Genomic DNA, 57,671 nt, shown 5'->3' with positions numbered 1-57,671 from the left:
CTCAGCAGCGTCAGCGCGAACTCGAAGAGCTGGGCGAGAAAGAGGAGACGGCACACGGCAACATCGCACGCATGACCCAGGCGGTGGAAGCCGCCGTCCAGCAGGCCCAGAGCCATGCCCAGGCGCGGAAGAAGGTCACCGCTACGCCCGAGGCCGAGCAGGCTCAGTACGCCAAGGGAGCGCCCGGCGAAGCGCTTACCGTCCTCCAGCACCGCTATGAGCAGGCACTCGAGGACCTGCGGAGTGTGGACATCGGAGAGGACCAGCGTCAGCGGGCCAAGGAAGCAGAAGATGCCTTGCGCGCCTGCCAGGACGAGTGGGCGCAGGTCCCTGACCGGGTCAAGCCCTTCGCCCTGGAGTACAGCCGTTCTCCCGCCGCGGCGGATGACGTCCAGCGCGACGCCGTACAGCGCGATCTGGGCCAACAGATCGACGATCTCCACGACCAGTTACGGCGCCTTCGGGACAAGGAGAGCCGTCTCAAGGAACGACACCACACGCTCGCCTCCGAGGCACAAGCCATCAGCACTCAAGACGTCGCGCAGTGGACCCCACACTCCCTCGAAGAGGCTTATGACCTCACCGCGCGTGCCGAGCACGCCCACGCGGAGGCGCAGCAGGCCGAACGCGGTGCCGGCGAGGAGTACAACGCGGCCCGTAGGCAGCAGAGCCAGCACACGCGCGAACTCGACGCCTTCGGTCGTGTCCTGGCCCGCTTGGATGCCACGATCGAGCAGCTCGGCATTCACCCCGCGGCGGACCCCTACGAAGGCACCGCTGATGGGGCCGAACCCGCCGTACGGCAAGCCACAGCCCGATACGAAGACGCCCGGCGCACGCTCACCAGCACCGAGCGCCGCGTCGAAGACAGCGTGTCCTTGCTCAAGGACCAGGCCGGCGACGTCCGCTTCGAGCAACTCGACATCCCCTTGCGTAACCAGATCTCGGCTCTTGACCGGCGGCATATCCCCGCCGCCGCCCGAGAGTGGACTACGGCGTTGCACCGCGCTGCCGCAGCCCTGACGACCCAGCTCGAAGGCATGAGCAAGGCGCGTGAGGCCCTCGTGTCCCAGCTGAGCGGCTTCGTCACCGAACTTCTCCAACAAGTGGACCAGGCAAGCCGGTTCTCCCTCTTCCCCGACGGTCCCACGCCCTGGGCAGGGCAGCGCTTCCTCACCATCCGCTACAGGAAGCCCGAGCCCTCCGTGCTCACCGCCCACATGCGCGAAACCATCGACAACCTCGCCGCCAACCCGCGCACCCGCAAACTCAAAGGCACCGAGGTGGTCATGCGCTGCCTGCACGCAGCCGTTCCCCGCTTCACCGCCGAGGTCATGAAACCCAACGCCACCCAACGGATCGAACGCGTACCAGTCGAGAAGATGGGCAAGATCTTCTCCGGTGGCCAGGAACTGACCGGCGCCATCCTGCTCTACTGCGCTCTCGCCGCATTGCGCACCTCCCCCGGCCCCCGCAGCCGCACCCGCCACGGCGGACTGCTCCTCCTCGACAACCCCATCGGCCGCGCCAATGCCCCCTACCTCGTCGACATCCAGACGCAGATGGCGGCAGCCCTCGGCATCCAGCTCATCTACACCACCGGCCTGAGCGACGAAGCCGTAACGGCCCGATTCCCCGCCACCATCCAGCTGCGCAACGACGCCGAAGCCCGCACCGGCCTCTCCCGCATCCGCCTCGACGACCACGTCCGCAACGCCCTCATCCCCACGCCTCGGACCGCCCCGGAAACCCACGAGCCCGCAGCAAACGGCTACCTCAGCTCCGCACGCCTGTACACCAAGGGGGATACGAACCGATGACCGCGCCCACCCCCGAGCAGCTTCCTCGCCTCTCACCAGGCGCCGTCCGCCTCAGTGCCGCACTGCACGCTCGCGCCGAGAGGGCCACCGTGCCGCGCGCCACCGTGATGGAAGCCTTCACCACGGCCCTACCCGGCACCGCCCGCGGTGAGGACTCCCGCACCGCACTGGCCACCCTGCTCGAAGAACTCTCCGACGCCGGCACCCTGCGACTCCCTCACGGCCAGAGACACAAATGGGACGCAGGCCGTCCCGCCCTGCCCGAACAGATCCGGTTGCCCGCAGTCACCCCGCGCAAGCCTCCTGCTGTCAGCACACGGCGCTCCTACCGCCCAGAACTCGACTGGGCCCACACCGCATACCTCACCTCCGCCCATCACGAGGACCTGGCCCTCATCAACCGATGGTTCCGCGACACCAGCAATCGCCCCGAAGTTCGCGTACCGATCCCCCTGCGCGAACGCTCCTACGAGATCTTCCGGGACGAAAAGCGTCTCGACGGTCTCCTCTCCGGTGCGCTGTTCGCCCCCGGCCGCCTTACCCTGGAACAGCTCGGCACCTTTCGCGAACCACCGCCCCTCGCCTACCGATTGCTCGGTGACGGAGACACTCTCCTGGTCGCCGAGAACAGCGACACCTACGCCACACTCCGAGACCTGCTCACCGCGAATCCCGGGCGCACCAGAGGCGTGGCTTTCGGCTCCGGAAGAGCCTTTGAAGCCTCCGTCGAAACGGTCAAAGAGATCCACGGAATCCAACGGATCGTCTACTACGGCGACCTCGACGCCGAGGGGTTGTCCATTCCCGCCCGCGCCTCAGTAACGGCCACTCAGTGCGGGCTGCCCCCGGTCGAACCCGCCTCCGCGTTGTACGACCTCCTCCTGAGTCACGCCTCCACCCCGGGTCAGGTGGTTTCCGCTGAGCGCGCTCACACGCTTACGGCATGGCTGCCGCCCAGACTGCGACAGAGGACCCACGAGGTCCTGCTGTCAGGCCGCCGTGTTGCGCAGGAAGCCACCAACCGTAACCAGTTGTCCGGCGACGCCACCTGGTGCCCTTGAGCTCGTCGGGAGATCGTGGGCGCCTTCAGGCCCGACGGCATGACCGCCACGTCACGAGTTGCTACGTGGCGTGTGCGGTGGCTTCGTCGTCGCTCTGTCCAGGCAGAAGCTCTACAAGGGACCATGGGAGGACTGCGAGGTCTGCAATAGAGCCAGGAAGCCGCGGATAGCGTTCCAGCTGGTGCATCTTCTGCATCAGGGCGTAGCCCTCCTCCGCCGTGACTAATCCCGCTTTCACGGCCAGCTGCATGATGCCGAGCGTCTCCGCCGTCATGATGCCCTGCCTGATCGCATACTCAAGGGCAGACCTATCGTCTGATATCCACCACGCGCCAGCGAACTGGGGCCAGTGCTGGATGATGTGGCAAGTCTCAGCCTCTCCGAGGTGCTGAAGGTTCCGGTCGGCTTGGCCGCCGAACACGGCTGTGCGGAGATGCCCGACGCTCTCGCGGTCGTTCGAAGCGGTTACTCGGATGGCTTCGCCGAGCCAGCCTTGCTGCCTCAGTTCGTGAAGGGCAGGCAGCTTCTCGGCCGATTTGTGGGCCTCCCGTGCCACCGCCTCGGTCCACTTGCCGCGGCCGTCCAGGACGGCACGAAGCAGGTCGAGGCGCTCGATGGCGGCGAAGTTGCACAGGACTGTGTTGTCCGGGAACAGGATGTCGCTCATGCGGCACCGCCGTTGTCCTGTTCGGCCGCGAGCTGCTCCCTGAGCTTGTCGACGTCAACGCCGAGCAGCGATGCGTACGGACGCAGGGTTGCCCTGCCGGCCTCATAGGCGGCGCGCGTGTCGCGTGCCAGGAGTCCAGGGAGCCTCTTCTTCTCCGAGGCCGCGATTCGCCGGTCGAGTTCGTCTGCGCGGCCGGCGACGACTGCGGCCTCGCGGACGGTCATGCGCTTGTAGTAGTCGCAAGCGCCAGCGTCGATCACGCGCAATTTGAGCAGTCTGTAGGCCATGGTCTCGGGGCTGACCCTGAAGTCGCAGCACAGCGCGCTGAAGGTTTCCCGCGTCAGCTTCGCTGCGCTGACCGCATCGCGCAGGCTTTGCTCGGGCAGCAGGAAGGCGGAGGCGAACGCGTTGGCTCGCTGCTCGCTCGGATCCTTCTTCTGGGCCTGGTCGAAAATGTCGCGATCGAGGTGGACGTCCTGGTCGTCGTCGGCGAGGAGATGCCCGAGCTCGTGGGCAAGAGTGAAGCGCTGACGCGCCGGGTTTGACGTCGTGCTCAGGACGATGAGCTTGGCACCCTGGCCCATCGCGGCGAGGCCGTCAAAGCCGTCGCCCAGCGGCTCGACAGCCACATCAGCGCCGAAGACCGCCTCGATCATTTCGGGCAGGCCGTCCTGGGGTACGGACCGTCCGTGGTGCTGCACCGCCTTCAGAGCTGATCTCGCCAGCGCCTCTCCCTGGGCTGCGTAGCCATTGCCGGAACGCGCTGTCGGGGAGACGGGCCGCCAGGGCTGGGGATAGCCCAGCTTGTCCAGGTCGGCGCGCCGGGCAACGTAATCCCGGGCGACTGCCAGTGCTTCGGCCGCCTTTCCGGTGGTCGTTCTCGCTGCCACGGCCAGTGGCTGCTCAGCCCCGGTGAGCAGCCAATCCATCGAGACGTGGAATTCATCGGCAATGACAGCGAGGTCGACGGACGAGAAGGGGCTCGTACCGCTGAGGCACTCGGTGAGTTGCTCGGCGTCGAGGTCGGCCTGGTCGGCGAAGTCGCGAAGGCTAAGGCCCGACTGGTCGATCAGGCTTCTCACGCGATCGGAGATGCTGGACACCCGTGGACAGTAGTCCGCCGTCTGTGCAGTTCACAAGGCGCGCCGTGCGCGATGTCCGACGTCCGCGTGGACGCTGGCCACGGCTCGCCTCAAGGGTGCGACGGTCTAGTGCTATCTGACCTTGACCTGCTCATACAGGGTGCCTTCGGCTTCGCTCATCTCGCGTTCAACGGTCTCGGTGAGGGCCGGGTTGTCGATGAGGACTCCGAACTCGACGTTGTTGTTCTCCGCGCTCCACGAGAAGTTGGCGCTGGTCACGAGGAGAAGATGGTGGTCGATGGCGAGGAACTTGGCGTGATTTCGGACGTAGGTGCCGTCGAAGGTCTTGGTTCGCCATACCGCAGCGGGTCTCAGATGCGCGGCAACCTCGTTGGTGGTGGGTGCCCGGAACGCCACGCTGTCGTCTGCGGCCCTGGCGTCCAGGTAGACGCGTACGGCGACTTCGGGGCGCTGTGCGGCCTTGTGCAGGGCCGTCCACAGGCCGGAGGTGCGCTGAAAATTGAAGGTTGAGCAGGTCACCGTGTGACGCGCGTTGTCGACGAGGTAGGGCACGGATGTCGTGAGCGGTCCGCTCTGGGCCAGATGGCCGGGCATGGTCCACAGCGGAGTGACCGTGGCGGGCAGCGTCCGTGCGCCCTCGATCGCGCGCAGGAGGACAATGTGGTGGGCTGCTGCCCCGGGTCCTGCGGCTACGTTCTCCAGTAGCTTCCTGGCCTCCGCTCGGTGGCCGAAGGCTACGGCCTTGAGCGCGGAGGTGAGGGTGTCGCCGTCGGCAAGCCGGTCGGCGACACCCTTGGCCTCGCTGCGGGTGAGGAGTTGACCCAGGCGCAGGCCGGCCGGGGCGTCACTCATCGGACGAGAAATAGCCCAAGCTGCTTCCGGGCAGGTCGAGCAGGAAGCGGCGGTCGAGGAACCGGTTGGCACGCTCGCAGGAGGTTTCCGAAGCCATGACGCAGCAGTGGCAGGCGGCGCCGTGGAGGAAGTCCTCTGGGGTCTGCGGGGTGCGCATGGAGCAGACCGGGTCGGAGGAACAACGTCGTGCCTTGCGCAGAGCGCCCGTGACGACGCTTTGGAACCGGGTGGGCTCGCTGAGCTGGACGAGGCCGCCGAGGGTCCCGTCGCTGTCCGAGGCAGTGGTGCAGATCAGGAGTCCGGCTGCAGGCTCCCGGTTCTCGGCTTCGGGCCAGGCATAGAGGCGTTCGCTCAGGCTGGCGGCCGAGTAGCCGCAGGTGAGGGCGAGTTCACGGATCAGGACGTGGGCAAAGGTGTGCAGGAGCCAGTAGCGCGGGGGCTTGAGGCGGCTGTCGGGGTCGACTTGGCCGGCTGTCTCGGAGAAGCGCCGCTCGAAGTTCCGCTGGTGCGCTTCTCGGTGGGCCTGCCACACGTCGGTGTCCAGGATGCGCTTCTCCCAGCCGGCGACGGAGGTCTCGTCGAGCTGGAGGAAGATGCCCTCGCCGCGGTCTTCGGTCGCCACGGTCCATGTCGGCCGGGCCGTCCGGGTCAGCGGCGCCAGACGGCGCGAGAGGTCGCCGACACGGTCCATGTCGTCGATCCTGGTGAAGCCGACCAGGGCGTTGACCTTGCGAAGCTTTTCGACGGCCAGGACACGGGTGATCTCTGGTCGGAGCAGGGGGCCGCGCTCGCGGGTGGCCAGGGTGAGTCCACTCTTGGGATCTTCGTTGCGCTTGCCGAGCATAGGCAGCAGCAGATGCTGCCATTCGGGGACCAGCAGGTCGACCGGATCCCAGTTCTGGCGTTTTTCCGCCTGTTCCTCCGGGGTGTCCTGTGGAGCACAGGCAGCTTCAACAGCCGCGGCCAGTTGAGAGTCGGTCAGGTCGGAGACGTCCACCTGCGAGGTCTCCAGCAGGTCCCGGAGGATGTCGAGGTGGGCGCGGTATTTGTCGAGCTTGTCGCCCAGTGTGGTGCGGATCCGGTCGGCGAGGTCGTGTGCTTTCTCCTGCGGGGAGTCGGGCATGACGATGATCGACTGGGTGGCGGGGAACCACAGGTTGGAGGCACCGACCAGCATCAGACGGGTCTTTTGGCCACAGCCGCGGTGGTCGAAGGCGTCCAGGTGCGGATGGCGGCCCCGGCAGTCCGGAAGCTTGGCCTTGCCGGCCTCGCCCTGCGCCTCGTTCATCGGTCGCTGTGCCTGGCACGATTCGCAGCGGATCACTGCCGATGCACCCTTGCCGGCGGTGCGGTCGACCATCTTCAGTACGGGGAGTTCGGCGTTGGAGCACGGCTGGCCGTGGTGCACCCAGAGGTCGTAGGGGAATTCGTCCAGGTGCCCGTCGACGCACGCCAGCAGGTACCGGGCGGGCACCGCCGGGCGGCGCATCGCCTTGCGGCTGCGATTCCCGGCCCGCCCGGGACACTTGGTGTGCTCAAAGATGGCCAGATCGGTGCGGTAGGGGTGGGTGTTCTTGTAGTCGAACTGAGAGAGCTTGCCGAGCAGGTCGCAGCCGGTGCATCGCAGCCACTGCGGGAACACGCGGGCCGGCACCCCCAGGTCGTTGCCTTCCATGGAGCGGCTGTGTTTCTTCGGCTGCCACGGGTGAGGGCGCAGTTCGACATCGTTGGAACCGAGCATGAACCGCACCACCTGCTTCAGCCGCGGTGCGTGGATGGACGGAGGTGTACCACGGCGGCGCCAGATGCGCTCCCAGTCGTCCAGGCCAGTGGGCATGATCGTGAACTGCGGCAGGTCCATGATCGAGCCGGGGCCGTAGGTGTAGAGCAGGGAGGAGGGGCGGGCCGAGCCGACCTTGGCGCGGTTGTGCTTCGCCTGCTTCTCGGCCTCCTCTTCCAGGTCACCGAGCGGGTCGACGGCCCTGGCTGCGTCGTAGACGAAGCGCTCCTGGTCGCTCACGAGTTCTCCTCCGGCATCACCCACTGGGGCGCAGTCATGGGTTCGATGTACACCAGTCGTTCCTTGATCGGGCTGACCAGGAGGTTGATCTCCGGCTGCACCTCACGCATCGAGTTGGCCACGATGAATGGTGGCGCGTCCCGAGTGTCGATACCGGACTTGGCGTCCTCGGCACTCATCATCAGGGCGTCGTGCCGACTGTCGTCGGTGACCTTCTCGTAGACCAGTGACTTGCGCAGTTCCACCAGGTGCTTGCGGCGCTTGCCCCACTGGTCGAGTCGGTTCTCCAGCCGGTGCCGGGCCCGCTCGGCTGCGTCCTCGTTGCCGGTCAGCTCGATGCGGCGCACGAGCGCCTCGATGAGCTCGGTGGCAAAGTGCCGTTCGGTCTCGATGCGGTCGGCGCCGTCTTCCGGGGACAGCCCCTGGGCGCGTACGGCTTGCAGGACCCGGGCCGCGCTGACCAGGACGCCGTCCAGACCACGCTCCAGCGAAGTGACCGAGAACGGCGTCACCGACAACGCCTCGACCTGCGCGTAGAACGTCTCGTGGTAATGCCGGAACTGCTCGAAGTGGGCCAGGTCACGCGGTCGTGCCCAGTTGCCCAACGATACGACCAGGCCAGGGCGGTCGGCGTCACGGCCGACGCGCGAGGACGCCTGGATGTATTCGGCGGTGTTCTTCGGCTGACCGACCACGAGCATCAGCCCGAGCCGGGTCACGTCTACACCGACTTGAAGCATGGACGTGGCCAGCACCACGTCGTACGGGTTCACTTCCCGCTCGGGCACGCGCGTCTTCGCCTCTCGCAAGGTGCGAAGGTTCCGCTTGCCCGCGGTGGAGTCGAAACCGGGGTCGAATGCGACCGACATCTGATCCAGGGTGGAGGTGATGTCCGCGCTGGCCACACGCGAGGTCAGCTCGGCCACATGAAGTGCCCCGAAGTTGGTGCCAGTCCGGCTCGGCAGCCTGGACCAAGGACGACGCTTGGCCAACGCCGTCTGAATGTCATCCCCCATGTACCGGGCCATACCGGCCAGCTCACGCGTCGCGCTGAAGTAGCCGACCAGCGTCATATACGGATCGGCCGCCTTGCCCGAACGGTCAAGAAGCAGCTGCCCGCCGGCCATGAGCACCTCGGCCACGCGGATCTCCGCCGTGGTCAGACGCACCCCCGTGGTGCTGATCCCGACGTACCGGCGTCCTGGAGCCTTCTCGGAGATCTCGATCTCCTTGGAGAAGAAGGTGTTGCCGGCGTCCAGCGCCTGCGGCGGGAAGATGGTCACGTACCGCCCGTACAGAGCCCGCACCTGGTCGGCTGCATTGCGGGCGGTGGCCGTAGAGGCCACCACCAAGGGGCGCACGGGCTGTCCGTCATGAGTGCGCCAGCTCGTCATCACGTCGACGGCGACCTCGAAAAGTCCAACCGTGGTGCCGAGAGAACCGGTGATCAGGTGCAGCTCGTCCTGGATGATCAGGTCCGGCGGTCGCAGCCGCGTCGCCGGGTGCACCGCGGCGGCCTCCAGGCCGTCCTTCTTCGGGTGCTTGCTGCCGTCCTTGATCGCGCAGTGCGAGTAGTCGGGGTGGACAAAGCCGTGCCGTTCGCAGCGCCGCGAGACGTGCCCGAACAGCGATGCCGCCTCGCCCTCGCGTGCGAGCCGGGCGAACTTATCCACCGTGGCGATCACGAAGGCGGGGGCGAGCCGGTAGATCTCTTCATCGACGGTCAGGACCGGAAGTCCTTCATCGACCTCGCCGCCATCGGCGAAGGGGCACTCGGCCATCTCGTCGCCGCAGTAGACGTACACGCGGCGATGCGCCTTGTCCGCCCGCACGTCCCGCGCCTCGATGCGGGTACCGCACCAGGGGCAGCGCTGGATCTGTAGCACGGTCAGCCGGTAGCCGCGGCCCTGGTTGGCCTTCTCCAGCTGGCTTTCAGCCTCGTCGTACCACTTCGGGCTCACATCGGTACCGACCCACAGTCCGATGCGGAACGGCTCCTGGCCCCACGTCGCCGGGTCCTTCAACCGGGCCCGCTCCGCAGCACACACCAGAGCCGTGGCCCGCTGGAACTGCTGGGCGGTCAGCAGCCGCAACGTGTAGCGCATCAGCACCGCCACGCCCGACCGGCCGTCCAGCGGACCGTCGAACGCGTCGATGACGCCCTGACGGCGCCGGATAGCGAAGGTGTAGGCGGCCAGCCCCAGGTACGCCTCCGTCTTGCCGCCGCCGGTCGGGAAGAACAGCAGCTGGGCTTTAGCAAGAGCACCGGACCGCTTCTCGGCTGCAGGGTCCGACAGCAACGGCAACTGCATCAAGACGAAGGCGAGCTGGAAGGTACGCCACGAGTGCGCGCGGTTGCCCCGCTCCCCCTGCTGCCCTTCCTCCAGGATGGCTTCGCGCGCCTGCTCGATGCTTTCGCGGTCGTCCTCGTTCTGGTTCGCACGCCGCTGCGCCACCTGGGACTGGACACGCTGGTCGGCCATCACTCGGTTCATGAACCTGAAGCACCGCAGCGCCTCGGCATCATCCAGCAGGAACTTCAGTCCCTCATCGAGCTGACTCAGTACCTTGCGTGCGTCGCCGACTGCTTCCCGGCCCTCGGGGCGAAGATGCTCCGGCAGCGCCTCGGCCCGCTGTTCCTCGGCGTCGAGCCAGGCCGCATAAGCGGACACGATCGGCTCCAGCCCCGCGCGCAGCTGCTCCGGGGTGGCCTCCTCCAGCTGACGCATGTCCAGCATCGCCGCCTCGATCTCCTCGGCGGCGATCTGTGGTGTCTCGCTGGTCGGCAGCCACGTCGTCCACACCCTGCTGGCGCGGCGCGCGTCCTTGTCCGCCTCCCAGTCCACCGAGCAGGTCCGCCCGACGGCGAACTCCAGCCGGTTGCGGTACTGCAGCTGCAGACGACGCACCTCGTCGTCCGGCTCGTAGCGAGTGTCCTCCAGAACATCGTTGACCGGCAGGAACACGGCCGTGCCCTCAGCGGTCTCGACGCAGAGCCGAGTCTGGTAGAGCCACGCCTCCACAGGAATCTTGCGGGGCGTCTCCTGGTCGTTGCACAGCGCGATCTCGATCAGCCGGCAGCCACGCTCGGCGTCGTCGTGGCGGTCCACCCGCAGCACGACCTTGTCCTTCAGCACGAACGTCGTCGTACGGGACGGCATGAGCTCGCTGACCTTGACCGTGGTTTCGAACCTGTGCGGCGTGCGCTGATACCGGCGAAGGCGCGAGGTCGGCTCCCCGCCCTCGCCCTGTTTCTCCTTCACCGGCTCGTACGTGCCGAACTCGGTCACCACGGTGAACGCGTCCAGGCCGTCGGGGATCTGGCAACGCAACCCCATCGAGGCCGGGATCATCAGCCCGCGCTTTTGCGGCTGGTCCTCGACGTCGTCCTCTTCCGAGCCGGCACTGCTCTCGTCCACCGCGGTCAGGGGCACGCCCCGGCTCTCGGCCGCGTCCACGGCGTCACCGACGTCGGTCGCGGCCTCCGCAGAATCTGCCTGGGTGGGGTCATCCTGGCCGGCGGTCAGCCGGACCGGGGCGATACGGCCGACCAGATACGCGGAGTCCGGAGCACCGTCGAGGATCTCCTCGGGACCGCCTGCCGGACCAAGGAGTTCACGCTCCAGGATGTCGACGAGATTTTCGCGCACCGTCCAGGAACGTTCGTCCGGGTCAAGGGCGAGATGGTACGCCTGATCCTGCCGCGCAGAGGGCCGCTGCGACTGTGCTGCGGATCCGGTAGTCACTCGTCGCCCTCTTCCTCGTCGCCATCCTCTTCTGCCAGTGTCACATCACCCTGTACGGCGGCGCGACGATGATTCTCCTCCAACAGCCGATCCAGGATCTCCACGCGGGCCGTGGGGCTCACCGTCCAGCGCTGCATCTGCCGGTAATTGTGGAACCCATGGTCCAGAGGAACGTCGTCCCATCCATAGGAAGCCATCACGGCACGATCAAGGTCTACATGAATCTGACGGAGAAGGGCTACATCCGCGTCAGCAGATCCTGAGACGTCCGGATCGTTGACCCTGTTGTAAAGCTTGGTCAAGCCCAAGCCGCGGCGTAGCATGATCTCTCGGCGCGAGACATCAAGAGCGCGGCCGACCTTAGCAAGCGATTCATTGGGTTCTGGACGAGGGAACGTCTCAAAGACAGTGGATGGCGTATAGGTCGGATCCACACGCATCGTGGTTCCGTACTTTACCGCCCACATCTGATGAAGGCTGCTCGACAAGACCGCTTGATCAACGTAATCGGCTGTGGCAAACACAACCAGCTTCTCATGAAATACCTGACCGTTCGGCACCCGGACCGGCATAACAGTCTTGCTGACACGCGCAATCGCGAGCACTTCATCTAGGTCGGCAATCGCCTCTCGCATAGCGGGACGCTTCTCGGCAAACTGCCACCAATAGTCTCTGTAGACCTTTCGGTTACTCCTGGATCGCTCCGGCTTAACTTCACTTAGTACTCGGCGATACGGCAGTTCGTACGCCTTAGCTTCTTGCTCGGACCGATTATTGAAGTCGATAACCCATCGAGGTGCAGAGCTATCCGGGCGAGAATTGAGGTCCTCCCCGCTTAGGTATCGGAAGATGACATCCTCGTTACTAGGATCCGCCTCGATCCAACTTGTCACCTGTTCCGGCTCAAGCACAAATCCCATGCCAAGAACAGTGCAGCCTTGAAAAGCGATCTTGGCGTTCTCGGCCAACCACCTCGGGTCGCCGCTCACTCGACCGCCTGGCTCCAGCAGTGTGGAGATTCGCTTCACCTCAATGTCGCACTCGCTTTCTACGACAACCCGGGAAACTGCGTCTTCCACCGGACCGCAGCTCCCCCATACAGCTGCGTACTCCAGGTTTGCGCTTGCCGCCGGCCAAGATCGGCTCTGCACGGCGCGGGTGATCGTGAAACCCTGGGCGACCAGTTGATCGAGGCCGACCTGCCGCGTGTCACCCTGGGCGACGCTGTTCGTCGCGATCAAACCCAACCTGCCCCGTTGGGACAGCAGTTTGTAGGCGCGAAGGAAGAAGTACGCCACGAGGTCGGCACTGCCTTTGCGACCGTGCGCGAGGGTGTTGACATACCAGTCGCGGACGTTGGTGCCCATAGTGCCGGTGAGCTTTTGTCCACCCAGGAAGGGCGGATTGCCGATGATCGCGTCGAAGCCGCCACGTTCCATGACATCTGGCACGGCTAGGATCCAGTGCAGCGGCTTCCACCGCTCGTAGTCCGTCTCAACGGTTGGGGTGAGCCCTGCTTTCAGGATGCCGTCGAGCATTGCCCGGTTCGGCGTCTCTCCCTCCCCGGGATGGGCGAGATCGACTGCGATGCGCAGGTTCTCGTACGCCTCACGCAGCTTCTTGCCTGGCTTTCCGCCCAGTTGCAGTCCAGCGGCGATCACCCCGTCGGCCACATCCGAAAGTTGGGCGACAACTCCTTGATAGGTGCGCCACTGGCGTCGCTTGGTAGCTGCGGAGCGTTGGGGGTCGTTGTCGTCAACCTCGGTGGCGAGCTGACGACGCAAGCGGGCGGCCTTGCTCAGGGTGCCGTCGATATCGAGGTCGAGGAAGCTGGTCTGAGCGCCGGCCGAGTCCGGGTCAATTTGGAGCTCGCGAAGCTGGCGGGCGTTGGTCAGGCCGAGGAGTGCGTTGCCATGGAGGACCTTGTCGTCGACGAAGGAGAACGGCAACTTGGGGTCGAGGGAGACCAACCACAGGGACAGCTTGCACATCTCTACGGCCATGGCGTTGATGTCCGCGCCGTACAGGCAGGTGGCCACCACCATCCTTATGGCGTGAACGTTGAGCTCGTGCGGCGTGCGCCCATAGGCCACCCCTTCGCGTTGCCATGCCTCCACCAGACGGTCGGCGAGGAAGCGTGCTGCGGCGACGAGGAACGCACCGGAGCCACACGCGATGTCGGCGATCTTGAGGTCGAGGATGTCGTCGGAGGACAGGGGCTGCCAGGCGTCCCGGTCCGCGGTCTGGTGGGGGCCGGGTGAGTAGACGAGGGGTTCGAGGGCGTGGCGTACGACGTCCTCGGCGAGCGACCGGGGCGTGTAATGAGCGCCGGCCGAGGCCCGAGAGGGCGTTTCCACGAGAAGGACGCCACCGGGTTCTACCACGAGGGGTCGGTTGCGAAGGTCGCGGCGGATGATCCCGATGAAGGGGCGCAGTCGGTCGCGAAGGTCGGCGTCGTCGGTGAGGTCACGCAGGGCGTTGTCGGCGTCGTCGAGCGTGTCTCTCGTCTGGAGGGCCTTGGTCAGGGCGGCCTTGGTCGGGGGCTTGGCGGCTGGCTGGTTCTGCTTGATCCAGGCAAGGATCGCGTCAACCAGGGCTGCGTCGCTGCGCTTGGTTTCGGCGAGGTTTTCGAGGGTGGCGAGGGGGATTTCCGGTTCGGAACCGGGGCTGCCGATGAGACTTACGACGGTTTCGTCCGCACCGACGCAGGAATAGCCGAGGAGGCCCTCGTAGATGTAGCCGATCTGCTCGACGTCGATGTCGCGGAAGGAGATCTGGCGAGCTCCGCCGGGTAGCTGGGCGATCTGGATGGCACGCAGGACTTCGAGCATGACGCGGTCGCTGACCGTGATCGCGAGGGAGCCCTGGGAGTTGCGGGCGGTGAGGAAGGGGAAGCGAGCGGGGTCGAAGAGTGAGCCGCCGTACTCGGGTAGGCGGAGGTCTTCGAAAGTCGCGCCTCGGTAGAGAGCCTGGGAGGTGGCCAGGAGGCGGTGCCAGGTGAGCGAAGTGGCGTCGATGGCTTGGTCACCTTCCTCCTTCTGCCGGGCGTCGAGCTTGCCGAGTTCGTCGCTGACGCCGTAGCCCATGGCGAACAGCTGGTTCTCGGGGAGCAGGCCGCGTTCTTCGGCGAAGAGGAGGAAGACGACGCGCATCATGACGGTGACGGCGGCTTCGTAGACCTGGCCGCGCTCTGCCGGCAGTGGGTCGGGCTCTCGTCGGCGCACCGCCTTGAGGCCGCCTTCGGACAGGGCCTGGACGATGAGTTCGACGGCACGGCGGACCTGGGTGCCGAGCGCTTCGGTGATCTTCTCGGCGGCGGTGACCGACTCGGCGAACAGCTCGGTGAGCCGGTCCTGGGCCCTGCCTCCGACGAGGCGCTTGCGCTGGAGGAGTTCGACGAAGGCGTTGCGGGCCTGGGGCTCCTCGATCCAGGTCTGGGAGTCCACGATGCCGGAGGCGACCATCGTCTGCGGACGGGCGCTGACGATCGCCCACCAGCGGCCGTCAGTGACCACGCCGATGGTGGCACCAGAAGTCCGCAGGAGTTCCTCCATGCGGTCGATGGGGCTGGCGGACCAGCCATCGGTGAGCGGGTCGCGCAGGGAGTCGACGGGGTCAGTGAGCAGGACGAGCGCGCCGATGTTCTCACCGTGGATGAGGGCTCCGTTGGCGCGGACGGTGACGGCGTGATCGGGTGAGCGGACCTCAGCGGTGGTCGGGGCGGGGACGGTGTAGGCGGTGCCCCAGCGCAGGCCCTGGCGCAGGACACCGTCCACCCAGGTGTCACGGGCTTCTCGGTAGAGGTCGAGGGCGGCGTCGTCCTCCGGGTGGGTGTCCCAGTGCTCCCATGCCTTCTCGAAGGCGGGTTTGGCGTCCTTGATGAAGGCGAGCGCGCGGGCATCGGGCTGAGGGATGCCCTGGGGCCAGGCTCGTTCGAGTGCGGGGACGGCGAGGAAGGGGCCGTCGGTGTCGACCAGGGCGAGCCAGGCGCGGTGGAGGTCGGCGATGGTCGGGGCGTGCTTCCTGCTCATGCCTGAACCGCTCCGTTCTTCGCGTCTTCGGGGGTGAGGGCGAACACGACCGCGGCGGCCGATACGTAGGGCCGGATGTCGCTGTAGCGCTCCCGGATCGCGGCGATCTCGCGCGCTTCCTCATCGCCCAGGCTTTCAAGGCGGTCGATCATGTTCTGCAGGTCGCGGCGGCGCTGTTTCTGTTGGTCGTCGGTGAACAGAAACTGCTCCTTCTGCTCGCGGATTTCCTGGTCAAGCCGGTCGCGGGAATCGCTCAGGTTGACCCGGAAGGCCCCGAAGATCTCGTGAGCGCGAGTGATGTCGGTTTCCTGGCGCTTCTTGAGTGCTTCGGTGACCTTTTCTTGCCTGCTCTCGCTCTTGCGCTTCATCGCGTTGAGCAGCCGGGTACGCAGCCGGGCATCGTCCGCGTTCCACAGGGCCGCGAGGTGAGCGCGGACCTGCTCGTCGGCCAGGACGAGGTCGTGTGAGTCGAGGGTCTCGTCGAGAACCTGCTCGACCTTGGACTCGGCAAGTGCCTGGCCACGCAGCCGGATTCCGGTGAGGAAGACCTCTTCGTGCAGGCGCAGGCCGCCGCGGCCGACAAGCACGAGTCGGGAGACTGCGGCGACGCAGGATTCGGGCAGGCCCGGTGTGACGACGGCGGTGACCCGGTTGACGGGCGCGTCCACACTGAACAACGCGCCGCGAAGGGTGCGTGTGGCGCGTTGCATGAGGGCGTGGCCCAGGTGGATGTGCACAAGATCCGTGCGATTCGCCGCGGCCTTGTCGTCGAAGGTGATGGAGCGCAGGACGCCCGGCTGGAGACGGGTGTCGAGGCCGCGCAGGGCGGGCTGCCAGGTGCGGCCGAGGTTCGGTAGCTCGAATACCTGGGCGTCGGTGTCCGCGTCGCCGGTCTCCACCAAAGGCGGCTGGGAGTCCAGGGTCAGTGCGGTGTCCACGACGCGGCGTGCGTTGCCCGGTGTGAGGTGCATGACCTCCTTGCGCTGTTCGTAGGTCGCGGTCAGCTCGGTGAGCTGCCGGTTCAGCTCGATACCGCCGGCCAGAGCCTCGTTCATGGCCTCATCGCCGTCGTCCGGCACCGCCGGACGCAGCTTGCGCAGGCTCCCGGTTGGGCTGAAGTGCTCCTGAACTTCGGCGTCGATGACCTGGTTGACCTTCCCCAGGTCCTGGGTCGCCGTGCCGACCTTCCTGGCGATGATCCCCATGAACTCCATGTCCGCCGCGTACGTGGAAGAGGAGGCCACGGGTTTGAAGTGGTAGATCTCCGGGTTCTTGGTCTGTCCGTAGCGGTCGATCCGGCCGATTCGTTGTTCCAGGCGGGACGGGTTGAACGGGATGTCGAAGTTAACCAGCCGGTGGCAGTGAGCTTGGAGGTCGATGCCCTCGCCAGCGGAGTCCGTGGCGAGCAGCACGCGCACCGGATGCTTGTCCGGGCTCTCGGTGAACCGGGCGCGGATCAGCTCGCGCTCCTCGATCGGGGTGGATCCCTGGATCGTCTCCAGTGCGTCCTTGTAGCCGCGCTGCCGGAGCACGCCGGCGATCCAGTCGAGCGTCGCGGCGTACTCGGTGAACACCACGACGCGCTCGTTCGTCCAGTGCCGGCCGTCCGATGTCCGGCAGTGCGCGTCGAGGAAGGACACCAGAGCCTCCAGCCGGGAGTCCGGCTTGTGCTCGTAGCTTGAGCCCCACGCGACCAGCGAGGCTGCCTCGCTGGTGATCGCGTCGGTCAGTGGGTCCGTTCCCTTGCTGTGCCGCAGCGCGGTGAACTCGGGGTGCTCGGCCTCGCCTTCCTCCTCATCGGACTGCCCGCTTCCGATGACCTCGGTGTAGTACTCGTCCTCGTCCAGTTCCAGCTGTCGGTTGTCGTCAGCAGCCGCTTCGTAGAGCTCCATGGTCCGGGCGAACGACCACGGGCTGGACAGGAAGCGCTTCTTGAGCAGCATCGCGACGATGTCGCCGCCCTTGCCCTTGCCTTTCGCTCGGGCGGCCTCTGTCAGCATCCGTGCCAGCCGGTCGAACTGCTCCTGCTCGTCTTCGGAGGGCGTGAACGGGATCGTCAGCAGCTTGCGGGACTTGAATCCCTTGTCCGGGAGGTCGCTCTTCAGACGGCGGACCCGCACCTCGCCCAGAGCGCGCTGATCGATGCTCGCACCGCGAGTGAACCGCCGGCTGTCGATCATCTCCAGGAGCGCCGTGAACGACTCCGAGTAGCCGTTGTGAGGGGTCGCACTGAGGAACAGCCGGTGCTCGCAGACGTCCGCCAGCGCCTTCGTCGCCGTCGTACGGTGACTGTCCACCGCGTACCCACGCTGACCGGGGGCCGTCGTCGGACTTGCCGGGGCCACGTGGTGAGCCTCGTCGACCACCAGGACGTCGAAGGCGAAACGTCGGGCGCTGGAGGTCTTGCGCACATCGGCCAGGACGTCGCGCAGCAGACGCTGGGCCCGCAGTGACGGCAGCCACGACATGCTGACGATCACGCGCGGGAACAGTCGGAACGGGTTGGCGTTCAACCCGTGGCTCCGCCGGACCTTCGCCATCAGGTCGCTGTTGACGATCACGAAGTCCAGACCGAACTTCTCCCGCATCTCGTCCTGCCACTTCAGCGACAGGCTCGGCGGGCACACGATGACCACGGTCCGTGCTCGGTGGCGCAGAAGCAGCTCTTGGACGACCAGGCCGGCCTCGATGGTCTTCCCAAGGCCCACATCATCGGCCAGCAGCAGGTTCGTACGGGAAGATTGCAGAGCGCGACGCAGCGGTTCGAGCTGGTACGCCTCGACGTTCGCACCGCTGCGGAAGGGGGCCTGGTAGGAGTTCGCGTCCGCCGACGTCACCGCGCCCCAGCGCACCGCGTCCACAAACGCTGCCAGCGTGTTCGGGTCATCGAACGCGTCCGGCCGCACCACCTCAGGAAGGCCCTGATCGGGCTGCAGCGTGTGGCCGACCTCCAGCTCCCAGACCACGGTCAGCTCCTGACCGAGCCGATCCTCATCCAGTGACTGGAGACTCACGACGTGGGCGAGCCCAGGGGCTCCTTCGTCGGCGGGGCTCCGTGGCAGGCCCTGGCGGCGGACGTCTGAGACCGCCCAGATGGAGCCCCGGACCTTCACCACCTGCCCCGGTTCAGGAACCGGCGGAAGCGCCGCCGTCCGCCCTGTGCCGCCCTCTGCGCCCTGCGGATACTCCGTAGCGGTCGCCACCTGACGAGACTCCTTCATCAATGCGTCACACCCAGCCGAGTGATCTCTGGAGATCATCGACGTACCAGTATCCCCGACCATTGCCGCGACCCGCGCGAAGTCGCTCAGATCGGCACCGCAGCCGCAATACAAGGCTGGCCCGCAACGTCCGGCGGTCCTTGAGGTCGTCATGCCGGTCGCGCAGCCAGTGTCGGTCATCGTCGTTGAGGGTGCGTGCCGCGTCGGTACGGTCGGTGATCCGGACGGTCGGGCCGCGGGGAGCCCCAGTGGGCGGACGGCTCCCACACCGCGGAGACGGTCTACAACCGCCGCCACGGTGTCGGCACGAGCGACCCGCTCGGCACGGTCCCGCAGTACGGCGGTGCCGCTCATGGCGCCGTGGCAGGAGCCCGCGAGTGGACGACTGGGAACTGACGACCTTTCGCAAGGCCACTGCCTCACGGCAGGATCGCCTCCATGAGAATTCTCGTACTCGGTGGGACCTGGTTCTTGGGACGGGCGGTCGCCCAGACCGCGCTCGATCGCGGCTGGGAGGTGACGGTCTTCAACCGCGGCCGATCCGGCTCTGCGCCCGCGGGGGCCAGGACGGTCCGCGGGGACCGCACCGTCGCCGCCGACCTTGTCCGGCTCGCCGGGGAGGGGCCGTGGGACGCCGTGGTGGACACCTCCGCCTCCGAGATGGCGCCCCGTGATGTCCTCGCCGGTGCCCGAACCCTGGAGCCCGTGGCCGCCCGATACGTCTACATCTCCACCGTCAACGCCTACCGAGGGTGGCCGAACGACCCGCTCACCGAGGATTCGGAAGTCCTGGACGGGCCGCCTGACGCTGACGTCAACTATGGTCGCCTTCCGGATGGTTGGGACGGTCCGGACTGGTACTACGGTCGACAGAAGGCGGGAGCGGAGCGGGCTACCACCGCGGCGTTCGGTGACGACCGGGCCGTGATCCTGCGGCCGGGCGTCATCCTCGGCCCCGGCGAGTACGTTGGCCGGCTTCCCTGGTGGCTCGCCCGTGCGGCCCGAGGCGGCCGGATGCTTGCCCCCGGGGCTCCGGACAAGCCCATCCAGCCGATCGACGCACGCGACGTGGCTGCGTTCGCGCTCGATCAGGCTGTCGCCGACCGTGGCGGTGCGTACAACTGCGTCGCACCGATCGGCCGCGAAACGATGAGTGACCTCTTGACGGCCTGCGTGCTCGCCACTGGCGCCGACGCTCAACTGGTTTGGGCCCCCGACAAGCTGCTCCTGGACCATGACGTTCAGCAGTGGACGGAGCTGCCGCTTTGGCGCACCCATGCGGGCGTGTGGAGGATCGAGTCGACGCGAGCGCAGGCGGCGGGGCTGGTGTGCCGCCCGCTGGCGGAGACGGTCGAGGACACCTGGAAGTGGCTCCGCGACGGCGGGACGCCGGTTGAGCATCCCCGTTGGGCCGAACACGGGATCACGCCGGAGAAGGAAGCCGTGATCCTGGCTGCACTCGGCAGGTAGAAGATCAGGCTTCGATCGCCAGAGGGCTCTGGGCGCCGAGCCTGCGAGCTGGGGACAGGGCGGTGAAATCCTCGATCTGCTCGGCGAGAGAGACAGCGGCAGGCGCCCCCCTGAACTGGGGACGCGTCAACTCGATCCGTGCAGCGACCAACCGCTCCATCATGCCTGAGCCACGCCAGCCCGGCGCCACCTTGAAAACGGGCGTCAGGGCCTCCTGGGCTCCCTCCACCTCGTTACGCATCAACCGTGCTCGCGCGAGGTCGATAGCGGCTGGCCCGGCCACCACGATCGGCGCTTCATGCTCCGGGCGGCCGGAGAGCAGGGAGAGGGCCGTGGAAGCGAATTCCTCGGCGCCCGTCGGGTCGCGCAGGAGCAGACATGTCGTCGCGTTGCTCATGGCTGTACGGGCGGCGTCGAAGCCGAACTCTCCACCGATGTCGTCATGCAACTCGTCACGGTGGCCGCTCGTCTGCTCCAGAGCGGCACGGATGGCATGCTGCGCCTGGCCGTCAGCTCGCAGGTGTCCATACGCGCGGGCTTCGATGGCGTACAGCCGCCGACGAGCGGTGTCCCCGAGCCCGCCAAACCGCTGGGCGGTCTTGGCCAGCCGGACGGATTCGCTGGGGCGGCCGTCCCAGAACGCCATGAACGCCATCATTCCGTAGGCGTAAGCCTGCACTGGACCGTGATCGATCGTCTTGCCGTACTGAGCGGCCGAGCGGGCGAACGACACCGCCGGCGCCAGTGCCCCCAGGTCGAAGGAGACCGCGGCGAGCAGCGCACTGGCTTGCGCGGCGGCGTAATAGAGGCGGGTGTGCTGCTCGGGAGACCGAGTGCGTTCGAGGTTCAACTGCACCTGCCGGAGCAGGTTGTTCGCCTCTTGAAAGACTTCACCCGGCGCGGTGCAGCCGTACTTACGGCTGAGCTTCACCAGGTCGTCGTGGAGCTGGTCGAGGGTCATCTCATCCAGGCGTAGTGCGGCGGCTTCACCGGAGTGAGAGGCGGCATCCCGAGCGGTCATCAGCAGTTCACTTTCGTTGAGCACAGGCGGAGAAGAAGCCGAACCGGATTCCTCGCGCTCGGCCAGAGGGTCCTCCGCGACCGAACGCAGCAGGTCTCCGATCGGCCGCTCGAACATCCGCTCCAGCACACGGGCGGTGGGCGCGTAAGGCGCCGTTTTCACGCCTCCCACAGTCAGCAACCGCTCGTAGTGACGCGCCCCTGGGGCCGGGGCTACGTCGTAGCCCTCACTGCGTAATTGCTGTGCGACGCGCGCGTACGCCTCGCTGAACGCCCGGTGCGAGCGGATGCCCTTACTGGTCGCCAGCCGAAACAGAACCGTGCGCCGGCCCTCGTCCATGTCCCCTCCGGAATCGGTTCCCCTACATGGCATACCGCTTTGGACGCCCGATGGAACGGCCCCCCGCCAGAAGGCGGCAAGAAGTCATAGCGGGGTCATCGTGTCACTCGAAAGGACAGTCAGAAGTCATACCCACGACATAGTCACCACTCACCCCGTCCTGCACGCTAAGTGCTCGGTTCGCGACGAGGAGGAGTCAATGGGTACGGCGACAGCGCCGAGCGTCACCTCTTCGGCCAGAGAAGCATTAGCCGGCCGTGCAGGTCTCCGGCTCCGTACTGGTGACCACTCTCGCCCGGGGGCTATGTCGGAGGGATCGACCCCATGACCATGGCCGTCGCAAGGTCCAAGGTGACCGGTGCTTCCGATTGCACCCTCGAGTTGCCGTGCATCCCCGAATCCGTAGGGCGCGCCCGCGCCCTCGTCTCCAGCGTGCTGAACGCTTGGGGAGTAGACGGAGACTTGGCTGACGACGGCGAGGTCATCGTTTCGGAGCTGCTGGCGAACGTCGTCGAGCACACCGAGACGCCTCTCGCGGAGGTCACCATCGAGCGCCAGGGTGATCGCTTCATTCGCATCGGGGTCTCTGACCAATCGCACACTGCCCCGCAGGTAAAGACGCCCGATGATGAGGGCGAATCCGGCAGGGGCCTGCGCCTGGTGGCCACGCTGAGCTTGCGGTGGGGCTACGACACGCACCGCTGGGGCAAGGTGACCTGGGCTCTCATCGCAGCCCAGGCGCGGAGCAGCAAGTGAGCACCGCAGTGGCTCCGCAGCGGCCAGTCGGGAAGTGGACTCCGCCACTCGACGCAGACAGCTTGAGGACGGTCCTGGAGCGGGTCAGGGACTGGAAGCCACTCGATGTCGAGGACGTCTTCGACGATCTGGACATGGCAATCGGCAACCAGCCACCGCCCGTCGCGACGACTGGCGCCCTGGTCGATCGCCTCCGCGGCCATCTGAAGCAGCTCAGCGACATCGCCGTCGCGGACGGCCGGTACCCGCCTACTGCGGAGATGGTCCAGCTCGTTGAGCGAGGTCGCCCCCTCCGGGATGAGCGCACGCCGACCGACTACCAGCAGGCCGTCGGTCTCGCTCGCCGCCTGGCCTTCGTGACCTCCGACCTGGTCGAAGAATTGATCGAAGCCCGGTACATCAGGGGGGCGGAGTGATGTACTGCCCCAGCTCCGTCCGGCATCCGGCCCTGACCGCCACGGCGATAGCCCTCCCCCGAGACGCATACGACTTCGAGCACTACCAGCAACGGCTCACCGACGCCTGGCTCTTGGAGAAGAGCGTCGCCGTGCGCACCCTGCGCATGCCGTTCCTCGCGGTCCCCGTCGGGGGAACGCGGCGAGGCGGGTACTACCTGGTGTCGTGCCTCTGCTTCGGGCTCAAGGTCCGTGACCTCCTCCTTGAGCATTCCGGCTTCCCCGACCTACGCGTGCGGTGGTCGCCCTACCCGGACACCTGCTTCGTAGTCGAGTGGGGCGAGAGACCACCGACTCTCTGGGGCGACCGCGACGCCACCACCCTTGGCCGCTTCTACGGCTACAGCGAAGCAGCTATTGCCGCCTTCATAGGGCGCCACCACCACGCTCCCTCTTCGGCCGTGCCCGAACCGTGTTCCCCCACGGCACCGTAGCTCGCCGAAGAGGGCCCAACTTCCCACCTGAGAGGACGAGCACCATGTGTGCGCACAACCCGCCGTGCCCCACGGCTGAGGCTCCCGACAGGGAGGCCGCGCGATCCCTCGCGCACCGGCCTGGACAGGGCTGGAGGAGTCTGCTGTGCAACGGAGTTCTCTTCGCGGACATTGGGAAACTCCTTCCCGACGGCCGGATCGTCGCCCCGCTCCGGTCCCTCAACACGGCGAGGGCAGCCGCGTGAAGCGGACCAGTGCAGCACCCCGGCTCATCCCGTACATCACGCAGCGGGAGGGCGAATACGGCGGGTTGGAGTCGGAGCTCACGCTTAGCATGAACGCCTTCGGCGCCGTGCGTCTCGCCTACCACGAGGAGACCCCCGCTGACCGTGGGCCGCACGGTGAGCTGTGGGCGCGATGCTCCCAGTCGTTGAACGCTGTTGGGAAGCCGACGGGCAAGCCACAGTGGCGCTTGGTCAATCCCATCCGGCAGCGGGAGGCGATGGAGCAGCTTCGGTGCCAGGTCGGCTTCTGCCCGGCCGAGACCGATCAGGGGTACATCTTCCTCGCCGGGGCGGCGGAAGGCGCGTCCCACCGTGCTGGCGAGCCGGTGACGACGGCCCAGCCGCCGGTGTGCCTGGAGCATCTGCGGCCGGCCATAGACCTGTGCCCGCACCTGCGCAAGGGGCACGTCGCCTTCCGCGCGCGGGCGACGGCGCCCTGGGGTGTCATCGGCACCAGGTACCGCCTCACCGCCACTGGGCTGGAGCCGCTTCCTGTCGAGGACGACGACGCGCCAGTGGCGTACGGGCACCCTCAGTTGGGCTGGTTCCTGGCGAGCCAACTCCTGCGCGAGCTGCGGGACTGCGAGGTCGTCAATCTGAACGATCTTGTGCCCGCCGCCTAGACGGCCGCTCGGCGGTCCTGAGTGGTACCGACAGGACCGCCGAGCGGCTTACCACCGGCGCCGAGCCCTCGCGCGCCATCCAGCCAGAAACCGTCATCCTCCGGCGGTCCGGCAAGAACGGAGAGCGTTCGCCGATAGCCTCCCGGCCCACCGGCACGCGATGCCGACCTACTCCCCTGAACAAGAGCGACCGAAGGAAGTCCATGACGAACACGACCGTGGAGCCCGACGAGGCGACCCGCCTGCGGAACAAGGTGGTGGATGAGCTGTGCGCGGACGGCAACATCTCCTCCTCGGAGATCGAAGCGGTGATGCGCAAGGTGCCCCGGCACGAGTTCACCCCCGCCGACACGCCGCTGGACAAGGCGTACGACACGTACGCCGCCGTGATCACCAAGACGGACGAGCACGGTGTGCAGATCAGCTCCGTCTCCGCGCCGCAGATCCAGGCCATGATGCTGGAGCAGGCACAGGTGAAGCCCGGGATGCGGGTCCTGGAGATCGGCTCGGGCGGGCTGAACGCGGCCTATCTCGCCGAACTCGTCGGTGAGGACGGTGAAGTCGTGACCGTCGACATCGACCCCGAGGTAACCGACCGCGCGCGACGGCTCCTGGACGACCACGGGTACGGCCGGGTGCGCGTCGTCACCGTTGACGCCGCCGAGCCCATCCCGGACCTCGATGAGGTCGACGTCGTGATGGTGACCGCTGGGGCCTGGGACATCTCCCCGGCCTGGACCGCGCAGCTCAAATCCGGCGGCCGGCTCGTGGTGCCGCTGCGGATGCGCGGCCTGACCCGGTCGATCTCCTTCATCCAGGTCGAGGGCGAGCACGGCTCCCACCTGGAGAGCGAGTCGGCGAAGATCTGCGGCTTCGTCCCGATGCAGGGCGCGAACGCCCATCGGGAAGAACTCCTCCTCGTCAACGGCACCCCGGAGATCGGGCTCAAGTTCGATGACGGCCTGCCGGCAGACCCGCACCGGCTCGACAACGCCGTCACGTTCCCGCGCCACGAGCTGTGGACCGGCGTCACCGTGCGCATCCAGGAACTCATCGACACCCTCCAGATGGCGATGGCGATCAGCCTGCCGGGCTTCTGCACGATGGCCGTCGATGAGAACTCGGACACGGGCCTGGTCGCCCCCGTGAACAAGCGGTTCGCGCTCGCGGCCGTCGAGGACGACACCTTCGCCTACCTCGTCACCCGCCGCACCGAGGACAACAAGCACCTGGAGTACGGCGTGCACGCCCTCGGCCCGCACGCGGAGCAGTTCGCCGACAAGATCGCCGGCGTCCTCCGCGACTGGGAGGCCAACCGGCGCGGCGGCCCCAGCCCGGTCATCCGGGTCTACCCGGCCAGCACCCCCGACGAGCAGATCCCGGCCGACCGGGTCATCGACAAGGTGCACAGCCGGGTCTCGCTCTCCTGGCCCTCGGCGTAACGCCGGGAGCCAGGCCATCCCGCACCACCCCAACTAGAAGAGAAGAAGGGCACAACATGACGAGCGCCACTCTCGCCCCACCCGCGGTCGCGCCCGCGGCGGACCTGGACGACGACTTCGCGCCCCTGGACGTGAAGGTTGTCATCGCCGAGCACTCGTACGGCCACCTCATGTGCTCCACGGGCGACGGCTGCGGCACCACCTGCGCGACCGGTGCCTCCGCCTGCGGTTCCTTCACCGAGGACCCGGCCTGATCCACCCGGCCTGATCAAGGCCGACCCATCACCTGTGGGCCGGGCGAAGCGCTTCGCCCGGCCCACAGGCCCCCTTTCCCCGCCCACGCCGCCTCATGGAAGGGCCTCATGGCTTCCCGAGCAGCCGCCGGATACCTGTGGCAAGGCGTTGCGATGCTGCGCGCCACCACCAGCCCCGGGCCGGCAGGCATCCCCCGTTCCCTCGACCTGGACAACATGGCCGTCACTCGCGGATGGCTGAACCGCATCTGGCAGCGCGAGGATTTCCGCAGCGCGCTGGAGCTGGCCGCGCCTGTGCTGTCCGACGCCATCGAGGCCGTCGTCCAGGGTCGGCAGACCGAACCCCGTCACGTCCGCCGTACCGCGCTGTCGACGGCCTCCTACCTTCTACGGTGGCAGCACCGGCCGACCCCGCTCGGCCTGTTCGCCGGCACCGCCCCGGTGTCCGTTGGTCCCCGGGCGAGCGCGCGGTGGCGCGACAAGCACCGCGCGGTGATCCGGCCGGACGCCGAATGGGTCACCGACATGGTCCTCCGGTTCCAGCGCACCCCCGCGTTGCTGAAGCGGTTACCGGTCGTCGCCAACAACGCCGCCCGTGCCCGTGGTGACCGGCTCGTGGCGCCGGGCCCGCCCTCCGACGGCCACGCCGTCCTCCTGGCCCCGGTCGAGATATCCGTCCGCAACGCCCGCCCGGTGGCCGCCGCCATGGACGCGGCCCGTACCCCCGTCCCCTACGGCGACCTCCACAGCCACCTGCACGACCGCTTTCCGCAGGCCACACCGGAGAAGATCGAAGCCCTTCTCACCAGCCTGGTCGAGCAGCAGTTCCTCATCACCAGCCTGTGGGCGCCCATGGCCACCGTGGACGCCTTCCAGCACCTGTGCCGCGAACTGGACCGGCTCCAGGCGGACAGCGTCCCCGAGGTGCGGGACCTGGTCCACGCGCTGTACGCCCTGCGCGACGACCTGTCCGCCCACCAACCGACCCTCTCCGACACCAACGTGAGCGCCGTCGGCGCGCGGATGCGCGCCCTCACCCCCGTCACCCCGACACCGCTGCTCATTGACACCGCCCTCGACTGCGAGACCCAGATCCCGCAGGCTGTGATCGCGGAAGCGCAGGTAGCCGTGTCGGCGCTCTACCGGACCACCCCGCAGCCCTACGGCTACCAGCACTGGCGCGACTACCACCGCCGCTTCCGGGCCCGGTACGGCGTCGGCGCCCTGGTACCGGTGATGGACCTGGTCGCCGACAGCGGCCTCGGCCTGCCCGCCGGATACGTCGGCTCCGAACGCGGCGCCGCCCTGAAGGTACGCACCGACCGCGACGAACTGCTGCTCGCGCTGATGCAACAGGTCCTCCTGGACGGCGGCCGTGAACTGCGGCTGACGGACGACATGGTCGACGCCTTGGAGAAGGCGGCCGGAAAGGACGAGCGGCTGTTCGTGCCCCGGGTGGAGGTCGCCTTCGAGGTCCACTCCCCCAGCACGCGGGCACTGTCCAGCGGCACCTTCGACCTCCTCCTCACCGCGGTCCCCCGGCCCGGCAGCAGCATGGCCGGCCGGTTCGCCCACGTCCTGCCACCCGAGCATCAGGACGCGCTCGCCGCCACCTACCACGGGACGCCGGACGACCTCACCGCGCAACTCGTGTTCCCGCCGCGCCGCCACCGCAACGAGAACGTCACCCGTACACCGCGGCTGCTGCCGCACATCATCGAACTGTCCAGCCACCAGGAACCGGACGAGGCGACGATCCCGCTCGACGACATCGCCGTCACCGCGGACCCGCGCAGCTTCCACCTCGTGCAGCTCTCCACCGGCCGGCGCATCGACGTGCGGGTCCTGCACGCCCTCGAAGGCGGAACGCAGACCCCACCCCTGGCCCGGTTCCTCGCCGAAGTCGCCAACGGACGGTTCGCCGCTTACAAGCCGTTCGACTTCGGCGCCGGCTCCCGGCTTCCGTTCCTCCCCCGGGTGCGCTACCGACGCACCATCCTCACGCAGGCCCGATGGCTGCTGATGGCCGACGACCTACCCGGCCGCAAAACCTCGACCGAGGAGTGGGAGAACGCCTTCGCCGCATGGCGGGACCGACTGCGGGTCCCGATGCAGGTCGCCGTCATCGAGTACGACCAGCGCCTCCCGGTCGACCTGTCCCACCCGGTTCACCGCCGGGTGCTGCGCGCCCACCTCGACAACGCCCGGCGCCTGGAGCTGCGCGAGGTCCCAGACGCAGACGCCCACGGCTGGATCGGCCGGGCCCACGAGATCTGGCTCTCCCTGGGCCGGTCACAACCGGACACCACCGTTGTGCCCCGGCCGCGCCCCGCAACGTCGGCGGCCCCCAGGCGGCATCTTCCGGGCGCGGGCGATGTCCTGCTCGCTCAGCTCCACGCCCACCCGCGCCGCTACGACGAGATCCTGAGCCGCCACCTGCCCGGCCTCCTCACCGCGTTCGGCGACACCCCGCCACTGTGGTGGTTCACCCGGCACCGGGAGATGGCCCGCCCCGACGCCGACCAGCACCTCGACCTCACGCTGCACCTGCCGCCGGACGCATACGGGGCCGCCGCCCAGCACGTCCGCAGGTGGGCGGACACGCTGCACGGGACCGGTCTGGCGGCCGGGCTCGTCCTGGCTCCCTACCAGCCGCAGACCGGGCGCTTCGGCCACGGGCCGGCCATGGACGCCGCGCACCAGGTGTTCGCCGCGGACTCCGCCGCCGCCCTCGCGCAGATCCAGCTCACCGAACGCACCGGCGCCCTCGCCCCGCAGGCCCTCGCCGCGGCCAGCGCCCTGCACCTCGTCACCCCGCTGGCGCCGGACACCGCGGTGGCCGAGGAGTGGCTGGTGCGCGCCCTTCCCCAGGGCACGGGGCGGCTGAACCGGGCCCTGCGTACCCAGGTGCTCGAACTCGCCGCGCCGAACGGCGCCTCCGTGCTCGCGGCCCTCCCCGGCGGCCAGGCGGTTGCCGAAGCGTGGCGGGCCCGCGCCGTCGCCGTGGACGCCTACCGGGACGCCTTGGCCGGCCAGCGTGATCCGCTCGACGTAGCCCGGTCGCTGCTGCACCAGCACCACGTCCGGGCCCTGGGCGTCGACCCGCGAGCCGAGGAGACCACGATCCGGCTCGTACGGACCGCGGCCCTCCAGCACCGAATGGCGGCGCGATGACCGCGCCGGCCGCGACCACCGCGGCGATCCTGGAGCAGTACACCGCCCACCTCGCACACCCCGCTCCCCCGCCTCCAGACGAGCCGTGGGCGGTGCAGTCCCTCGCCGACGGCGCCGCCGGAATCAGCCTGCTGCACATCGAGACGGTCAGCCGTCACGGCGGCTCATGGCGCCCTGCCCACCGGTGGATCACCGCCGCGGCAGCCGGGCACATCAGCGCGGCCGACACCGCTGGGCTGTTCCTCGGCGCTCCGGCCCTCGGCTTCGTCCTCACCACCGTCCCGCCGTCCTTCCAGCACCTGTACGAACCGGCGCGGCGGACCCTGCACCAGCACATCATCGACCTGACCCACCGCCGCGTGGACGCGGCACTCACCCGCATCCGCAAGGGCGACCTGCCCACGTTCGCCGAGTACGACCTGTTCTACGGCCTCACCGGCATCGGGGCGTACCTCCTACGGACCGACCCCGAAGGGCTCCCCCTGCAACGAGTCCTGAAGTACCTCGTCGCCCTCACCCGTCCCCTCGCCCCCAACGGCCGCGGCCTGCCCGGCTGGTGGGTCCGCCACGACCCCGCCCGCGGCGAGTCCCCCCAATTCCCTGGCGGCCACGGCAACTTCGGTGCCGCCCACGGCATCACCGGCCCGCTCCTCCTGCTGGCCCAGGCCATGCGCCGCGGCATCACCGTCAGCGGCCACCGCGAAGCCATCTGGAGCATCTGCGAACACCTCGACGCCTGGTGCCAGATCAGTGCCTCCGGTCCCTGGTGGCCCGAGCACATCTCGCGCCGCGACCTCGACCACGGGCGCCCCCACCACGACGCTCCCACCCGGCCGAGCTGGTGCTACGGAACCACGGGCATCGCACGGGCCGGGCAACTCGCCGGGCTCGCCCTGCGCGCCCCCGACGTCCAAGCGTTCTACGAGAACGCCCTGTACTGCGCCCTGACCGACCCCGAACAGCTCGCGCACGTCACCGACTCCGGCCTGTGCCACGGCTGGGCAGGCATCTACCAGACCGCCACCCGCGCCGCCGCCGACGCTCTCGACCCCCGCCTCCAGACCCTCCCCAAGGCCCTTGGCGACACCCTCGCGGCAAACACCCAGCCCGGCCTCTCCGGGCCCGGCCTGATCAACGGTGACTCGGGCACCGCGCTCGCCCTGACCACCCACGCCTCACAGCAGGCCCCGATCACCGGATGGGACGCATGTCTCCTGATCAACTGATCCAGGCGGAGCCAGGCCCGATCCAGCGCGCGGTCGCCGCCGCCCTGACCGGACTGCCGATCCCCGAGATCGCAGCCCAGTACGGGATGGAACCGGTGGTCCTGTCCGACGCCGTAGCGGTCTACGACCAGGCCGGCCGGGAGGCCCTGGCCCGGTACGCCTCCACGGTCGACTGGTGGCAGGTGTACCTCCACTTCACCGACTGGACGAAAGCCGACGAGACCTTCACCGCGCACGTCCTGCCCCTTCTGCTGGAGGCGGAGACCGCCGGCCTCATCGGCGGCTGGTGGTACACCAGGAAGCATCCCTGCTGGCGCCTGCGTCTCCGCGTCCGGCCGGAGATCGGCGCCAAGCTCGGCGCCGCGGAGGGCCTGGACCGACTCGGCTTGCACCGGCTGGTGGCCGACGGGCACCTCGTGCGCTGGTGGCCCGGGGTCTACGAGCCTGAGACCGCAGCGTTCGGGGGCGCGGCCAGTATGACGGCCGCGCACGCCCTGTTCGTCACCGACAGCCGAGAGGCGCCGCAACTCAGGCAGCGCACGGACCTGGCCGTGGGACCGCGCGAGCTGTCGGTTCTCCTCTGCACGATCATGATGCGCGCTGCCGGCCTGGAGTGGTGCGAGCAGGGGGACGTCTGGCACCGAGTCATCACCCAAGAGCACCGCTCGGCCGTCAGCGACGTCCCAGCAGACCGGCTCGACGCCCGCGCCCAGGAGATCCGGCCCCTGCTCTTCGCCGACAGCGACGTACTGCTGCGCCCCGGCGGACTGCTGGAGCCCGTCGCCGAGTGGGTCGGCGCCTTCCGCGGCACAGGGCAAGAACTCCGCCGTGCCGTACAGGTCGGGACGCTGGACCGCGGACTGCGGCAAGTGCTCAGCTACCACGTGATCTTCCACTGGAACCGGCTCGGCCTCTCTCTGCGAAGCCAGAGCATCTTGGCCTGGGCAGCCAGGGCGGCGATCCTCCACCGGGACAGCGGGACATAGATCGGCTGCACGGCTGGTCGTCGACTGGGCACGCAAGGGCTGAACCGATGATCCCCGCGATAGCCGGCCACATCCCCCTGTTCCGCCCGCACCAAGGCGCCCGCGCTCCCCTTCGCGGAGCGCATCAACCACCTCACTGGGCTCCCGGTTAGGAGGTGACGCCCCCTGCGGTGCCCCGCGTTCTGCCCACTCGGTATGGCGGTGTCGGCGTTTCGGCCATTCCCTGCCCGCAGCCGCTCCAAGCCAGACCAGGGATCGGGCGCCCGCCGGGTCTACGGACGCAGAAATAGCGGGCTTGCCAGCACGACCGAATGACGTGTGTTCGATATCGCAGCCGTGTCGTTAGACCTCACGACTCATCCGCAGCGACCGTCCTAGGGGGAACGATGACCTCGGCCATTACGCAGGACCAGCCGCCGCAACCCCCCAACGGGACCGCGCCGGACGACGAACCGCAGGAAGCCGGTGTTCGAGAAGAGGAATACCTCTACCGCGACGAGTCGAGGCTCCAGGCCGGCTCCCAGCTGACCTCCCGCACCATGGCGCGCCGGCTGCCCTCGCTCGTGCGGCGCTCGGTGCGGATGGCCTGGCGCGTGGACCGCGGTGCGACCATCGGCCTACTGGTATGCCAGATCGCAACCGGCGTCCTCGCCGCCCTCGGCCTGCTGGCCGTCTCGGGCACCATCACCGCGTTGATCTCCTCGGGCGACATCACCGAGCGGCTGCGGGACGCCGCCCCGCAGCTGGCCGTGATCGCCGCCGCCACCGGCCTGCGCGCACTGCTGGGCATCACTGTCATCTGGCTGACCGGCCGTCTGCGCCCGGTGCTCGGCCGGGCCGCGGAGCTGACGATGATCGAGGCCGCGCTCGGCGCAGAACTGGCCGCCAACAACAAGCCCGGCTACAACGACGCCTACGACATCGCCGACCGCGGCGCCCAGGTCACTCCCGACCTCGTCGAGGAAGCGCAGGACGTCCTCGCGGCGACCGCCACGCTCGCGGCCGGCGCCACCGTCCTGACCGTCCTGCACCCGGTGCTCCTTCCCCTCCTCTTCCTCGCCTGCCTGCCGCAGGCCGCCGCGTACGTGCGCTCCGCCCGTGTGCTCTATCTCGCCGGGCTGGAGACCTCCGGGCGGCGCCGGATGCTGGGCAAGCTGCGCTGGCACATGGCCTATCAGGAGTCCAGCGAGGAGATGCGCGCCTGCCTGGCGGGCCCCTTCCTGATCGGCCGGTACCGGCGGCTGGCCGCCTCGGTCAACGCCGCCGAACGTGAGGCCGCCAACACCGGTGCCTGGATGGGACTGGCCGGAGCGGCGGCCGGCGGGATCGCCTCGGCCGCGGTGTGGGCGGCGCTGCTGTGGCTCCTGGCCTCCGGCCGGATGAGCCTGGCGGCCGGCGGCGGCGCCGTCTTCGCCCTCCAGACCGCCACCGGCTCGGTGCGCGGCATCATCAACGGCGGGGCCCGCCTGGTGCGCACCGGCTGGTATGTGCAGGACTGGCAGAACTTCCTCGACAACGCCCACGGCCAGGCCATGACCGACTCCCGCGGCAAGGCGCTCGTGGCCGCGGCCCCGGAGCGCTTCGAGGTCCGTGACGTCACCTACCGTTACGACGGCGCCCCCAAGGACAGTCTGAGCAACGTCTCCCTGCACGTGCGGCGCGGGGAGATCGTGGCGCTGGTCGGGGAGAATGGCTCCGGCAAGACGACGCTCTCGCGCCTGCTGTGCGGGCTGCTGCTGCCCACCGAGGGCGAGGTGGCCTGGGACCACGCCTCCACCGCGGACCTGGACCCGTGGCGGTCGTGGGAGCATGTCGCGCTGGTGCCGCAGAAGTTCACCTACCTGCCGCTGACGATGCGCGACAACATCACCTTCGGGCAGGGCGACACCAGCGACGCGGCCCTGCTCAATGCCTGCGAGGCGTCCGGCGCCGCAGAGATGCTTCCCGGGCTCCGCTCGGGCCTCAACACCCTTCTGACCAGCGAGTGGTTCGGTGGTCAGCAGCTTTCCGGCGGGCAATGGCAGCGTCTGGTCCTCACCCGAGCGTTCCACCGGCAGGCGGCACTGCTGGTGATGGACGAACCGACGGCCGCCCTCGACGCACGTGCCGAGCACCGGATCTTCGCCGGCCTGCGCGAACTCGCCAAGGACCGCGCCATCCTGCTGATCACGCACCGCCTCACCAACGTCGCCGTCGCCGACCGGATCGTAGTGCTGAACGAAGGGCGGATCGTCCAGGAGGGCACCTACGCCCAACTCACCCAGCAACCAGGGCTGTTCCGCACCCTGTGGGAGCTGCAACGCCGGATGAGCGGAGACACTCCCTGATCTGTAGGTTCCGCGATTCGGTGCGCACTGTACCCGTGAGATGCGCACCGAATGCGCAATTCCAAGGATCTGTGCGCACTGACTCCGCACGGTAACTAGCTTCCGGCCCATGGCCATTCCGAGTCCAGCCCGGGTACGTGGGAAGTACGAACAGCCGATGGCGTCAGTCCGCTACGACGACGCGTCGGTACGGAAGGTCCCGTTCAAGGATCTGCGGTTGGCGGATTTCACATGGTCGGTTCCGTGGCGGAGGTTCCGCTCCGTCCACGGCCAGTCGCACTACTCGGGTCGGTACTCGTCGGCGACGATGGCCGGGCCCGTGGTCTACGAGAGCCGCTTGGAGCTGGCACGGCTTCTCCTGGCTGACATGGATCCTGCCGTGCGTGGGATCTATGCCCAGCCGTGCCACCTGACCGCCCGGGTAGGCGACCGGGTGCGTCGGCATGTGCCGGACTTCCTGCTGGTCATGGAGTCGGGAGTGGTGCGGGTGGTGAACGTCAAGCCTGCGGATCGGCTCACGGATCCGAAGATCACGGAGGCGTTGGCCTGGCCGGGTGAACTGGTCGAACGGCACGGTTGGGAGTACGAGATCTGGTCCGGAGCGGACCGGGTGGTTCTGGAGAATGTCCGGTTCCTCGCGGCCTACCGTCGCCCGGGCGTGGTCCCGGAGGCCGAGATCGAACGCGCTTGGGAAAGCGTGCAGGACGGTGACCGACTCGGTGTCGCCGAGCGACGGCTGGCAGCTGGGCGTCCCGACCACGAGGCACGGCCACCGCTCTTGGCACTGGTGTGGTCTGGCCGGCTGACCACTGATTTGTCCCGTCCGCTGAGTAGCGACTGGGTTCTGCGGAGGTCGGTGTGAACGCCTGGACAACGACTCTTCGGACAGGTCTACCGCTCACCTATGACGGCGAGCAGTTCACGATCGCGGAGATCGAGGGCCGCCGCATCCTCCTTCAGAAGATGTCGGCGGAGTGCCGCCCTGCGTGGCGGCAGGTCGACCTGTCGGTGCTGCTGGCACACCCCTCTACCGAGTTCCTGGTGGAGACCTCGCCTGCGGAACCGGCAGCCGCAGCGTTGCTGGGCGGTCTCAGTAGTGCGGAGGACGATGCGCTCACCGTTCGGTTCCGGCATGTGCAGGAAGTTCGCTTCGGCTATCAACTGGGTTCTTCCGAGCTGGCTTTGGAGGGTGAGCCTCGGCCGGACTATGCGCCAGGGATGCCTTTGATGCACCGGTACCGAGCAAAGGCCGCCGAGCTCGGAGTCGACCCAGCGACGGTGCGCCGATGGGTGTCCAAGGTCGAGAGGGACGGGCCGGCCGGGCTGGTGAGCAAGCGCCGGCCCCATAGCGTGCTGGATCGGGTGGATCCGCGCTGGCTGGAGATGGCACGCACGGTGATCGGGGGCCTGGAGAAGTCCAGCCGCCCTGTCCGTGGCCTGGTGCTGATGGAGATCGAAGAACGAGTGGCCAAGAAGTACGGCCGCGATGTGGTGAGCGTTCCGAAGCAGACCACCGGCTACGCACTGCTGAAGGAACTCAGCCGGGGGACCAACGCGTTCGAGGGCAGCACGAAGGGGAAGCGGTCCATCGCGAACCGTCCGCAGGGGGTCTTCGGCAGGCTGCGGGCGACGCGGCCGGGTGAGTACATCGTGCTGGACACCAACAGCCTGGATGTCTTCGCGATGGAGCCGGTGACCTGCCGGTGGGTGCAGTGCGAACTCACCGTCGCCATGGACCTCTACAGCAAGGTGATCACTGGGTTACGTCTGACGCCGGTGTCGACGAAGTCGACCGACGTGGCCGGTGTCCTGTTCGAGACGATCCGACCGCGGGAGGTGTCATCTGCCGGAACGGGCGAGCCGCTTCCGTACTGCGGGGTTCCTTCCACGGTGGTGTTCGACGCGGAGAAGCTGGTGGACGCGCACGGCCAGCCGCTGCTGCCCGCAGTCGCGGCGGAGACGATCATCTACGACCACGGCAAGATCTACGTCTCGAACCACATCGCGAGCGTCAGCGCGAAGCTCGACATCTCCCTGCAGCCAGCTCGCCCTTATACGCCGACCGACAAGCCGGTGGAGCGGTGGTTCAAGACGTTGAACCAGGGACTGCTGGCGGCACTCCCCGGCTACAAGGGGCCGGACGTGCACAGCCGGGGAGAGAAGGTGGAGGACGAGGCGTACTTCTTCCTGGACGAGCTTGAAATGATCATCCGCGAGTGGATCACTTTGATCTATCACAGGCGGCACCACAGGGGGCTGACGGTCCCGGAGGTCCCGGGCCTGAAGCTGAGCCCGCTGGAGATGTTCGAGCACGGTGTGAACCGGGCGGGCCCCTTACGTATCCCGTCCAGGCCGGGCCTCGCGTTCGAGTTCCTGGAAGAGGAGTGGTGCCCCATCCACCACTACGGGGTGGAGATCAACGGGCTCCGCTACAACGGGGACGGGCTCGACGACTACCGCAATCAGATCAGCCCGCACCGCGGCGAACAGGCCGGAAAGTGGCCCCTCGCGGTGGACCGCGCCGACATCAGGAAGATCTACTTCCAGGATCCGAAGCAGCCACATCTGTGGCACACCCTGGACTGGGAACATGCCCCGGCATTGAACGGGCCGGCCAGCCTGGAGGCGTTGAAGTACGCGCGCCGGATCGCGGCCAGGACGCATCGTTTCCCGGACACCAAACGCGCCCTGATCGAGTTGTTGGAACGCTGGGGCGCCGGACTGACCGAGGACCGGACCGAGCGGCGCATGGCGGTGCGACTGTCGCAGGACCGTCTGCGGCTGGTCGGCGAAGACGACCCCGAAGCCGACGCGATCGCCGAGCTTCCTTCCGTGCGCCGTCTGGCAGCGCTCAGTTCGCCGGAAGCAGGAGCGGGCCAGGAGGCAGCACCGGATTTGCAGGTCGTCGCGTCTGCGGATGAGGACCTGGGCGGGGACGACGACGAGGACGAGGAGTGCGAGGCAGTCCCGGCAGACGAGGAAACTGCTGTCCTGGTCGATGAGGATGAGTACTACGCCGACGTCTGGGACAGCCGTTGAGTACGGCGGACGGCATCGAGCCGTTCGAGGGCGATGACCGCCAGTACACCCCCACCCGGCTGCCGGGCTGGCTGCAGGAGGTCAACGGCCCGGACCGCATCCAGCCCCCACAGTTCACCCGGACCCAGCTCGCAGAACTCTCGCCGCGGGATCTGCTGGTGCACAACGACAACCGGGAGGTCTGGCACGCCAACATCGGCCCGATCGACACACCCCAGCTCCTCGCACTGCACGACGCCCTGGCCGAGATCGTCGAGTCGAACCGGCAGGACGGCGACAAGACCAAACCCGCGGCCCTGGTGGACGCCTACCCGGGACTCGGCAAGAGCACAGCGGTGCGGGACTACGGACGCAAGCTCTTCCGCAAGCAGGTCGCCCTGCGCGGAGAGACGACACCGAGCGGAGACCGCCGGGTCCCGGCCATCTACATCGCCTTGAGCGGGAACACACAGATCCGCGGGCTGAACGCGGCGATCTGCCGCTTCTACGGGCTGCCGACGTCCGGGAACGCCGACACCCTGGCCGAGCGGGCTGTGGACGCCGTGCTGTCCATGAAGACGGCCGCGATCGTCATCGACGACATCCACTTCCTCGCCGGGGCGAACTCCAACTCCATCCGCATGGCGAATCAGTTGAAGTACCTGGCGAACGTCCTCCCCGTCACTCTGATCTACGTCGGCGTCGGTGTCCAGCAGCGTGGTGTCCTGCGCGAGGGCTTCTCCGGCAAGCAGACCGAACTGGCCCAGTTCGGGCGCCGCACCACCCCGCTGACACTGCCACCGTTCCAGATCGAGGACGACGAAGGCCGCCGGCACTGGCACACCCTGCTCAAGACGATCGAGCAGAAACTCGCCCTGGCCGAGAAGTACCCCGGGATGCTCGCCAGGGACCTGTCGGACTACCTCTACGCACGCTCCACCGGGCACTTCGCCTCCCTCATGGCGCTGATCAACCGCGGCTGCCTGCGCGCGATCCGCTCCGGCCACGAGCGCCTCGATGGGGAGCTGATGAACCAGGTGAAGAACGACGCCGCCGCGGAGGCAGCCCGCAAGGAACTCGAAGCCGCGATCGAGGCCGGCCTGCTCACCACCCGCCCGGCGTCCCCGGCTGAGCGCCGCAGGAAGTCGGCATGACGCGGTGGACGGACGAGCGGATCCCTCTCTGGGTGCCGCCCGTCGAGGGTGAAGCCCTCGACAGCTGGATCGAGGCATACGCTCGCCGGCTGGCCGTCAGCGGTGGAGAGTTCACCCGGTTCCTCGGGCTGTCCGGGACGGACCCGAGGTTCATGGTCCGCAGGCTGACCAACGCCGAACGCGACACCCTCGCCCGACGCACCGGGCTGACGCCCGACGCGTTGGCCGCGATGACACTCGACCGGTTCGACGGTGTCACCGTGGCCATCGACCCGGACGATCGCAGCATGGGCAGGCCGCCGGCCTGGCGGCACTACGGCTCACGCAGCCGGTTCTGTCCCGCCTGCCTGGCCGACAACCACGGGCGGTGGCCGCTGTCCTGGCGGCTGCCGTGGTCCTTCGCCTGCGTCCGCCACGGGCTGCTGCTGTGTGACTACTGCCCGGCCTGCGGGCATCCTCCGCCGGTCAGCACCCGGGGACGGAGCAGACCGTCGTCTCCCGGCGTCTGCCTGCACGCGACGGAAACCGGACGTGCCATCCGCTGCGGATACCCGCTTGCCCAGTCCCCTGCCCCGGTCCTGCGGCCCGATGGGATGGTGATCGCCGCTCAACTCGCCGTCAGCCGCGACATCCTGGACGCATCGGTGGCAGAGGAGGCCCGCACCCGCGGACAGGAACTCTACGTTCTCGCCCGACGGGCTCTGCGCGGCATCCACGAACTTCCCGCCGCTCCGTCAGTGGTCACCGCGATCCTGGACGACTGCGGCGGCACTCTGCCCGCCCTGGCCGTCCGCGACGAGGCCAGCGACGCCCACAACACCGCCGTCGGCACCGCCGTGGCCGTGATCGCCACCGACCGCAGTCATCCAGCCTGCGACGAGGTCTTCGCCTGGCTGCTGTCCACTCACCGCCCGCGGGTCCCCCGAAGCAACTACGCCACCAGCAAGATCTCCGAGTGGCTGCCCGCCGGGCCCCGCGTGGTCAACCGCATGCTCTCGGCCGCCGACTCCGAGCTCACCTTCATCGCCCGCCTGCGCTACGGCACCGCCACCCCCGCCCCGGCCTGGCCCGACCGCAGTGACGAGGACGTACGCGACCGGGCGTCGAAGCTGCCCGCCATGATCTGGCCGTCCTGGGCCTTCCGCCTCCTGCCCGTCAAGACCGACGCCCCCGTCGCCGGGTTCCGGCGGGCATGCGCCTCTCTGATGCTGCTGCCCGGCACGAACTGGGACTACCTGCCAGCAGCGTCACTCATGGGCAACACCAGTCCCAAGAGCAACCGCCGGGCACTGGACGCGGCGGTGACGCTCTCGGGAGCCGAGACCCTGGTCGCGGTCCTGCCAGAGTTGGCCAAGGCCCTGGACAGCCACCACGTCCCGATCGACTATGCCCGCCGTCGCAGACTCTTCAGCCCGGACAGCGTCGCCTTCGATCACAACGCCTACCAGGAGCTCTGCCGACGCCACGGCTGGCGATCCCATGCCCCCATCCGCATCCAGCGCCTGTACTGGCAGCTGGCACGACTGCTACTCGGCGCCGACCCCGGCGCCGCCTCGCGCACACCCGCTGGGCATGTGTCCTTCCACTACCGGCTCCATCCCGGCCTGCACGAACTCCTGCACCAGCAGGCAGCCGCAAATCTAGAAGCCCACGGCATCGACGAACCCGTCTTCTGGGAACCCCCACCAGCCTGGGTCACGGATCCCAGCCTTCCGCCCGGCCCCGAGACGATCAACGGCCGCCGGCTCACACAGCATGCCGCCGGCGGACCGGAGCCCGCCGAACTCGCCCGCCTGCTCGGCCTGGACGACGCCCGTCTCCTCCTTGCCGTCGAGACCTTCGGCACCACCGCACCGCGCCCCGTCCAGCAGCGGCCACCGGCCCCGGGCCGACGCACACCACGACAGGGAGTCCTGGCCCCGCAGAGCCTCAAACAGCTCTACCAGGAACAGCAGTTACTTCAACACCACATCGCCGAGCTGGCAGGTTGCAGCATCAGTACCGTCCGGCGCGCACTCGACGAAGCGGGCATCCCGATCCGCCAACGCCGCCCAGTCGGCCACCTTGAGAAGACCGTCTCTCGCACCTGGCTGCAGAAGGAGTACCACGACAAGGGGCGCTCTTCACCCGACATCGCCCGCGAACTCGGCGTTCACAAGAACGACATGATGCGGCTCATGCGCAAATGGGGCATCCCTCGACACCCCACCGGTCAGTTCACCAACCCCTTTGCATCGCTCGGCACCGATCTGTCCCCCGCGATGCACGCCGTCAGCAGGACGAAGAACTGCATCCAGCGCCTACGGCACCTCACGGTGACTTCCAGACACCGCACTCTTCAAGACGCCGCTGCCGAACTCGGGGTGACCTGGGGCACTCTCAACTACCAACTGAAGCGAATCGAGGAGACGGCAGGCTTCACCATCATCGGCACCGGACGCTCCCGCCCCCTCACCATCACCGAAGACGGACGCCGCTTCCTCGACGAAGTCACCCGTCTCCTCTCCCTCCTCGACGACAGCACCGCTCCCCGACCAGTTCGCCCTCATGCCTCACTGCATAGCTCAGTCTCCGACCGGCCTCCAGGAAGCGGACAGCCGGGTCGTGGATTGCCAGCCCCACAGGCAGAGCAGCACGGCGCTCATGCTCGCTCCTGCCGCGAGGACGAGGTAGAGACTGTCCGGTACAGGTTGCCTGCCGCCGACAGTAATGGGAGCGGTCAGCCAGAGGGAAACCACGCTCCCGAGGGCCGCCGCCACTAGCGTGGGCGCCAGCAAGGTCCAAGCGGCAATGGAACCGAAGATCCCATTGCCACCGGCGAGAACTGACAGCGGTGCCACTTCCCGGCCGAAGCGCAGAAATTCAGCGAGAGCGGTGAAGCCGATGGCCAGTACGGTCAGACAGGCGCCGATCAGCCCGAGCAGCCGTACCCATGCACCGGACGCCGCAAGATCCGTGGCGCCCATGAGCCAGCTGTTTCCCAAGGTCTCCGCGCTGGCCCGCATTCCCAGGTGTGCGCGTGCCGCCTCTTTCAGCCTGGGCACCGACATGTCGTCTCCCGATAGGGAGACAGCGAGCAGAGTCAGCGATTCACCGGCCATCGGCTTGGCCCCGTCCACCCGGCCCTCCTGCGCGACAACTTGGCCATCTGTCCCGCCCCCGGTCCATCGGAGAAGTTCAGCGATGCGCGCATCACGAGGCTTCCCGTCCATGGCGGGCCCGCCCCCGGCACAAGACAGGCCGATAGACTTGAGAGCCACGCAGGAACCGGTGAGCGCAAGGGTTTCATCGCCGTTTCCACTCGGAGTGGTCTGCCGTGCAAGCAGCAGACCCGCATCGGAGGGAAGCGCAGCCGTGAACTCCCGTATCCGCTCCCTGACTTCGGAGTAAGGGGAGATGGTCACCAGCGAGGTGCCGATGCGGTCCCGTGTAGTCATGGCGTTTACTGCATTCTCGCCCAGCAATCCTGTCCAGAGCTGAGCCTGGGCGGCGAGTCCGATCATGACGATCACGGCGGCGACGAAGCGCGCGGTGACCCTGGTCTGAGCAGCCATCCTACGTCCCGCCACCAGCATCCCCGGGCGCCCCAACTTGCCGCCCACGCGGGCGACCTGCCCACCGGACCAGCCAGTCAGAGCGGCAACAACCGAGGGAAGCGTCGTCAACACCCCCGCGACACCCAGTGCGTAGACCGGCAGGCGCAGGTCGTCGCCGGCAAGTTCTGATCCACGCACCGCGAAAAGCATGGCGAACGGAAAGAGCCAGGGCAGCCACGGGCGCTGACGCTGAACGCGCGACGCGGGACGTGTGGAGCCCTCTGCGAGACGGCGAGGGTGCAACAGCACGGCCGCCATCGCCAGCACAACGAACGCAGCGACACCTGCAGCCGCCAGCCATGGCACCGCACGCCGTGCGTCTTGAACGCTGAGGGTGAAATCGACCCAGGGAAACGGTATGTCGGTGACAAGAGAAGGACTGATGACAACCGCTGCTCCGGCGAGACCGAGCAACGCGGGGACGACTACCTCACCCACCGTGAACACCATCCGCGAGCCCATCCCAGCTCCCAGGGCTTCGAAGAGTGCCAGCCTCTTCTCCCGGGCCGCCGAACCGATACGCACGGCGGCCACGACAAGGCCAGCAGCAGGCAGCAGGGTGAACCCGGCCAGCCCCGCACCGAAGACCGAGAAGTCGGGGATCGACATGCTCTCACCAAGCGAAGCGATGCCGTCCCGCCGCAGCCCGAAGGCCGCGACCGGGTGCATGTCCTGCTTGTCCAGCAGCTTTGCGCGGGGCCGAATGTAGGCGAAGCGTTCCTCCGGCGCCTCTAGCCCTTCCACGCCGATGGTGCCGGCCAGCGTGCCGTAGCGAGTCCGGATGCCTTCCCGCTCGCCTGCCTTCAGCAGAGCCGGAGACAGTACAGCCTCACCTGGTTCGGGCCAGCGGGTGAGCCCCGGAGGCAGCGGCGCGTCTGACGTCAGGGGTTCGATGTACACCACGGCGTGCTGGCGCCCGTCGACGTCATCGGTCCCCCAGGACCACAGCGCCACGGCCTCGCTCTGCTGCGATTCGCTGAGCATTTGCGGCGCCCGGGCAGCACCCCGGATCTCCCGGCCCTCATACGTGGCGTGCGCGAGGGCAAGTCCGCTGAGGGCCAGGGCGAGCAGACATGTGGCCAGGCCGATTCCCCAGAATCGCAGGCGCCCGCCCTCAGCGGAGAGCATCGTCTTCCGGCCCGCTTGAAGGAGCTGGAGCACAAGGGAGCGGCGCTTCACCGCGCAACCCCCGCTTCTGCAGGTGCAGGAGTCAGGCGTCCGTCCTGAAGCAGGAGACGACGCTGAGCGCGCGACGCCACGGCATGGTCGTGTGTGACGACCACGAGTCCGCAGTTCCAGCGGTCCGGCAAGCTGTAGAGCAGATCGGCAACAGTCTCACGGCTAGTCGAGTCAAGCGCTCCTGTGGGCTCGTCGGCCAGGAGAAGAGCGGGCTTGTTGATCAACGCACGAGCCACAGCGACACGTTGACGTTCACCACCGGACAGGGCCCCCGTGTCCATCGCGTCGGCCGGCACTTTCAGGTCAGCAAGCAACTGCTCGGCTTGAGCAAATGCCTCGGCACGCGCGACCCCGGCAAGCAGGGCAGCGACAGCGACGTTCTCCACAGGCACGAGCTCCGGAAGCAACTCACCGGACTGAAACACCACACCGATCGACTCCCGCCGGTGTCGCAGCAACCGTCGCCCGGAGAGGCGATCGATCCTCTCACCGCGCACCAGCACCGAACCCTCGTCCGCCTTCAGCAGGCCCAGCACGCACATCAACAACGTCGACTTCCCGCTGCCGCTCGGCCCGGAAATCGCAACCGACTCCCCGGAGTTCACTACCAGATCGACAGATTCGAGGATGATACGGTCGCCCGCCCGGTACCGCAGATCACATATCTCAAGCACCGCTGAATCCGCCGATTTCAATGTTCCCGCTCTCACACGTGCCGTCTTTCCTCTGAGCGTGAAGGCGCGTAGCGATTTTGACTCACCACGCGCCTCCTGGAGCGCACTTCCTGGTTCATGCGATGCACCGGTAGATCGCTATACGTCTACCGGATACGCGTATCTTCAGTTCCGAATCAGTCGGTGTCCCAGCCACTGCAATCATCAGGCCAGTTATTGATGTACTCGCAGGCCTTTATGCGCCAGATCTCACTGGAGTGATAGGCGCTCTTGTTTGAGTATCCGTTGCCCCGCTTCTCCCACAGAGTCGTGACGTCGTCATTGAAGTACGGGTACGAGTACTGGGCCTTGACCGGGTGGCCGTCCGCAGACCTGTCCTTGATGTTCGCGTAGTGACGAACACTGCCTGACGTCCAGGCATAGGCCCCGTCCGTCCCCGCGTCGATCTCTCCGGCGAATGCCGGCGTGGACATCGTGAGTGCAGCCACCGCAATCACGGCTGCCGCCATCTTCTTCATTTCCATGAAACCCTCCCCTTCGTCAACCTTCGCCCCGTCCCCGACAATGACTATCCGCCATTCGACTCGTCGACGTCAGTCGTCATCCCAGGCGCTGCACTCATCGGGCCAGTTGTTGATGTACTCGCAGGCCTTTATCTTGAGAACCCACGACCCGTAGCCGCTGGCATTGCTGTACCCGTAACCGCGCTTCTCCCACAGAGTCCGAAGCAAATCGGGATCGTTCCAGCGGTAGTACTGAGCCTTGACCGGGTGCCCGTCCTTCGCCGTGTCCTTGATGTTCGCATAATGATCGTCGCTCGAGGTCCAGGCATACGCCCCGTCGGTCGACGCATCGAACGCGAATGCAGGGGCAGACGCAGCAAACGCTGCCACCGCGAGCACAATTACAGCGGTTCTCTTGACTTTTATCATTACTAATCCACACTCCCCTTCGATTCCATTAGCATATTCCTAATGCGAGTCCTTGCCATGACGCCCCCCGTACTTCGGCAACCCAACTGGAAGAACCACGGAATCTCCCTTCAAGTAATTCCAGTGAAGTGACCGGACTGAAGGTCCTCTGCATAGACCGCACGGAAGACGAGCAGCACTTCACCTAAAACTTTTGCCACTCATCAACTAAACTTCCTCCGCTGCCACTCACCCTATTTACAGCTGCGGACCGCGGAAGGCGTAGCATCAAGGCGCAGTTCACCATCAGGCATGATGTCAACCGTCACAGCCTCGATTGAGCTGCCCACGGGAGGGAAATCCACTGGATCGATCTGCTCTCCCGGTTCGGCGAGCAGCACGAGGTCGATAAACGCCAGGCGTTCTGGGATGTCAGGAGAGATGATCTCCACATCAATTCCGAACCTACCGCGATGCCCAGTGACAATACACCGAACTAGCTCACGCGGTCGAAGTCCTCGCGATTCCCATTCCTGCTGTCTACTGCCCATCAGCGCAACCTTCCGTCATCTGTCCACGCACCAATTCCCGGCTGATAATTCCACCAGATCACGTCATCGATCTGCTCATTGAAACGCGGAATCTCCGACGTAGGAATAATCCACTGGAATTGCCCTGGCCTGTTGTCGTGCGTTCGACGATATCGGTCAGGATGAAATTCCTTCAAGAAGCCGGGCTTCATGACGAACTCATGGTAGCCGTTTTCGTATATTCCCTGTGCGGCGTAGCGCTCTGCCACCAAATCACTCTCACCAAGATAGGCGGTTCCCTCGTGTATGCGCCCATCTGAGGATTGATATGAGGGATGGTTGCCCGCATTCAGCCCCCGCGCTTCGGTTGCACGGTTGCCCTTGAGGGGGGACCGGAAGAGGCTGATGGGCGGATTACCTGCATAGACCTTGACCTTGGCAGGGAAGAGTCGGATGCCCTTGAGGGCTCCCCAGGCGGGTTTGACGAAGTTGCCGAGGCCACCTGTGAGGGCGCCGACGATGAGGTCGGTGGGTGTGGTGGGCTGGCATTGGGCGGTGTTGATGGCCCAGGTGAGGCCCATGCCGATGGCGGCGTCGGTGACGGTGGCGACGGCAAGGGCGCGGCCGCCCTGGAGGCCGAGTTGGGTGGCGAGGGCGGTGCCGGCGGGGGCGAGGAAGCCGCCGATGGCGCCGACTACTGCGCCTTGTCCGGTGGCGGCGGCGAAGTCTCCCCAGTTCCAGTCGCCTTCGTGGGTGAAGGCGTAGGCGGTGCCGCCGATGAGGCCGCCGATGACTGCCCCGATGCACATCGGGCATTGCCCGGTGGGGTCGGCGAGGTTGGTGGGGTCGTTGTCTGCGTAGTTGTAGGGGGACTGGTTGGGGTTGTCGGCTGCAGCGAGGAGGGGATCGACGCTGGTGAAGCGTTGCTGGGTGGTGTCGTAGGAGCGGGCCCGCAGCAGCATGCGGTCAGGCAGGACGGGGTCGGCATACTGGCCGGTGTAGGTGAAGGGGCTGGCCTGGCCGTCGCCGGTGGCGGTGGCCTGGCCCCAAGGGGTGTAGCTGTAGCTCTGGGTCGGGGCGCCAGTGCTGTCGTAGACGCCGTCGGTGGAGCCCTGGCGGGTGTGGGTGAGGAAGTAGTCACTACCGTCGACCTGTATGGACTGTGGCAGACCGACCGGGTCGTGCTGGTACTGGCCGAGCAGGGTGCCGGAGGCGTTGGTCTCAGTGGCGATCTGCGGCAGCGGGTTGTTGAGGTCCCAGTGGGTGGTGCGGGTCGTGGCGCCGTTGGCGGTGGTGACGGTGCGGTTGCCGTCGGCGTCGTAGAGGAAGCCGTATGTGCCGCTGCCGAGGGTGGCGGTCTTGATCCGGCCGACGGGGTCGTAGGTGTAGGTGTCGGTGCCGTCGGTGGTCTGGTTGCCGTCGGCGTCGTACCCGTAGGCGGTGGTGGCCGTGCCTGTGACGGTCTGCTTCAGCTGGTCGGCGGCGTCGTAGTCGTACGTCGTGGTGGTGCCGTCGATGGCGGACTCGGTGAGGTTGCCGACCTGGTCGTAGTCGTGCGTGGTGCCGCTGCTGCCGGTCAGGCAGGGGGTGTTGGAGGAGTCCGTGCAGGTACGGGTCAGACGGCCAGTGTCGTCGTAGGCATAGCGGGTCGGAGAGCCGGTGCCGGGCTGGTCGGCGGTGACACGGCCGTTGGCGTCGTAGCTGTATGTGTGGGTGCCAGCCGGCGTCGTGGCCGTGGCGAGACGTCCGGCCGCGTCGAAGGTGCGGGTCTCGCTGCTTGCGGTGGTGGTGGGCAACGCCGCGCCGGTGAGGTGGCCGGCCGCGTCGTACGTGTAAGTGACCGTCTTGGAGTTGAACTTCTGGGTCTTGACCCGGTTGTTCTTGTCGTACGTGTAATAAGTCGAGTCGCCCTGCGGGTCGTACCGGTACTTGAGGGTGCCGTCGGTGTTGTACAGGTACTTGAAGGGCTTGGACGCGCCCGGTGCGGTGATCGTCGCGACCTGGTTGTCGTTGTTGTAGGTCAGCGTGCGGGTACCGGTGGCGTCGGTGACGCCGGTGGGGCGGGAAGCATCGTCGTAGGTGACGCTCACGCCTGGTGTGCCGTCGGAGTAGGCGACGGCGGTGGGCAGGTTGCGGGCGTCGAAGGTGGTGGTGATGGTCTGCCCGCGCGCGTTGGTGATCTTCTGGCGGTTGCCGTCCGGGTCGTAGTCGTAGGTGACGGTCTTGGCGAGCGGGTTGGTCAGTGCCGTGAGGCGGCCCTCGGCGTCACGGCCGTAGGTGGTGGTGTGGGTGTTGGCGTCGGTTCGGGTGGTGAGGTATCCGGCCGTGTTGTAGCCGAGGTTGGTGATGCCGCCGTCCGGGGCGGTGACCGTCATCGGGCGGTTGAGCTCGTCGTACTCGTACAGCGTCGCCTTGTCGCGGGCGTCGGAGACCGAGGTGACGTTGCCTGCGGTGTCGTAGCCGGCGCTCTGCTTGTTGCCGAGGGGGTCGGTGACCGTGGTGGGGTTGCCGGCCTTGTCGAATCCGAAGGTCCAGGTGTATTTGGCTGGGTCGGCGCCGGTGACGTTGCCGCGGGCATCGACCATGCTGGTGCGCAGCCCGTCGCCGTCGTAGCCGTAGGTGGTGCGTTCGCCCTCGGGGGTGACCTGGGCGGTCAGGTTGCCGTCGTCGTCGTACTCGTAGGTGGTCTTGTAGCCGTCGTTGCTGGCGGAGGAGAGCAGGCGGCCGTTGTCGTCGTAGGCGAGCTGGGCGGTGATCTGGTTGAGGGCGTCGTAGATCTTGGTGAGGTTGCCGTTGTCGTCGTAGCGCGCCTGCCGGGTGTGGCTGAGCGGGTCGGTGACCGTGAGTGGCCGGTTGTCCGCGTCCCAGGTGAAGGCGGTGGTCTTGCCGAGGGGGTCGGTGACCGTCTTGCGGTTGCCGACCTTGTCGTAGCCGATGGTCCAGGTGTAATCGGCCTTCGTGGCGCCCTCGACGTTGCCGCGTGGGGTGACCAGTGCGGTCGGGTTGCCTGCCTTGTCATAGGTGTAGGTGGTCGTCGCGCCGGTGCGGTCGGTCACCGAGGTCGTCCGGCCGGCCTTGTCGTGGCCGACGAGTGTGGTCTTGCCCGCCGGGTCGGTCACCGTGGTCAGGCGGCCCGCGTCGTCGTAGTCGTAGACGGTCGTGCGGTTCTTGGCGTCGGTGACCTGGTGCAGGTTGCCGGTCTTGTCGTAGGCGTAGGCGGTGGTGTTGCCACGCGGGTCGGTGACCGAGGTGACGCGGTCGGCATCGTCGTAGGTGTAGCTGGTGGTGTACTTCGCCGGGTCCGCGCCCTCGACGTTGCCGCGCGGGTCGGTGACCGTCTTGACCTGGCCCGAGGGGTAGTACGTGTAGGTGGTCTTGCGCCCCTCGGCGGACGTGAGCGAGGCCAGGTTGCCCAGACTGTCGTAGCCGTACAGGGTGGCTTTGCCGCGCGGCGTGGTGACCGTTTCCGGCAGGCCGGTGGCGCTGTCGTACTGCACGGCCCACTGCTTGCCCAGCGGGTCCGTGACCGAGGTCAGCTGGTTGTCGGCGTTGTACCCGAAGAGCGTCTCGTCGTACTCGCCGCCCTCATGGCTCGCGACATTGCCGTTGGCGTCGTAGGTCCACTCCTCGCTGGAGGCGGAGTTGGCACGGCGCTTCAACCGTCCCGCCGAGTCGAAGGTCCACGTGGTCTTGCGGTATTCGGCGTCCACCGCGCTGGTGCGGTTGAAGAACTGGTCGTAGCGGTAGGTACTGCCGTTGCCGAACGGATCCAGCTGCGTGAACAGGACGTTGTCGTAGTACACGTCCGTCCACACCCCGCCGTCCGGGGCGGTGATGTCGACCTGGTCGAAGGGGCCGTTCTGCGTGTACGCAAACTTCGTGGTAGCACCGAGGGCGTCGGTCTGTGAGGTCACCCGGCCCTGGGCGTCGTAGGCGTTGGTGACGACTGTCTTGGCGCGCGCGTCGGTGACCGAGTCCAGCAGACCGGCAGCGTCGTAGCCGTAGCTCTCGGTGTTGCCGTCCAGGCCGGTCACGCTGGTCAGCCGACCGTCGGTGTATCCGTAGTCGACCACACGGCCGTCTGCCAGGGTCACCTTGTCCAGCAGATCCCCGCTGTAGGCGAGCGTCGCCGTGCGGCCCACCGTGTCCGTGATCCTTGTCGGCTGGGTGCCGGTGTAGGACAGGCTCAAACCGCGCCCCGTACGGTCCTTCCACGCCGTGAGCCGCCCCGACGCGTTGTAGGAGTACTCCGTGTGGTCCGCGGCCGTCACCTTGTAGCCGTCGCCGTCCGCGGCCAGCGTGGAACGCGACTCCCTCGGCGTGGTGAACGACCCGTCGGACTCCTTGGCGTAGGTGTGCCGGGTGCCACCCTCACCGATCAGCACCGCATCGCCGCCGGACTCGAACTGCAGCCGGGTTTCCCAGGGCAACTGCCAGCCCTTGCCCAGCGCACCAGTTACGGTGTTGTCGGAGGAATAGACCCGGCCCACGATCAACGGCACCCCCGGTGCCGGAACCTGGGCATCGGTGAACGCCTCCGTGAACGCACCCGTCGCGGTGTTCACCGGGTCGGCGCGCATCACCGTCGTACCCACCGCACCGGACGCGTCCCCGCACACCGCGCTGCACGCGGCCCCCTCCGGCAGGGACGGCACGATGTAGAACATGTTGTACGAGACGCCGCAGGACTCCTCGCCCGTGGGCTCGTCCATCACGGACGTGCAGACCCAGATCTCCAGGCTCGGCAAATCCTGGGTGCACTCCGTCGTCGGTACCGTGAACGACGCGGTTGCCACCGGGAACACCTTGTCGGTGTTCAGCGTCGGGGCATCGACCGTCTGGCCGAAGTCGAAGTACTGATTGTCCTCCTGGCTCAGTCGGCAGCCGTAGTAGTCGACCTTCCAACTGACCTTGACCGGGTGCACCTCGTCATCGGCGCCTCCGGTCTGCCAGATCGCCGCCGACACCTGCAACGGCTCACCCGGCACCGCCGCACCGATGTAGTTGCCCAGCGCTATCAGCCAACCGCCCTGCTGGGCAGCCGTGTTCCCGAACGGGTCCGCTGTCACCTGGTACAGCGCCCCACTGGTATAGGACGCGGCTGCGGCATTCGCGGTACTCACGAACGATGCCTGTCTGACACTGCTGCCGGATCCGGCAGGCGTCGGCTCCGCCTTCGGGCCAGCCGACTCCAAGTTCCGCTGATTCTGCTTGAGCAGCGCGATCTGCTCTGCCGTGGCCGGCTTGCTCTTGGTCGTGGGCAGGCCGTGCGGCTTCGTCGGCTTCGCCCGGTCCCGGGTCTGCTCACGCCGCTCTTGAGGCGTCACCGCCTTCTGCTGAGCGGCAGGCTGCGGCCCTCGGTAAGCGTAGTCTTCGCCACCGTCCCCGGAACCGTCGGCGGTGACCCGGATCAGCCAGCCGCCGCCCGCAACCACACACAGCACAAGGGCGACGATCAGCACACGCACACGCGCAGACACAGCGCTCAGCACAGCTCCCCCTGTTCACACCGCAGCCGCGGCATGTAGCCCAGCGATCCGAAACGTGTACGGTCCATGAAGATCGCGGAGAGGACGGTACGTAGATCGCGGAACGCGGAACAAGCGGCTTCGCACGCCAGGAAGTTGAAGGATCAGGAAGCTGTCCCCTGCGCAAAGGGAACAGACCTCCTGAAAGGCTGCAAAATGATCGCAGCGATGTCAGTCCGAATGTCCGGCAAGGGTGATTCGGCTGCTCCGATGGGGGCTTGCCGATCCGTCGGAGCCTCGGTCGGGCGGTGGCCACGACAACCGGTATTTGGTTTCCGGACGGGCCTGTTGGCGGCAGCTGAAGCAGCGTGACCCATAGAGCAGGCCAGCACACGCTCGACGAGTTGCGCCGCGTACCACTGGTCATGCCGAGAGCGGCCGGCGAGAAGCTGGCTGCCCCAGCCCGCTCGTGACCAACTCCCACATCCACACCAGCGAGAGAGCGCCCATCCGATCCGTCACCAGCCGACCGGCAGCAGCGAGAATAAGGCATCACGGGCGGCCCAGCGGGCCACACCCGCGTGCCGCCCGGTGCAGATTCCGGTAGAGCCAAGTGAGTCTCGGATCAATAACGGACAGTGACCACAGGGTCTGGATCTTACGAACGAATGCGCACCCCCAACCGACGCAGCCGGTGCGCAACAAATCCGGATTCCGACCTTCCCGGAGGCCGCGGTGTGCACGAAGCGATGGGCCCTACATGATCACCGGGCCGCGCCAAGCCACCGGTCCGCCGGGCAGAGACACCGGCCCACTCCTGCTCCCTTCACACCACGCCCCAACCGCCCGATCAACTCCGGAAGGAATGCCGTGACGACTTCACCGGATATCGAAGTCACCGACGCAAGCGAGCTTCGTCGGCAGCTCGTCGAGCAGCTCCGCGCCGACAGCCACATCCGCTCCGCCGCTGTCGAGCGCGCCTTCCGCACCGTGCCGCGGCATGCCTTTGGCCCCGAAACCCCCCTCACCGCTGCGTACGCCAACGACATCGTCCCCACCCGACACAGCGACGACGGCACCATCACCAGCTCCCTCTCCGCGCCGTGGCTGCAGGCCGACATGCTCGAAGCCGCCCGCATCCAGCCCGGCCACCGTGTTCTGGAGATCGGCTCCGGCGGCTACAACGCGCCCTCCTGCTGTCGGCACCGCCACCGGCCGCCCCCTTCGCCCGCCTCCTCGCCACCCCGCCCAGGCCGCGGCCCTGCTGGGCTGAGGCCCGCCCGGAGCTCGGCAAGCCCAGCTCGCGACAGAGACAGCACACAAGCGGTGGGGGCTGCCTATCGCGTGCACCGCCGCCGTCGAGGAGATCCCGGCGGAGGGGATGCGGCTGAGCTGACCCGACCACCCACCCCGCCTCGACTCCTCCCGCGCCCTTCCCTCTGAGGTAACCGCTATGCCGTTGTCACACGATCACATCCGCACCACCGTCGATTCATACCTCGCGCGCAACCCCCACGAGCGCGAGCAGCTCGGCGCTTTCCTGAACGGCCTCGACCAGACCGGCGACGAGATCGCCAGCCGCTCCACCTTCACCGGACACGTCACCTGCGGCGCGATCGTCGTCGACGACCTCGGCCGCGTCCTGCACGTGCTGCACCTGGCGAGCGGGAAGTTCCTCGTCCCCGGCGGCCACGCCGAGGCCGCCGACGAGTCCTTGGCAGCAACGGCGCTGCGGGAGCTGCACGAGGAGACCGGGATCCCGCCCCAGGCCGTCACAGCGTGGCCCGGCTATGAGACTGTGCCGTTCGACATCGACATCCACGACATCGATGCCCATCCCCGCAAAGGCGAACCGGGACACCAGCACTTCGATCTCCGGTTCCTCTTCCGCCTGCACACCACGACCGACGTGCCAGTCGTTCTGCAGGAGGATGAGGTCGGTGGCATCGAATGGCGTCCCGTGGACCGAGTGACTCAACCGCCCCTGCGCGAGAAGCTGCTCAAGCTCCCAGCAATGACTGAACCGGAGACAGCCAACGCCTCCGCCCTGATTTACAACGACCGCGGCGAGTACCTGCTCCACCTGCGCGACTACTTTCCCGGGGAGATCTGGGAGCCGGGCATGTGGTCCCTGCTGGGCGGCGGCCGAGAGCCCCAGGACGCCTCCCTGGAACACACCGTGCGGCGCGAACTGGCCGAGGAAGCCGGACTCGACCTCGCCGACCTGACTCCGTTCGGCACCGAGTACGCCTCCAACGACGACAGCGCGACCGTACCCATCGCCATCTACGCCGGCCGCTGGAACGGCGATCCCCGCGAACTCCGGCTGACCGAGGGGGTGATGCTGGCCTGGTTCACCCCCTCAGACCTCCACCGCCTGCGCATCGCCGACACCACCAGCGACCTCGTACGGCGCCACGCCGCCAGCCTCTCGGCCAGTGCCGCGCCGCAGAGCGGTCTCTCCTCGCCCGAGGAGCGTCGCCCGGCTTCGCCGAGCGGCACGGTCCTCAACGTCATCGGCGTCCACCTCTACCTGGAGCGCCCCGACGGGACGGTTCTGCTGGGGCTGCGTCACCCCAACTCCGCGTTCGCGCCGTCGACCTGGCACGTTCTGGCCGGCCATTGCGAGCAGGAGAACGCCATCGCCTGCCTGATCAGGGAGGCACGGGAAGAAGCCGGCCTGAGCATCGAGCGCCAGGACGTCGAACTCGTCCACGTCGTGCACCACATCGACCGCGTCGGGGACCGGCCCCGCATGGGCCTGTTCTTCCGTGCTCGCGCCTGGAGCGGCGAGCCGGAGCTGCGAGAGCCGGACAAGTGCACCGCGTGGAAGTTCTGGGACCCCGCCGCCCTCCCCGAAGACCTCGTCCCCTACACCCGGGTGGCCATCGAGAAGATCCAGAACGGTGAGTTGTACAGCGAGACGGGCTGGCCCGCATGACCAGCACCCCGGGCGGCGCCCCAAGTCGCGCGTCCGCTACGACTGCGACCGGGCGTCCGGACACCCGCCTCATCGTGATCCGCGGCAACTCGGCGTCCGGCAAGTCGAGCGTGGCCCAGGGCCTGCGAGACCATTACGGGCGCGGTATCGCGATCGTGAGCCAGGACATGATCCGCCGGAACGTGCTCAGGGAACACGACACCGCGCGCGGCGCCAACATCGCCCTGCTGGGCAGGATCGCCCGCGAAGCCCTCGACGCCGGCTTCCACGTCGTACTCGAAGGCATCCTGTACGCCGACCGCTACAGCCACATGATCACAACTCTGGTACGGGACCACCGCGGCGTCTCCGGCTGCTACTACCTGGACGTGCCCCTGGAGGCAACGTTGGTCCGGCACGCATCGAAGGCGGATGCCGCTTACCTGGCGCAAGTCACCGACGACCACCTCGCTTCCTGGTACCGCGAGCAGGACCTGTTGCCCGGCGGTCTGGAGACCGTGATCCAGGCCGACAGCACTCTGCAGGACACCGTCGCGCGGATCGTGCGCGAAACCGATCTGGCCTCTGCCTCCTCAGTCCCGCCACCGCAGTGCAAGCAGTCACAGGGAGACTCGATGAACCCTCTGGTGTTGATGTCCGATCCGCGGGTCGCCGCGATCCCGGTGCACGAGTGCGGGGAACCGCTCGTCGACGTCCGGGACCACGGCTTCCGCGTCGACCCCCGCAAACAGGATCCGCTGGGCGCGTACGCCCACGTCCGCGAGGGCGTCCTGGCCCGGCTGCAACACGCCCGCTCGTTCCTGCCCGCCGGCACCGACCTGCTGTTCATCGAGGGCTACCGGCCGCTTGCCCTCCAGCAGCGCTACTTCACCGAGTACCGGGACGAGCTGGCCGCCGCCCATCCCGGCTGGACAGCCGAGCAGCTGCACCAGGCCGCCAGCCGGTACGTGTCGCCGCCGGAGATCGCGCCCCACTCCGCCGGCGCGGCCGTGGACGTGACCCTCGTCGACCAGGACGGCCACGAACTCGACCTCGGCACCCGCGTCAATGCCTCCCCGGAGGAGAGCGACGGCGCCTGCTTCACACACGCCCCGAACCTCAGCGACCACGCGCGCCACCACCGCACGACGCTGCTCAACGCCATGGAGACCGCGGGCTTTACAAACTACGGGACCGAGTTCTGGCACTTCTCAGCAGCGGACCGGTACGACGCACTGATGCGGCAGGAGCCGCACGCGCGCTACGGACCGATCGAACTGCATTAGCGCGTCGGCGAATCCGTCCACGCCCTCGCCGCCCACCCCGATCCGGAGACGCAGGAGCGCAGCCACCGCTCCAACGCCGGTCACGACCACAAACGTGACGGACGGAAAGCATCGAACGGAGGCTCATATGCCCGACGACACCCAGCAGGAGCTCCAAGCCGTTCCCAGCCCGTCGGCCCCAGTCGAACCGCCCGAACACCCCACATGCACCTGCTCGGGCGGTACTACCGGCAAGTGGAAGCAGGTCGCAAAACCATCGAAGTGAGGGTGGCCAGCACGAACAAGCGCAACATCGGCGTCGGCGACACAGTCGTCTTCCACGACCGGGATACCGGACGGGAACTCGACGTCATCGTGCAGCGGATCACCCCGTACTCCACCTTCGAGGCCCTGCTCCGCTCGGAGGATACCCGTCGCATCGACCCGGACGGACCGCCCAGCAAGCTGCTCACCAACCTCCGCGACATCTACCCGCCGGCTAAGGAAGCCCTTGGCGTTCTCGCCCTCTCCTTCGACCACCGTCCGGCGCGGCCCGGCCGCCCCATGCCGATGACGGCTGAGGAGTACGCACACGTTGTCCCCCACCACACGGTGTACGGCTGCCTTTACATCCGCGACGAGCATGACCGGCCGGTCCAGCTCCGCTCGGTCTACGGCTCCAGACTCTGGCAGTTCCCGGGCGGCAACCTCGACGCCCCCGGCGAGGACCCGCTGCAGACCGCCCGGCGCGAGGCGGTCGAGGAGACCGGCCTCGAACTCGGTCTGGGCACACCGAGGCTGCTCCTGACGCATTTCCTGCACGCCGGGCCGCGCCTGCCGCTGAACAAGGTGGGGCTCATCTTCGACGGAGGGCGGCTGGCCGCCGACGAACTCGGCCGGATCCGGCTCGATCCCGCCGAGCACGACATGTGGGCCGTCCACGACCTCGCGACCTGGCAGGAGCTGATGGCGCCGCGCACCTTCGCCCGCCTCAACGCCATCGAGCAAGCCCGGCGCGGCGAGGGCCCCGCCTACCTGATCACGCACACCTGACCCCTGAACACCCGCCCACCAGGGGGCAACCGTGCCCGCCGAGGAGACCAACACCCGGGCCTGGCAGATCTACGGCCAGCGCCAACTCGCTCACTCCTACACCCCGCCCGTCCCCGAGCGGCTCGGCTGGACACCCTGGGAAGAGATCGGGCCGGGAGCAGAAGTCCTCGGCGACATCACCGGTCGCCGCGTTCTGGACATCGGCTCCGGGGCCGGCCACCACGCCGTCCACCTCGCCCAGGAACACGGAGCGCGCGTCACCGGCATCGAGCTGTCCCCGACCCAGCACGAACGCGCCGTCAGCACCCACGCGGACGTGGACGGCGTGGAGTTCGTCCATGCAGACATGGCCGAGTACCTGGCCGGAGTCAAGCCGTTCGACGCCGCGTACGCGATCGGGACGCTCGCCTTCATCGACCCGCACCGCTCGCTGCCGGCACTGCGCGACGGCCTGCGTTCCGGCGCCCCGCTGATCCTCTCGCTCCTGCACACCGACCTGCACGGACGCGGCCCGTCCACCGAAGTGGCACCGCGCGAGCAGATGATCCTGCTGCGCAACGACCCGCCCCTGCCGACGCAAATGTGGGTCCTAGCACCGCAGCTGTGGGAGGACCTTCTCACCGAGTACGGCTTCCGCGTCGAAGCCATCGATCTGTTCCCACATCCCGACGAGAGCACCACGGTCATCCAGCAGCTCATCCGCGCCCGACGCCTTCCAGACCGGCCTGCGCGCGTCTCTAGCCGACCCCGCAGCACCCGAGCCCCGGCCGCCCACGCAGCCGTCGGCGTCGGCGCGATCCTGCTCAGCGAGCAGGGCATCCTGCTGGGCCGACACCGCCGCGGCACACTCGAACTGCCAGGCGGAAGCGTGGAAGCCGCCGGGGAGTCCTTCGAGGACGCGGTCGTCCGAGAGCTCTCCGAGGAGACCGGTCTGGTCGCTCGGAGCAGCGACGTGGAACTGCTGGGCACACTCGTCGACCACGTCGAAGGTGTCTTGCGGATTACCGTCGGCGCGCTCGTCCACGCTTGGCAAGGTCGGCCAACCACGCAGCCAGACGAGAGCGTCGGCGACTGGGCGTGGTACCCGCTCGATCAGCTCCCCGACGGCCTGTTCGTATGCAGCGCCCAGATCCTCACGTCCTGGCGGCCCGACCTTCCCGTCGACCATCCACCGGCGCACTTCACTGCCTTCGCCCCAGCCAAGTAGGCCGTCTTGACCGACAAGCCGCCCCGGTGCCCTCCCGTGACACGACGAAGTGCGCACCCCCGGTACGCCGCCTTGGGGCTGACCACGGGGGGCTGGGATCGCCGCGGTCGTCGACGGCGGGATCCGCCCGCATGGCCGGCACATGACCATCGTCGACTGCCCCGCGAGCCGCAGCCCGCCTAGAGCGGAAGGGCACCGTCCACGCCCGCGCCGTTGAAGCCGCTCTCGCCCCGCCGGGAGGACCGCATGTGGGCTGACCTTGCCCTTCGCACGAATCGCCTGGTGCCCGACGCGTCTGTGGCTGCCGTCGCCGAGGCGCTCGACGATGCACCAGGCTGGTGCTGTTCGGCCAAGCCGCCGGGTCGGGCATTCTGCTCGACGACCCATCGGAACTCGCCGATGTCGTACGTGCAGTGGAGAAGATCCACGACAAATACGTCCAACTCCGCGAGGCGGAGCATCAGAGCCCCACCACCCGCGTTCCATCCGATTCCTGGCCAAGGAGATTCACATGCCCCGAGCACCCTTCCAAATCCTCGTAATCCCGTTCCGCCGGGTCGGCGAGCAGATCGAATTCGCCGTTCTGCGCCGCGAGGACATGGACGTCTGGCAGGCAGTCGCCGGCGGCGGTGAGTCAGGCGAGAGCCCGCAGCAGGCCGCCGTCCGCGAGGCGCGCGAAGAGCTCGGCCTCGACCGCCCAGTCGCGCTCTACCCACTACAGACCACCGCCAGCATCCCCGCACGCTTCTTCGCCGATCGGAACAGTTGGCCGACGGGAACCTACGTTGTGCCTGAGTACTCGTTCGCTGCGGACCTCACCGACATCGAGATCAAGCTCTCTGACGAACACACCGCCGCCCAATGGCTGGGCTACAAGGCGGCTAACGACCTGCTGCGATTCGACAGCAACCGCACAGCGCTGGGCGAGCTTCACGAGCGTCTGCTGGCCGCCGACCTGCCTCGATCGATCGAGTGACCGTGGTCGACGCACCGCCCAAACGGCTGCGCATAGTGATACCGGCCAAGGCTACGTCGGCCTGCCTCTGGCCATCGAGGCTGCCCCTTTTGACTCGGCCTTCTCCGCCTCGACGGCAGCCTTCTCAAGTGCGCCGAGGACGTCCTCGCCCAGGTGCATCCCGGCCATGTCGTGGTGAGCGCGCGCGGTGGTGGAGTCGATGCTGACCAGGGACAGATCGATCTCACCCCGCTTCGCCGTTTCCGCGGTCAGGCCCTCCAGGAGGACCTCGAAGACACCGGCGTCGCGCCACTGCCGGAAGCGGTTGCGGACGGTCGACCAGGCACCGAACTCCTGCGGCATCTCCCGCCACTGACCGCCCGTCTAGAACCGCCATATCACGCCCTCGAACTGCTCCCGCAGTCGCTA

At 67.7% G+C, this 57,671-nt stretch carries 37 protein-coding genes and 1 pseudogene (1 of these 38 running past the window's edge); 24 read left to right on the top strand and 14 right to left on the bottom strand.

Annotation, left to right across the window (positions count from 1 at the left end; all coding sequences use genetic code 11):
- Together GA0115233_RS23820 and GA0115233_RS23815 are read left to right on the top strand one after the other, a co-directional pair.
- Positions 1-1,820 carry the final stretch of a hypothetical protein gene (locus GA0115233_RS23820; RefSeq protein ID WP_093722312.1) on the top strand. It extends 2,638 nt beyond the left edge of the window, so only the last 1,820 of its 4,458 coding nucleotides appear in the window; the start codon falls outside the window, past its left edge; it ends in the stop codon at positions 1,818-1,820.
- A complete protein-coding gene (locus tag GA0115233_RS23815; protein WP_255310332.1) occupies positions 1,817-2,881 on the top strand; it encodes a Wadjet anti-phage system protein JetD domain-containing protein in 1,065 nt (354 codons plus the stop codon). The genes GA0115233_RS23820 and GA0115233_RS23815 overlap by 4 nt, the downstream gene beginning before the upstream one ends.
- 61 nt (positions 2,882-2,942) lie before the next feature.
- Here the strand turns inward: GA0115233_RS23815 and GA0115233_RS23810 are convergent, their stop codons facing one another.
- The 7 genes from GA0115233_RS23810 to drmD all read right to left on the bottom strand — a co-directional run bounded on the left by GA0115233_RS23810 (position 2,943) and on the right by drmD (position 18,701).
- Positions 2,943-3,548 carry a hypothetical protein gene (locus GA0115233_RS23810; RefSeq protein ID WP_176711916.1) on the bottom strand — a complete coding sequence of 202 codons (606 nt, stop codon included), beginning with the start codon at positions 3,546-3,548 and terminating at the stop codon, positions 2,943-2,945.
- Positions 3,545-4,651, bottom strand: a complete 1,107-nt coding sequence (locus tag GA0115233_RS23805; RefSeq protein WP_218063528.1) for an XRE family transcriptional regulator — start codon at positions 4,649-4,651, stop codon at positions 3,545-3,547. Before GA0115233_RS23805 ends, GA0115233_RS23810 begins: the two co-directional genes overlap by 4 nt.
- Before the next feature lie 111 nt (positions 4,652-4,762).
- A complete protein-coding gene (gene drmC / locus GA0115233_RS23800) occupies positions 4,763-5,503 on the bottom strand; it encodes a DISARM system phospholipase D-like protein DrmC (protein ID WP_093722311.1) in 741 nt (246 codons plus the stop codon).
- The gene (drmB, locus tag GA0115233_RS23795) at positions 5,496-7,523 is read right to left on the bottom strand and encodes a DUF1998 domain-containing protein (RefSeq protein WP_093722310.1); all 2,028 of its coding nucleotides are present in this window, start codon (positions 7,521-7,523) and stop codon (positions 5,496-5,498) included. The genes drmC and drmB overlap by 8 nt, the downstream gene beginning before the upstream one ends.
- Entirely contained in the window at positions 7,520-11,173 is a 3,654-nt protein-coding gene (drmA, locus tag GA0115233_RS23790) for a DISARM system helicase DrmA (RefSeq protein ID WP_255310330.1), read from the bottom strand. Before drmA ends, drmB begins: the two co-directional genes overlap by 4 nt.
- Positions 11,174-11,265: 92 nt before the next feature.
- Positions 11,266-15,300: an Eco57I restriction-modification methylase domain-containing protein gene (locus GA0115233_RS23785; protein ID WP_093722308.1), complete on the bottom strand. Its 4,035-nt coding sequence runs from the start codon at positions 15,298-15,300 to the stop codon at positions 11,266-11,268.
- A complete protein-coding gene (drmD, locus tag GA0115233_RS23780; protein WP_255310329.1) occupies positions 15,297-18,701 on the bottom strand; it encodes a DISARM system SNF2-like helicase DrmD in 3,405 nt (1,134 codons plus the stop codon). Before drmD ends, GA0115233_RS23785 begins: the two co-directional genes overlap by 4 nt.
- A gap of 258 nt (positions 18,702-18,959) precedes the next feature.
- Here drmD and GA0115233_RS23775 point away from each other — a divergent pair, with 258 nt between their 5' ends.
- Positions 18,960-19,991 carry an NAD-dependent epimerase/dehydratase family protein gene (locus tag GA0115233_RS23775; protein ID WP_093722306.1) on the top strand — a complete coding sequence of 344 codons (1,032 nt, stop codon included), beginning with the start codon at positions 18,960-18,962 and terminating at the stop codon, positions 19,989-19,991.
- Between the two features lie 4 nt (positions 19,992-19,995).
- Here the strand turns inward: GA0115233_RS23775 and GA0115233_RS23770 are convergent, their stop codons facing one another.
- Positions 19,996-21,351 (bottom strand): hypothetical protein, encoded by a 1,356-nt coding sequence (locus GA0115233_RS23770; protein WP_093722305.1) that lies wholly within the window; start codon positions 21,349-21,351, stop codon positions 19,996-19,998.
- Positions 21,352-21,675: 324 nt separating this feature from the next.
- Here GA0115233_RS23770 and GA0115233_RS23765 point away from each other — a divergent pair, with 324 nt between their 5' ends.
- The 15 genes from GA0115233_RS23765 to GA0115233_RS23695 all read left to right on the top strand — a co-directional run bounded on the left by GA0115233_RS23765 (position 21,676) and on the right by GA0115233_RS23695 (position 40,246).
- Positions 21,676-22,107 carry an ATP-binding protein gene (locus tag GA0115233_RS23765; RefSeq protein ID WP_255310328.1) on the top strand — a complete coding sequence of 144 codons (432 nt, stop codon included), beginning with the start codon at positions 21,676-21,678 and terminating at the stop codon, positions 22,105-22,107.
- On the top strand, positions 22,104-22,523 hold the full coding sequence (locus GA0115233_RS23760; protein ID WP_093722304.1) for a DUF6415 family natural product biosynthesis protein: 420 nt from the start codon (positions 22,104-22,106) through the stop codon (positions 22,521-22,523). Before GA0115233_RS23765 ends, GA0115233_RS23760 begins: the two co-directional genes overlap by 4 nt.
- Positions 22,523-22,996 carry a DUF6302 family protein gene (locus GA0115233_RS23755; protein WP_255310327.1) on the top strand — a complete coding sequence of 158 codons (474 nt, stop codon included), beginning with the start codon at positions 22,523-22,525 and terminating at the stop codon, positions 22,994-22,996. The genes GA0115233_RS23760 and GA0115233_RS23755 overlap by 1 nt, the downstream gene beginning before the upstream one ends.
- A 44-nt stretch (positions 22,997-23,040) precedes the next feature.
- On the top strand, positions 23,041-23,241 hold the full coding sequence (locus GA0115233_RS41855; RefSeq protein ID WP_093722303.1) for a DUF5999 family protein: 201 nt from the start codon (positions 23,041-23,043) through the stop codon (positions 23,239-23,241).
- A 257-nt stretch (positions 23,242-23,498) separates the two neighbouring features.
- Complete coding sequence (locus GA0115233_RS23745; RefSeq protein WP_255310326.1) at positions 23,499-23,903, top strand: hypothetical protein; 405 nt, start codon at positions 23,499-23,501, stop codon at positions 23,901-23,903.
- 203 nt (positions 23,904-24,106) lie between these two features.
- Entirely contained in the window at positions 24,107-25,345 is a 1,239-nt protein-coding gene (gene fxlM / locus GA0115233_RS23740; protein ID WP_093722302.1) for a methyltransferase, FxLD system, read from the top strand.
- A 56-nt stretch (positions 25,346-25,401) separates the two neighbouring features.
- Positions 25,402-25,599: an FxLD family lanthipeptide gene (fxlA, locus tag GA0115233_RS23735; protein WP_093722301.1), complete on the top strand. Its 198-nt coding sequence runs from the start codon at positions 25,402-25,404 to the stop codon at positions 25,597-25,599.
- Between the two features lie 108 nt (positions 25,600-25,707).
- Positions 25,708-28,773 (top strand): lantibiotic dehydratase, encoded by a 3,066-nt coding sequence (locus tag GA0115233_RS23730; RefSeq protein WP_093722300.1) that lies wholly within the window; start codon positions 25,708-25,710, stop codon positions 28,771-28,773.
- A complete protein-coding gene (locus GA0115233_RS23725) occupies positions 28,770-29,999 on the top strand; it encodes a lanthionine synthetase C family protein (protein WP_093722299.1) in 1,230 nt (409 codons plus the stop codon). The genes GA0115233_RS23730 and GA0115233_RS23725 overlap by 4 nt, the downstream gene beginning before the upstream one ends.
- Positions 29,981-30,985, top strand: a complete 1,005-nt coding sequence (locus GA0115233_RS23720) for a thiopeptide-type bacteriocin biosynthesis protein (RefSeq protein WP_093722298.1) — start codon at positions 29,981-29,983, stop codon at positions 30,983-30,985. The genes GA0115233_RS23725 and GA0115233_RS23720 overlap by 19 nt, the downstream gene beginning before the upstream one ends.
- Before the next feature lie 386 nt (positions 30,986-31,371).
- A complete protein-coding gene (locus GA0115233_RS23715) occupies positions 31,372-33,312 on the top strand; it encodes an ATP-binding cassette domain-containing protein (protein ID WP_093722297.1) in 1,941 nt (646 codons plus the stop codon).
- Positions 33,313-33,469: 157 nt separating this feature from the next.
- Entirely contained in the window at positions 33,470-34,174 is a 705-nt protein-coding gene (locus tag GA0115233_RS23710) for a TnsA-like heteromeric transposase endonuclease subunit (RefSeq protein WP_093722296.1), read from the top strand.
- Entirely contained in the window at positions 34,171-36,351 is a 2,181-nt protein-coding gene (locus GA0115233_RS23705; RefSeq protein ID WP_093722295.1) for a helix-turn-helix domain-containing protein, read from the top strand. Before GA0115233_RS23710 ends, GA0115233_RS23705 begins: the two co-directional genes overlap by 4 nt.
- Entirely contained in the window at positions 36,348-37,484 is a 1,137-nt protein-coding gene (locus GA0115233_RS23700; RefSeq protein WP_093722294.1) for an AAA family ATPase, read from the top strand. The genes GA0115233_RS23705 and GA0115233_RS23700 overlap by 4 nt, the downstream gene beginning before the upstream one ends.
- The gene (locus tag GA0115233_RS23695; RefSeq protein WP_093722293.1) at positions 37,481-40,246 is read left to right on the top strand and encodes a TniQ family protein; all 2,766 of its coding nucleotides are present in this window, start codon (positions 37,481-37,483) and stop codon (positions 40,244-40,246) included. Before GA0115233_RS23700 ends, GA0115233_RS23695 begins: the two co-directional genes overlap by 4 nt.
- 2,009 nt (positions 40,247-42,255) lie before the next feature.
- Here GA0115233_RS23695 and GA0115233_RS23690 read toward each other — a convergent pair.
- The 5 genes from GA0115233_RS23690 to GA0115233_RS23675 form a co-directional block, all read right to left on the bottom strand.
- Positions 42,256-42,969, bottom strand: a complete 714-nt coding sequence (locus tag GA0115233_RS23690; protein WP_255310325.1) for an ABC transporter ATP-binding protein — start codon at positions 42,967-42,969, stop codon at positions 42,256-42,258.
- A gap of 140 nt (positions 42,970-43,109) precedes the next feature.
- Positions 43,110-43,457 (bottom strand): hypothetical protein, encoded by a 348-nt coding sequence (locus GA0115233_RS23685; protein WP_093722291.1) that lies wholly within the window; start codon positions 43,455-43,457, stop codon positions 43,110-43,112.
- Between the two features lie 69 nt (positions 43,458-43,526).
- Positions 43,527-43,865: a hypothetical protein gene (locus tag GA0115233_RS23680; protein WP_141689562.1), complete on the bottom strand. Its 339-nt coding sequence runs from the start codon at positions 43,863-43,865 to the stop codon at positions 43,527-43,529.
- 233 nt (positions 43,866-44,098) lie between these two features.
- The gene (locus GA0115233_RS40690; RefSeq protein ID WP_141689561.1) at positions 44,099-44,296 is read right to left on the bottom strand and encodes a hypothetical protein; all 198 of its coding nucleotides are present in this window, start codon (positions 44,294-44,296) and stop codon (positions 44,099-44,101) included.
- Positions 44,297-44,394: 98 nt separating this feature from the next.
- Positions 44,395-49,497, bottom strand: a complete 5,103-nt coding sequence (locus GA0115233_RS23675; RefSeq protein ID WP_141689560.1) for a DUF6531 domain-containing protein — start codon at positions 49,495-49,497, stop codon at positions 44,395-44,397.
- A gap of 1,080 nt (positions 49,498-50,577) precedes the next feature.
- Between GA0115233_RS23675 and GA0115233_RS41850 the strand changes: the two genes are divergently transcribed.
- The 6 genes from GA0115233_RS41850 to GA0115233_RS23630 all read left to right on the top strand — a co-directional run bounded on the left by GA0115233_RS41850 (position 50,578) and on the right by GA0115233_RS23630 (position 57,263).
- Positions 50,578-51,285 carry a hypothetical protein gene (locus tag GA0115233_RS41850; protein ID WP_313895791.1) on the top strand — a complete coding sequence of 236 codons (708 nt, stop codon included), beginning with the start codon at positions 50,578-50,580 and terminating at the stop codon, positions 51,283-51,285.
- A 10-nt stretch (positions 51,286-51,295) separates the two neighbouring features.
- Positions 51,296-52,783 carry an NUDIX domain-containing protein gene (locus tag GA0115233_RS23660; RefSeq protein ID WP_093722288.1) on the top strand — a complete coding sequence of 496 codons (1,488 nt, stop codon included), beginning with the start codon at positions 51,296-51,298 and terminating at the stop codon, positions 52,781-52,783.
- Positions 52,780-54,048 (top strand): M15 family metallopeptidase, encoded by a 1,269-nt coding sequence (locus tag GA0115233_RS41170; RefSeq protein WP_255310322.1) that lies wholly within the window; start codon positions 52,780-52,782, stop codon positions 54,046-54,048. The genes GA0115233_RS23660 and GA0115233_RS41170 overlap by 4 nt, the downstream gene beginning before the upstream one ends.
- A 267-nt stretch (positions 54,049-54,315) precedes the next feature.
- A complete protein-coding gene (locus GA0115233_RS23645) occupies positions 54,316-55,080 on the top strand; it encodes an NUDIX domain-containing protein (RefSeq protein ID WP_255310321.1) in 765 nt (254 codons plus the stop codon).
- A gap of 31 nt (positions 55,081-55,111) precedes the next feature.
- Entirely contained in the window at positions 55,112-56,287 is a 1,176-nt protein-coding gene (locus GA0115233_RS23640) for a bifunctional class I SAM-dependent methyltransferase/NUDIX hydrolase (protein WP_093722286.1), read from the top strand.
- A 511-nt stretch (positions 56,288-56,798) separates the two neighbouring features.
- Entirely contained in the window at positions 56,799-57,263 is a 465-nt protein-coding gene (locus tag GA0115233_RS23630) for an NUDIX hydrolase (RefSeq protein ID WP_093722285.1), read from the top strand.
- A gap of 96 nt (positions 57,264-57,359) precedes the next feature.
- Here GA0115233_RS23630 and GA0115233_RS23625 read toward each other — a convergent pair.
- A pseudogene (locus GA0115233_RS23625) lies at positions 57,360-57,671 on the bottom strand (transposase); the annotation flags it as partial.

Origin of the sequence: Streptomyces sp. DI166, from assembly GCF_900091315.1 — a bacterium.
Classification (GTDB): Bacteria; Actinomycetota; Actinomycetes; order Streptomycetales; family Streptomycetaceae; genus Streptomyces; species Streptomyces fuscus.
Note: the sequence above shows the minus strand (reverse complement) of the source record. Positions and strands in the feature narration are given on the sequence as shown.

Excerpts from the sequence above, each read along its gene's own strand:
- GA0115233_RS23815 (WP_255310332.1), top strand. The coding sequence starts at position 1,817 with ATGACCGCGCCCACCCCCGAGCAGCTTCCTCGCCTCTCACCAGGCGCC.
- GA0115233_RS23810 (WP_176711916.1), bottom strand. The coding sequence starts at position 3,548 with ATGAGCGACATCCTGTTCCCGGACAACACAGTCCTGTGCAACTTCGCC.
- drmC (WP_093722311.1), bottom strand. The coding sequence starts at position 5,503 with ATGAGTGACGCCCCGGCCGGCCTGCGCCTGGGTCAACTCCTCACCCGC.
- GA0115233_RS23785 (WP_093722308.1), bottom strand. The coding sequence starts at position 15,300 with ATGAGCAGGAAGCACGCCCCGACCATCGCCGACCTCCACCGCGCCTGG.
- drmD (WP_255310329.1), bottom strand. The coding sequence starts at position 18,701 with ATGACCGACACTGGCTGCGCGACCGGCATGACGACCTCAAGGACCGCC.
- GA0115233_RS23775 (WP_093722306.1), top strand. The coding sequence starts at position 18,960 with ATGAGAATTCTCGTACTCGGTGGGACCTGGTTCTTGGGACGGGCGGTC.
- GA0115233_RS23770 (WP_093722305.1), bottom strand. The coding sequence starts at position 21,351 with ATGGACGAGGGCCGGCGCACGGTTCTGTTTCGGCTGGCGACCAGTAAG.
- GA0115233_RS23765 (WP_255310328.1), top strand. The coding sequence starts at position 21,676 with ATGACCATGGCCGTCGCAAGGTCCAAGGTGACCGGTGCTTCCGATTGC.
- GA0115233_RS23755 (WP_255310327.1), top strand. The coding sequence starts at position 22,523 with ATGTACTGCCCCAGCTCCGTCCGGCATCCGGCCCTGACCGCCACGGCG.
- GA0115233_RS41855 (WP_093722303.1), top strand. The coding sequence starts at position 23,041 with ATGTGTGCGCACAACCCGCCGTGCCCCACGGCTGAGGCTCCCGACAGG.
- GA0115233_RS23745 (WP_255310326.1), top strand. The coding sequence starts at position 23,499 with ATGGAGCAGCTTCGGTGCCAGGTCGGCTTCTGCCCGGCCGAGACCGAT.
- fxlM (WP_093722302.1), top strand. The coding sequence starts at position 24,107 with ATGACGAACACGACCGTGGAGCCCGACGAGGCGACCCGCCTGCGGAAC.
- fxlA (WP_093722301.1), top strand. The coding sequence starts at position 25,402 with ATGACGAGCGCCACTCTCGCCCCACCCGCGGTCGCGCCCGCGGCGGAC.
- GA0115233_RS23730 (WP_093722300.1), top strand. The coding sequence starts at position 25,708 with ATGGCTTCCCGAGCAGCCGCCGGATACCTGTGGCAAGGCGTTGCGATG.
- GA0115233_RS23725 (WP_093722299.1), top strand. The coding sequence starts at position 28,770 with ATGACCGCGCCGGCCGCGACCACCGCGGCGATCCTGGAGCAGTACACC.
- GA0115233_RS23720 (WP_093722298.1), top strand. The coding sequence starts at position 29,981 with ATGTCTCCTGATCAACTGATCCAGGCGGAGCCAGGCCCGATCCAGCGC.
- GA0115233_RS23715 (WP_093722297.1), top strand. The coding sequence starts at position 31,372 with ATGACCTCGGCCATTACGCAGGACCAGCCGCCGCAACCCCCCAACGGG.
- GA0115233_RS23710 (WP_093722296.1), top strand. The coding sequence starts at position 33,470 with ATGGCGTCAGTCCGCTACGACGACGCGTCGGTACGGAAGGTCCCGTTC.
- GA0115233_RS23695 (WP_093722293.1), top strand. The coding sequence starts at position 37,481 with ATGACGCGGTGGACGGACGAGCGGATCCCTCTCTGGGTGCCGCCCGTC.
- GA0115233_RS23685 (WP_093722291.1), bottom strand. The coding sequence starts at position 43,457 with ATGGAAATGAAGAAGATGGCGGCAGCCGTGATTGCGGTGGCTGCACTC.
- GA0115233_RS23680 (WP_141689562.1), bottom strand. The coding sequence starts at position 43,865 with ATGATAAAAGTCAAGAGAACCGCTGTAATTGTGCTCGCGGTGGCAGCG.
- GA0115233_RS23660 (WP_093722288.1), top strand. The coding sequence starts at position 51,296 with ATGCCGTTGTCACACGATCACATCCGCACCACCGTCGATTCATACCTC.
- GA0115233_RS41170 (WP_255310322.1), top strand. The coding sequence starts at position 52,780 with ATGACCAGCACCCCGGGCGGCGCCCCAAGTCGCGCGTCCGCTACGACT.
- GA0115233_RS23630 (WP_093722285.1), top strand. The coding sequence starts at position 56,799 with ATGCCCCGAGCACCCTTCCAAATCCTCGTAATCCCGTTCCGCCGGGTC.